Here is a 57671-nt window from a genome sequence, read left to right on the forward strand (position 1 = left end):
TCAACCAGAGCAAGCGCCATGAAATCATAACCGAAATGTTCGCGTATTCGCTCAAGCTCCCTTTGATAATCCATCCTATTATTCATCGCTCTCTCCTAATAGAATTAGGAAAGAAGGCAGAGCCCGCTTTCCTAATTCGATTTATGTCTTCTGTAAAGGATATAACTTCTGCGCACATAATTCAACGGAACACTCCACACATGTACAAGCCGGGTAAACGGCCAGAATGCAAAAATCGCAAAGGCCATAAGGATATGAAGCTTGAAGGACATCGGTACGTCTCTCATCAGTGTCGGGTCGACACGGAATATGAATAAACCGCGGAACCAGATTGAGATCGTCTCTCGATAATCGAATTCTGGCTGTACCGCATTCGTTACGAGAGTCGCAAACATCCCCATGCATACAATGGCCAAAAGCAATACGTTTACGATCAAATCAGACGCTGTACTTAAACGGCGCACATTGCGTATTGTAAAACGGCGAGAGGTGAGAATCAACATACCGAGGAACGTCATGGCTCCGAATATACCACCAATATAAACTGCCCCAATATGATACAGATGATCATTTACACCCAGTGCATGCATCCAGGTTTTCGGTATGCCCAGACCGGACACATGCCCCATAATAACCGGGATGATACCCAGGTGGAACAAGAGGCTTCCGATCATCAATTGTTTTTTTTCAATAAACTCACTTGATTTCGCTGTCCAATTGAACTGGTCGTTTCTGTAGCGGAAAATATGGCCTACAATAAAGACGACCACGCACATATAAGGGAAAATGACCCATAAAAACTGCTCTAGCATCATCATTGCGCGGCCGCCTCCTGTTCTACGCAAGCTTTAAGCGTTTCGCGCAGTCCCTTCACCAGATGAAAATACGGGCTTTCCATTTTTTCCAGTGCTTTAAGCAAATGATATGTGCCGTCTTCCAGGATCGCGATTGGCATGCGGAAGTTTTCTGTCGTCTTCGGATCTTGCGCCCATTCGGCGGCATACAGAAATTCACACATGAGCGGAAGGTAATCTGGCAGCTCTCCATCTGGCATTTCAAGACCGTACATCTCATATAGCACCTTTAACTTGACCAACATTTGTCCCCGTTCTTTTGCATCTTCGAATTTAAAGTAAGTCATATATAGTGCACAATTCTTTTGAAAATCAAAGGTTTCCGTATACATTTCCTGAATCTCTTCCATACTGAACTCTTGCATAAGGGACCAGTAGGTGTTCGCATACGTATATGCCGGATGGTTCGGATCAAACGATGCTTCCAGAAAAGCTGGATGAAAATCCAGCTTTTCCGGGTACATGAGTTGCTGAGCGAAAAACCCGAATGATGGCTTGCATTCATACAACTTCGCTACATTAATCACGCCAAATACCCCCGTAGAAGTTTTCTTCATACATTTCTTTGCCCGTTTTCAAAGGCTCTTCCATCCCCATCGAACTTGCCATACTACAGCCGTCACATCCAGAGCCAGAACCCATGTTTCCCATGGTATCGCCGTAACCAGCAGATCCTTGAGCCCGGTACGGATTCGAATATCCTTCTTTATGTGATGTCGGAATGACGAAACGATCCTCATACTTGGCAATCGCCAGAAGTCGATACATCTGCTCAGTCTGCCGCGGTGTCATGCCGATGCGCTCAAGACGGCTTTCATCGAAAGGTTGTCCTGTGGATTGGGCACGCATATAGGAGCGCATCATAGCCATTCGCTGCAAGGATTCCTTCACAGTTTGCGTGTCGCCCGCTGTCAGCATATTGGCAAGGTACTGAATAGGGGTGCGCATCTCTTCGATAGCCGGAAAGATCATATCGGGATTCTCAATTGAGTCTTTCCCTTCAAAGTAATTCATGATCGGACTGAGTGGTGGCACATACCAGACCATAGGTAATGTGCGGTATTCCGGATGAAGCGGGAATGCCAGCTTGTGCTCAATAGCAAGCTTGTAGACCGGCGAGTTCTGCGCTGCTTCAATCCAGTCCTCCGAGATACCGTCTTTTCTCGCTTGAGCAATCACTGCCGGATCACTTGGATCCATGAACAGGTCGCATTGCGCTTTATAAAGCTCTTTCTCATCCTGCGTAGAAGCGGCCTCAAGCACTCGATCCGCGTCATACAGCATAACGCCGAGGTAGCGAATTCGTCCTGTACATGTCTCGGAGCAGACTGTCGGCAGACCAGCTTCCACACGTGGGAAACAGAAGGTACATTTTTCCGCTTTGTTCGTCTGCCAGTTAAAGTACACTTTTTTGTATGGGCAGCCCGTCATGCAATACCGCCAGCCACGGCAGGCTTCCTGATCCACGAGCACGATTCCGTCCTCGTCCCGTTTGTACATGGCACCCGAAGGACATGACGCGACACAGCTCGGATTTAAACAATGTTCGCAAAGCCGTGGGAGATAAACCATGAACGACTTCTCAAAGTTAAATTTAATTTCTTCTTCAATTTTTTGAATATTTGGATCAAGCGGACCCGTTACATGCGCACCCGCCAGATCATCTTCCCAGTTTGGACCCCACTCCAAATCCATTTTCTCACCGGTTACCGCAGAATGTGCACGTGCCACAGGTGAATGCTTCTGTTCGCCAGCGTTGGTCAGTTGCTCGTAATTATAAGTCCAGGGCTCATAATAATCTTTCATTTCCGGCATGTCTGGATTGTAAAAAATCTTACCCAGTGCTATCTTGGACAGCTTGTTGCCTGACTTCAGTTCTAGTTTCCCTTTGCGGAGCTGCCAGCCCCCTTTATATAATTCCTGATCTTCCCAGCGCTTCGGATAACCGATACCCGGTTTGGTTTCCACATTGTTAAACCACATATATTCCGCACCTTTGCGGTTCGTCCAGGTTGTTTTACATGTCACGCTGCACGTATGACAGCCAATACACTTATCCAGGTTCATGACCATGGCAATTTGAGCTTTAATCTTCAAGCCAGTTAACCTCCTTCATTTTACGTACCGCAACGTACACATCGCGCTGGTTGCCGATCGGACCATAATAGTTGAATCCATAACTAAGCTGAGCATATCCACCGACCATCTGAGTTGGTTTGAGATGAATTCTTGTAGGTGCGTTATGACTACCGCCGCGTGTATCCGTGATTTCGGAGCCTGGCACTTGAATGTGCTTATCCTGAGCATGGTACATGAACATCGTTCCTCTTGGCATCCGATGGCTGACAACGGTCCGGGCGGTTACGACGCCGTTACGGTTGTATACCTCTACCCAGTCATTGTCGGCAAGATCGTGTGCCTCTGCGTCTTCGTTGTTGATCCACACCGTAGGACCTCCGCGAAACAGTGTAAGCATGTGCTGGTTATCCTGGTAGGTGGAGTGAATATTCCATTTACCGTGCGGTGTCAGATAACGGAGCACGAGTGAATCTTGCCCGCCTTTTATTTCCCGATCGCGAGGGCCGAACACCATTGGCGGTAGCGTCGGTTTGTAGATCGGCAATGATTCCCCAAATTGTTGGAAAATCTCATGATCAATATAGAAATGCTGTCTTCCCGTCAAAGTACGAAACGGAACGAGACGTTCAATATTCGTTGTAAATGGTGAATAGCGGCGTCCCTTCTTGTTCGATCCAGTGAATACTGGTGTCGGTATAACTTCCCGTGGCTGCGCCGTTATACTTTGGAAAGTGATCCTTTCCGCTGCCCGATCGGCCGAGATATCTTTGAGTTCCACACCGTGAAGCTCTTCTGCCTGCTCATAAGCCTTTTGCGACACCCGTCCATTAGTCGCGGATGAAAGGTGCAGAATTGCATTGGCTACTTGGCGAGCTGTCTGGATTTTGGGCAGCCCGTCTTTAATGGATTCATCGTAGTAAACTCCGTTCAACTTTTTCATTTCCTCATATTCGTCCGCTACGGAGAAGCTGACGCCATGCGCACCTGCTTTCCCACTAGTCAAATTCGGACCGAGTGAGATAAATTTATCGTGAATTTTAGTATAATCGCGTTCGATGATGCTGAAATTCGGCATGGTTTTACCCGGAGTCGCTTCAATCTCGCCCTTCGTCCAATCCTTTACAAGACCCATCGGCTGTGAAATTTCGCCTATACTATCGTGTGCGAGCGGCGCAGTCACAAGGTCTTTATATATGCCTGGCAGGTACTCTTTTGCCATATCGGAAAAGACTTCGGAAAGCTGGCGGTAAATATCCCAGTCCGCGCGGGATTCCCACAGAGGGTTTACAGCCGGATTAAACGGATGCACGAAAGGATGCATGTCTGTTGACGACAAGTCTGTTTTTTCGTACCAGGTTGCCGCCGGAAGCACGATGTCCGCGTACAATGGAGTTGTTGTCATCCGGAAATCAAGTGCTACCATCAAATCAAGCTTTCCTTCTACATCTTCTCTCCAGACAATTTCCTCAGGTTTCTGTTCTTCGTTCGGCCGGGCAAGCAGGGCATCAGATGCTCCGAGTAAATGTTTCATGAAATACTCTTGTCCCTTCGCCGAACTGGAAATCAGATTTGACCGCCAAACAAAGAGTGAACGCGGGAAGTTCTCGGCTGCCCCAGGATCTTCTACAGCGAAGCGTGTCTTACGTGATTTAATCTCTTCCACAGAATGATTGATGATGTCCTCGTTCGACTTCTTGCCTAATTGTGCAGCCTCTTCGGCGAACAACAGACTGTTTTTATTAAACTGTGGATAAGAAGGCAGCCAACCCAGACGTGCTGCGAGCACGTTGTAGTCTGCTGGATGTCTGTAACTGACATCCCCGCCAATCGGTGACTTCAAGGTGTCTGTTCCACTTTCTTCGTAACGCCACTGCTCTGTTGCAAAGTAGAAAAACGATGTAGCATTTTGCTGCCGAGCCGCCCCTTGCCAGTCTTTTGCAAAAGCAATCGTTGACCAGCCTTCGATTGGGCGGAGCTTTTCTTGACCCACATAATGCGCCCAGCCTCCACCGTTTACACCTTGGGAAGCAGTCAACACGACAAGATTCAAGATGGATCGATAGATCGTGTCACTATTGAACCAGTGGTTGATACCCGCACCCATAATAATCATGGAGCGACCTTTAGTATCGATAGCATTTTGGGCAAATTCCCGAGCAATCTGTACCACAACAGACGCCTTCACACCTGTGATCTTCTCCTGCCAGGCAGGGGTATAATGCGAAGCTTCGTCGTAATAATTTTTGGCGTTATGAGAGCTGTCATTGCGTGCGACACCGTACTGGCTCATCATCAAATCGTACACAGTTGCTACGTAACGTTCCGAGCCATCTGCCATGCGTACTTTTTTGGCCGGAATTACACGTTTGAACGTTCCATTACCGGCGTTATCAAAGTAAGGGAATACGATTTCTTCCCATTGCTCGCCATGACCTTCCACAGTGAGCGCGGGCTCAACCTTTGTTCCATCTTCCCGTTCCAGAATCAGGTTCCATTTCTTATCCTGCTCCCAGCGCTGTCCCATCGTACCGTTCGGGACCAGCATTTCCCCCGCCGCTTCGTCATATATGACCGGCTTCCAGTCCGCATGCGGCGAAGCATCCCCCAGGTCACTCGCCCGTAGAAAACGTCCACCTTTCCAGGCTCCCTCGTGTGGATCAAGCAGAATCATAAACGGCATATCCGTATATTGTTTGGCATAGTTAATGAACATCGGTTCTTGGCGATCTTTGTAAAACTCATCCAAAATAACATGCGTCATAGCCTGGGCTACGGCAGCATCTGTACCCGGATTTGGGGCAAGCCAGTTGTCAGCGAACTTCACATTCTCCGCCAAGTCGGGAGCCACTGATACGACTTTTGTTCCCTTATATCGTACTTCCGTCATAAAATGAGCATCTGGCGTCCGGGTAAGCGGTACGTTCGATCCCCACATAATCAGGTAACCCGCATTGTACCAATCAGAAGATTCCGGTACATCCGTCTGCTCACCCCAAATTTGAGGAGATGAAGGAGGAAGATCGGCATACCAGTCATAAAAACTCAACATCTGCCCACCCAGTAGCGAAATGAATCGGGCTCCTGAAGCGTAGCTTATCATTGACATCGCCGGGATTGGCGTAAAGCCCGCAATCCGGTCAGGACCGTATTTACGAATGGTATAGATGAGTTGTGCCGAGATCAGACGCAGGACATCGTCCCAAGTGACACGGACATGACCGCCTTTTCCGCGAGCTGATTTGTAGAGCTTGGCTTTCTCTGGATCTTCCACAATGCTTGCCCATGCTTCCACCGGATTGGTATGCTCCTGGATGGCCGCCTGCCAAAGCCGCAACAGCTTACCGCGCATATAGGGATATTTAACGCGTAATGGACTGTATTCATACCAGGAAAATGTAGCCCCACGCGGGCATCCCCGCGGTTCAAATTCTGGCATATCTACACCGCAGGAAGGATAATCGATCTGTTGATTTTCCCAGGTAATGATGCCGTTTTTGACAAAAACCTTCCAACTACAGGAACCGGTGCAGTTCACTCCGTGAGTCGTCCGAACCACTTTGTCGTGAGACCAACGCTGACGATACACGTTTTCCCATTCTCTATTTTTTTCCTCAAGGATTGACCAATTTCCCGAATAGCTTTCGATCGGTTTAAAAAAGTTGAGGTTGTATTTCTTTTTCATCGATGACCAACACTCCTTTTTAGAAAGAATCATCCCCACGCAAGTTCCAAGGGAAGACTCATTCGCTTACTCTCATTATGTAATTCATTCATCTCTGTTCCCATTAGGGAATGTCCTATAGCGCTACAGGAAATCCCTCGTTCTATGGAAAGATACAAAAAAGCCTCCCCCTGCTACAGGGAAGCTTGTATGAAGTAATTAATTGTTCTTTTGACCCGTTAACAGGAGCATGATAAAAGAAATGAGTATGATAGAGCATGTCCACGCCCACGCCATAGGAAGATGACCAGCATCCACTGCAATATAAATGGCCGTCGGAATCGTTTGAGTTTTACCCGGAATATTTCCGGCAATCATCAGCGTAGCACCAAATTCGCCCAGGCCACGGGCAAAACCGAGTATGAAGGCAGCTTTAAAAGAAGGGAAAATTAAAGGGAAGGTGATGTATCGAAAAACCTGCCATTCACTTGCACCCATCGAACGTCCCGCGTTTTCCAAGTCCCGGTCAACAGAAGACAATCCCATTCTCAGCGTCCGATAGACTAGAGGAAAAGCTACTACCACCGCTGCTATAACCCCTGCCCACCACGAGAATATAATAGGCTCGCCAAACCATTGCTCCACAAACCGTCCGAACCCGCTTTTTCGTCCAAGTAATATGAGCAGTAAAAAACCAACAACCGTCGGTGGGAGTACCAAAGGCAGCATAAGCACGGTTTCAACAACCGTTTTCCCTTTAAATAATCCCAACCGCGACATTGACCATGCCACAAGCAAGCCTAATATGATTACGAGAACGCTAGATAACAGTGCAACCTGCAACGATAATCGGATAGGAGGCCAATATTCATTCCAATCTATATCTTGCATGCTCACTTCGGTATGTTAAATCCATACTTATCCATAATATTCAGAGATTCTTGCGATTGTAAGTATGCATAAAAGTCTTCGGCTTCTTGAATGTGCTTTGTAGCTTTGACAATCCCGATTGGATACTCAACAGGTGAATAGGTTTTGGGATTCACCTCAAAGGCGATTTTTGCCTTTTGTGAAGTCAATGCATCTGTTTTATATACAAATCCGACATCTGCATTCCCAGTTTCCACATATTGCAGCACTTGTCTAACGTCTTTCGCTTGAACCAGCTTGCTCTGTAACGTGTCCCAAAGCTTCGCTTTCGTCAGCGCTTCCTGTGCGTAGTTACCCGCTGGAACACTTTCAGGAATTCCGATTGCAACTTTCTTCACTTCTTTTTTTGTTAAATCGGTTACACTCGCGATGTTCATCGTCCCATCTTCAGGGCTAACCGCGACCAATTCGTTCGTCAGCCACGTTTTTTGTTTTTTCGTATCTATTAACTGCTGATCAACAAGGGGCTTCATGTTTTTGGTCGAAGCGGACAGAAACAAATCCGACGGCGCTCCTTGCTCAATTTGTTTTTCCAACGCACCAGAGCCGCCGAAGTTAAAATTCAATTTAATGCCTGTATGGGTTGATTCGTATGAATGCTGAATTTCTTTGAGCGCATCCGTTAAACTTGCTGCTGCGGATATGGTAAGCTCAATAGTTTCAGCCGTTTTCGAAGATGTCTGGCTGGAAGATCCGTTCTGATCCGAACTGCTAACATTTGAATCTAGTTGTTGTTTCGTACCGCATCCTGATAATAATAAAATGATGGACATAACCAAAACGAAAACAGTGCTACTTTTAATTAATTTATGCATTTGGTTCGGCTCCTCATGTTAGTTCATCATCAATTAATCGGTTTCGCTATTAGCTGTGCCTGTCTCGTACGTTCGATCAGTGTACAATTTTCAAGAAGAATATGATTAAAAATATCTGCTTCCAGGTCTTCTAACCGCTTCAATACGAGTCGGTGCGTACCACAAGCTTCCTGCATCGGCTCAAAGCCGTTTGTGATCAAGCGCATTTCCTTCAGGAACTCCACCACCGTTTGATGCTCGTCTTGCAACTTGGACAAAATTAGATTCAACTCATCTGCTCGTTCCACTGTTGATTCTTGTAAAAATGCTTCAATCATCGGAAACACAAGGTCCTCCTCATTTTGAATATGTTCCGATAATTCCTGTTTAAGCAAGGTGAACAATTCATTAACTCGCTTGAGATGCGAATAACGTTCACCGTGAACCCGCGTTAGTTTGGTTACATACGGCGTTAAGGCCGATAGTTCTTCCCGAAGCTTCGTATGATACTCATTTTGAATATAGGCGATTAGTTCTTTTGGTTCGAGTGAAGGAGGTTGCATTTGCTTATGCTGTGCCTGCTTTTCTTCCACTTCATGTATCTGCGTCAGCAGTTCACCAGCGTGGAGGCCTCGATTGGCTGCTGCTTCACGGAGCGATATTTTCCCTCCACAGCAGAAATCAATTCTCAGTTTGCGGAACAGATCTCCCGTTTTGGGTACTGCTTTCACGATGTCCGCCACCCATGTTTCTTCCGTTAACTGGCTCATCTTCCATTCCTCCATTTTACTTCGATTTTATACTCAACTTTCATTCTACGTCTCCCTTAAAGCTGAACCAATCAGGGGGTTCCCTCTTTCACTAGTGGAAAGAGCCTGATTATAACAAATCAGAAAGCAACTGTTCAGCCGCTTCTTTCCCTTGAGCGATACAATCTGGAATTCCAACGCCCCCATAGCCGGCACCGCATAGAAAAACACCCGGTAAATACTGTGCGAAGTCCTGTCTCATCTTCGCCATATGCTCTTTGTGTCCAATCGGATATTGCGGCATCGATCGATCACACCTACTGACTTCAACGAATTCCGGTTCCGCTTCCAGGCCCATTAAATCTTTCAAATCTTTGCGCGCGGCATCCACAAGTTGATCGTCTGTCATCTGAATCCAATCCTGTGCGCCTGCATGTCCGATGTAGGTCCGTAAAAGCGTATATCCTTCAGGAGCAGTATGGCTCCACTTCGTCGAAGACCAAGTACATGCTGTAATCTTTTTGCCTTCTTTGCGAGGGACTAGAAATCCCGTTCCCTCAAAAGCAAAATTAAGATCTGTGTTTTTATAAGCAAGAGCAATATTGGCTACGGAAACATAGTGAATCTTGTGTAACCAGCTAGCGCTTGCAACGCCGGAAAATAATGTAGCCGCTTCAAAAGCTGGAACAGCGCAGATCACCGCATCCGCATCTATTTTTTGTCCGTGTTCTAAAATGACCTGATAACCGCTTTCCTTCCTTACTTCAACTACACCTTGCCCCATAACAAAACGTACGGTATCCAGCCTTTCCTTTAGCCGCTCCACGATCGTAGATAATCCTAGCCGATAAGAAAGAAACATACTTTTCTTAGCGATATCCGGCAGTTTGTCTTGTACTGCTGGCTTTCTTCCCGCCCCTTTAGACATACCCTTAATCAAACTTCCATGCTTTTGTTCCATTAGTTTAAATTGAGGGAAAGTTGACATAAGGCTCAGAGAATGAGTATCCCCAGCGTAAATTCCAGACAGCAGAGGTTCTGTAATCTGGTCCAGAACTTCTTTGCCAAGACGCCGTTTGATAAAATCACCTAGAGATTCGTCCGCATCACCTTTCTTCGCCGGAATGATTAAATCCAGGGCTGCCCGTGCTTTTCCCAGTGGAGAAATAAGTCCTGTCCGAATGAAAGGAGTCAGCTTTGTTGGGATGCCCAGAATGAAGCCCATCGGCATCGTATGAAGTTTGCCCTTATGCAAAATGCAAGCAGATTTGGCTTTCGGGTTTGTCGATACCAGCTCTGCTTCCAGCCCCAACTCCATGGTCAGATCCAATATTGCCGTCTTTCTGGCCAAGAAAGCATCCGGTCCTTTTTCGATCATAAAATCGTTTTGGCGAACGGTTTGCAGCTTTCCTCCCAGACGTTCACTTTTCTCCACCAGTGTAATCTCCACTTCAAGCTGCCGATCCTCAGCCAGCTTTTTCACATAAAAGGCAGCACTTAAACCACTTATTCCTCCACCGAGAATAACGACTTTTTTAGAACTTTTTTTCATGAAAACACTTTTCCTCTCCAACCCCGGGTATATAAGCGCAATAAGGGTCACTCTCCAAATAGTCTCCTGTTATTGCAAAAGCCCTTGCTCTGGAGCCCCCACAGATGGCCTTGAATTCACAGACTCCACATTTACCTTTAAGTAGGGACTTATCTCTAAGATTCATCATGATCGGAGAGTTGCGATAAATATCTGCCAGGCTATCGTTTCGTACATTCCCGCACATAAGAGGCAGAAAACCGCTCGGGTATACTTCTCCGATATGACTAATAAAAACAAATCCATCTCCATCATTTACGCCTTTAGGAGCACGTCCTAAAACATCTGCCCTCTTTTGTTCGTCTGCTACACTGCTCTCACCTGCATTGTGCTTTTGCTGCAGTACGACCCTCCGGTAGTGGGGAGCTTCTGTAGCCTTCACACCGTACGGCATCTGTTGCTGTATTTGATACAACCATTTCATTACGGCTTCATGCTCATCAGGAGTAATCATATCTTTCTCCATGCCACGTCCGGTTGGAACAAGGAAAAATAAACTCCATAACACGGCCTGCATTTCCTTTACCCTTTCTGCAATTCGCTCCAGATCATGGAGGTTGTACCGGGACACCGTAGTGTTCACTTGAATAGGGATATTCAGCTCCTTTAAATAACCAATTCCTCGCATGGTTGTATCGTAGGAACCCACCGTACCCCGAAAATGATCGTGAATGTCTGCACATGAACCGTCCAGACTAAACGCCCACCGCGATAACCCAACTTGCTTTGCTTTTTCTACCGCTGCTCGTGTCACTTTAGGTGTGGCACTGGGGGTCATCGAAACCGACAGATTTTTCTCTTCAATTGCATATCGAGCCAGTTCAAACAGATCAGGACGCATCAAAGGATCTCCGCCTGTGAACACAACCAACGGATGATTCATTTCAGCGATTTGATCTATCAGCTTCTTACCTTCTTCTAGTGTCAGCTGGCGAGGATCAGGTTTGTACTGAGCTTCCGCTCTACAGTGAAGGCACTTTAAAGCACAAGCTCGTGTAACCTCCCAGATGACTATAAACGGATCTGTATGATAATCACGCGGCGTTTTCAAAGATATCATTGATGTCTCTCCTTTTAGAAGTATAAAAACAACACAAAAACATAGAGCATCATTGAAAATCCAATTTCCGCCATGCCAACTTGTTTTGCCTTTAATCCAAGTTTAGGAAGCCATATGGCCCGTATCAAAAAAATCGAAAAAGGAACAAACAGAGCTAACTTTAACCAAGTAGCAAACAACAAAATCACCAAATGATAGATGATGGAAGCATAATGGTAACGTATATTTTTTCTTTCACGAATGATCGTTTTGACATACAAAGCAGTTCCGATAAAGTAAAGCACCAAAAGCAAGAATAACTCTGTTGCTACTCTCCAATCCTCTCCTCCCCCCATATAAATAACGGGGTATATAAAAGAACAAAAGAGTAGAATTGCAACAATGTCATTGAGTAAAGCACGTTCATTTTTCGTTTTTGCAAAATAAATATTAGCCATAAAAAAGAGCAATAGAAGAACCCCATACCAGATCAAGGCAGGCTCAAACCATATCAGTGAAATTAACAAAGGAAGTAATATCACTCCGTATACAACGGCGGGTTTGCGGTATCTTTCACTGCTGCCTGTTTTGATCCATTGGAGGACAGGAAAACTGAATAAGTAGATAAAAAACCAGCACACAAATAGGGGGATATGAATGAGTTCCCCTCGAGAAGCAGCTAAACCGAATAAAAATGGAAGAATGAGCATGGCCCAAGCTCCATGTTGATTGGGTATGTATCTGCTCATCCCCTTCAAACCCTTGATCCTTTTTTCACAATCTTTTTTATGTCTGTTATTTCGGTTAATCGATTCATCATCCATTCCCCCAAGATTGAGTTTTATCTTCTAACTTCATTCTAAGTATTATATGAAATTGAACCAATTAGGGAGTTCCCTTTTCCTTAGGGGGGAAAATCCTAACCGGAAAAATAACGCTATTTTCTTATGCTATACTGTACTAAAAAAGGGTACAAAGAAAGGATGAACTGTTATGGGAGGACCTTCTTTACGTCAACTGCATGCTCATCATGCCATTCATCAAGGCGGGCTATCTGGCGCTCTAGATAAGACGAGAGAAGTAGAGGAATTACTCGAAGCAAAAGAATTCAAGGTGGCGCGCCAGGCTGCCGACCACTTGATCGAATATTGGGAAACCCGCATTCTTAGCCATGCTGATGCAGAAGAGGAAGGATTCTATCAGGAAATGGTCGAGAAAAAACCGGAACTGCAGGAGGCTGTCGTCAAACTTACACGGGATCATGATCTGCTCCGAATCATTGTAAAAGAGCTCAAAGCCATGATCCGTGAAGAAGGGCTTACGCCTGAAGTTCTTCAGCAGTTCCACGCGCTTCTGGTTGTCAATGCCATCCATAGTCGGGAAGAAGAACGTTTGTTGTTTGAGGAACCGTCATGATCAAGATGTGGCATAACGATTCACTTTCTCTATAAAAACGTACCGAAGAAATAGTCCAACGCCTCCTGCGAGTATCCGTCATCTCCTTGCCAAGCTGCTACGGAATAAAAGTCATGATTGCCGTGCTGTCGTTTACGAGGCGTGTCCTGTGGAACCAGCAGTCCGGCATATCCCCACACCTCCATGACTACATCACGCTCGTTTTTGCTGGATGGAAACACATCCTTCCAGCGCTTTTCCAATTGACGTGCACTGCTTTGAGCATCACAGTTCTGAACAGCTTCGAGCATGTTATGAAGTATAGTCAGATCCTCATCGGAAATCTGAACAGCCTCTTCTTGACTGAACAATTCAAGGTCCATCCAGCAATACAGAAGGTGGTTCAGACGAATACCGCCCCATTTGATTCGTTCAAAATTCAGTACATTCAAATCTTCATTGACATATTCCTTATCAGACATCAATTTATTAAAATTACAATCCCCACAGCTACTGTAATTGGGCAAGACGACAGGCCGCTCCCCATAGGTGTGCAAAGGAAGCCCTGCGGTTAATGCCCAGCTCGATAAGGCGCTTCGTAAATGAACCTTTTTCGTGGAAAGACTGTGCAAAAACGCTACTGCCACTCGCTCTTTTGTAGCCTTTTGCTGGTGCAGCTCATGCAGCCTGTTTATAATCTCGTTATGTGTAATGGTGATCGGATCGAACATCAAGCCCTTACTTTTGGCATATTCAAAATCCTCACCCGAAAAAGATCCCCGCTCCTGCTTCCAGCCGCTAGAGGACCAGAATGTGTTCATCAGTATTTTTTTCGCCTTTTTATCCACAACACATCTCCCTTACTCATCCAACACCCTCACCTCCAGCACAAAGAGCAGGGTTGTCATGTATTTTATGTAAGATCACTACTCATCTTTATACTTAAAAGCAATGGCCGTATTTCCCGACCGGGGGTCAAAATAAGAAGAGATTTTCCCCCAGTTCAGTTCATATTCCATATAGGGGTAAGGCTTTGTTTGACGATAGCTTGGCTTTACGGACAAATGTTGCTGTAACAAACGATCATGCTCCCTTTGTCGCTTTCTCTCTCCTTCCTCAGACCAATTATCCCACGAAGTTGGAAATTCATCTCCCTGGAGCGAAATCTCCACGACAATTAGGTTTGTATCCTTAAAGCATACAGACACAAAAAAATGCCGACACAGCAAAGAAACCTGATCGAAATGATACCAGATGTAGTCATTCCCTAGCTTTCTTACAGAATGAAAATATTTCGAATACCAAGTGGTCTCTAACAACTGATCTTCCGTTAAAGATGAGTAGATAGCACGCTCACCATCGACCTGAATGATTCCCGATTCCCAGTCATTCATTGCTGTCACTCCTTCAGCTATTATGCCAATCTCCTACAGTTACTCTCTGTCCTCATTTGTCCACATGATTGAAAATGGCCTGCCAGCAATATGATCACAGATATGAACATAAGCATTGCATTGATTACTTTGTATTTAGCAAGCCCTCGCTGAAATACGCGAGTTCCCGCATATTGCTAAAACATTCATATCTTTTCACTCCATTTTCGATAGCTTCTAAACTACGAGTATATTGGGTTGCCATGCTCTACAAAACGATCGGTTCCAGACTGCTCTCTAAATGAGCCTATTAGTAAAAATCAAAGTACCCCCGCCAGACTCCTTCATTCTGATGCTTGGCAAAATAAAAGCTACCTCCATCCACAATATTCAATTGGGCTTTGGCATCTGAGGCAATCTGAAATACAAATTCATAGCCCTCGCCAAAGTCGATGCCTGGTTGAATAAAGCTGGGATAGCCACCGATTTTGTGAACCGCATATATTTCCTCTACGATGTCCTCAAAATAGTCGGGTTCCTCCTCGTCCATCTGGTTGAGAACATCGCCGTATTCCTCAGGGATATCTTCACCGTCCCAGACCGGATAATCATTCTCTTTAAGTTCGGGGAACAGCGGAAATGCTTTGATTTGCATAAATGCCGGATCAAAATTTTTTTCAACCAAATCCTCTACCGACGTATACTCACGAATACACATATATCCTTCCATGTCCTCATGATCCAGTACATCGGGAGACAGGAAGACCGTCAACAGCTTGACACTGTGCATAGCTTCAGGGACAAAGGGCAAGGCAGGCAAATACAATTGCATGATCGGAGCCATAACATTCCCCTGTACATCAATGGGTTGTTCCTCCGTTGGCAAAGCCACTGTAACTCTACCAATCCAGCTCTGTTCAAGGGAACCCGACGGTCTGCGACCCCCTGTATGAAAAATAGTAGCTTTACGTTTTAGAATCGTTCTTAGCTTCTCAATAGAGTTGCTGGACAATGAAATCACTCCTTTCTAATCTAGAATAGAAACGCAACAACATCCTCGCCTGCTTTAAATCCAAACTCACTTAATCGATCTTCCATCTCTTGAATCTGATGTAGATAATCTTCCGGCATAGCTGGCAGACCCTGTTCATTCACTAATGTCCCGCCGAGTCTGGCGCGCGCATATTCGGCACTTTTCCACATTGCCTCAAACACAGTTTGCGGCTGCACGGTCCGTACCCCATCCATACTGAAAATCAAATCTGCAAAGCGATCCTCCGCGAGTGTACTCAACCCAAAAAAGCCAGGCTCGGTTCCCGTATGTACGCTAAATAGTTCATCATAGCCTCCCGGCCCGTGATGGTGTGCATGGAAAATATCCATATCTCCCCACTCCATTCCGAGGCTCAGCATGACATCCCAGATATCCGCTCCACGGTAAGATTGGCCTTGATCCGCCACCAGCCTAAGCATCACAGCGTGTTCCCTTTCACCTTCCTGATCTGTAAATGCTTTAAGTTTTTCCGCTTTTGTACGTACATGGGCAGCATCCTCCCGAGGAAGCACATGAACGGTGCCCTTCTCCTGAAAACGCGCTGGCAGTGTGTTCATAAAGTCTGCTGAATTCCACATCAATCAGCCAATAAATATTAGCATCAGGCTCCACTTGATGGATTCCTTTTATGGTCTTCACAGGCTCATATTCCAACTCCACGGCAAGGATGCTAGATACATCCTCACTCCCATGTTCAGGTAAATTCATGAATCTCTCTCCTAACTAGCTGTTTTCACTTTACAGTTTCCTATAATTCTCAATCTATATTAAACTATAAATCACCAAGCACAAAATAGTATAAAAACGGTGCTGGGTTGTTGAACATAACTTTTTAGAATTTCAAAGCTTCGAAAGGGGAGAAATCATGATGCAAAAACTTTGGCAAAAAGGGAAAGCTCTGTCTCTGCCTATTATGGTGTCCGCATCGCTGATATCTGGAGCGCTGTCTGTAAGTACACCTGCGGCGAATGCGGCTGCAACCAAGGAATTGCTTCAGCTATCTGGTCAGACGACTTACTATGGAGAGGTTGAGAATGGGCAGCCCAACGGACGTGGTACGATCAAATGGAGCGAATATAAGCAATATTCGGGTGATTTTGTGAATGGCAAGCGTTCAGGTACTGGAAAATATATAAATCAATACACGGATGCAGATGGACAAAATCATAAAATCGTATACAACGGCACATGGAACAATGACACGATGAGCGGCAAGGGTACGCAGACTGAAAAAGTGACACAAATGGACGGAACCGTACGTTCGAACGAGATTCAAGTAGGTACTTTTCAGAACAATGGATTACAGAACGGCTACCAAGTGATCCACGCTGTGGCCGATCCAGACTACAGCTTCACTTATAAAAATGGAAAAGAAGTGTTAAATATCTTGCACAGTAATCAAGATCTGGTCCAAAGGTGGCAAAAAGGAGAGCTCTTCTCCGTAAATTATAAAAATGGCTCTGTCCAAAAGGAATACTCCATGTTCCCTGAAGAGACTGCTACCAAAGAACGTCAAAGACAAGCGTCCATCAAGTATTTCAAAGGAATTACCGCCAAGGTCACTCCTCACTTGCAGCAGTTTGAAAAGCTGTCCAAGCAGATTCCGCTAAAATAATTAATACGACGCGAAACATGCATTAGCCTCTACGCAAGAAGGCCTCTCTTTCTAATGGAAAGCTCCATTTGAAAAGAGGGGCTTTTTTCGTTTCGTTATGAATGACATATAAGAACTTCGGATCATAACACCTCCTACTATTCTCCCTTATGCACCCTCATGAACTCATACAAATGACTTATTTTTCACTTAAATCCCCTCCTTTTTTTGCTAACCCACACTAGATTCACTAAAATATAAGTAATTATTTTAATCATCCGAGGTGGACATCATGGCTAAAATTATGGTTCCTCCTGAGAAACTAGAGGCGGTTTCCAGGCAGTTCGCACAGGCACGTGAGCTGGGGGCACAAATTTGCGGACAACTGTCACAGCATATTCAGATGTTGGAAAATAGCTGGGCAGGAACAACACAGCAGCGCTTTTATCAGGATTTTCATAAAGCTCGTGGACAAATGGATGCTTTCACTCAAACTGTCGGTTCTGTCAGCACAGAGCTGCGTTCCATTGCAGTAAAATTCAAGGAAACAGATACCCAAGCAGACACGGGTATTAATAAAGGAGATCACAGCGGACAGATCGGCAGCAGTGAAGGGACAACTTCCGGGAAAAAAGGACCCGATCCAGCAGATATAGCCATTAACAGCATTTCAGAAGCCAATAAATGGCGCGGGCAACTGGGATTTGCCGGAACAGCTATCTATAGCGGTCTGGCTTCCACACTTGTGCTCACCAAAACAGTAGAATTCAAGAAAAGTCTGAAGAATCCCACTCGAGCGGTTATACATAATGCGGCATGGGTGAAAGGCAAGGGCAACAATGCTTTTATGCGTAATTTAGGCAAAAGCCTAAACCGCCAATTCGCCAAACCCGGTATTGTGATGAAGGGGTTAAAGGGCTTTGATCGATTAGCTGGAAAGCTTCAAATGGGTAAGCTCGGCCTCGGATTCAATAAAGCCAACAGCTTTCCTCAGTGGACGCGGAACGTCATCGCCGGGGTGGAAAAAGGCCGATATGGCATAGCCACCCGCCAAATTCCTGGCATGATTGCCAAAAAGCTGTACCCTATTAATGCCACCATGAATATTGTGGGCGAGGGTATCAGTCTGGCTGGAAAATGGAAAAGCGGGAAGCTTACCGGAACGGATGTGGCTGTATCCGCTTCTAACGTAGCGATTAAAACCGCCGCAACTTATGGCGGTGCTGTCGCTTTGGGAGCCGTAGGCGGCGCTATCGGTGGTCCGGTCGGTGCAGCCGTCGGTGCTTATGTCGGGGGTACGGTGGGAAGCTGGGCAGGTGGAAAAGTCGCCAAATTCGCCGAAAAAGGGATACGTTGGGCCAGCAAACTATTTAAATGACATACACCTAACAGATGGAGAAGGAGCCTGACTATGGATAAACAAACGGTAATTTTAACGCTTGAGGAACTAGGCTTTGCCTTGACCGCACTGGGCGCAGAAGATATGGCTTCTGGTCTGCTCCAATCTTATTACGGGGAACTAACCGAAGATCGCTGGGAACTGCTTTTTCATGCTGCAACGCATAGCCTGATATCCAAGGGTCTGATGGAACAACGGGATGACGAGCAACAACAGCTCGAATTTGATGAGTTCATTGTTGAAATGCTAGCTCATCTGGTACAAAGTCGTCAGATGCTACGTGGCTACAAGGAGCAACAGGATAAGCAAAATACATTAACGATACACCATGGAAATGAACGTTTTCTGTATCATTTCTCCAGTCACAATGAACTCCATTTCTTTCGCTGGTCTTCCCCAGAAGACTGGCATCATGACATTGATCAATTGTTCGGCCTGCTTGCTTCGAACTTCAATGCGTACAGCCGATACGTCGATCTGACCGAAGAACAGTGGAATGAGTTAACCTCATCCAACTTCAGCATGCAGCAAATGACAACGTGGAAGCTTCATGAGTCGGCCCAACAAATAATACAAGACTGGCGAGAGGATTTTGATCGTAATCAGTGTAGCCTTAATAATTTGAGCCAAATGGTATACACGGATACGGATGAAGATGGTCCTTCTGTTACGAATCTGCTATTTGTTCTTAAAGGAACGAATGATGTGTGGATCGTAAGAAATACAGAACTGGATATGCAGGCCACCCCATGTCTGCGTATTGAAAGTGTAACCGAAGCTGACTGGAGAGAACGGATAACATATTTCATTCAGGAGTTTGTTCGCGACGAGGCGGTATTCCGTGGATAGAATTGTATATCGCAGATCTTTGGCATTTTGGAAGGCCATGGGCAGCTTGATGTTTGTGCTGATTTGTCTGTTTTTGCTGCTGCTCATTTTTATCGACAAAGATATCTCAGCTCTACAAATCTTCTTCTTTATTACGTCTGCCATTGTCGGACTTCCTTTTTTTGGTAGCTATCTCGTGGTTTGTTTGAGCAGAACGCTTCGTAAGGATACCTACCTGTTCATCTTTGACGAACACAGCATTTCCGATGGTATTCGAACTGTCCCGTGGGCTGCAATCACTAAAGTTGAATTCGAAGGGGCCTCCATCCGCAAATGGCTGCGCCCTCGCTTTCCCGCCTTTATTTTTCATCTGAATGACCGCAGCACCTGGGAAGTCAGCACCGATTATGTGTTGAACGATATGGAGCTGAACCAAGCAGGGAAACAACTTCGAACTCTCATTAACCAGCATGGCAAGCCAAAGAAAAAACGTTCCTGAATAGTGCCATTGAATATATCAAAGCTTGTCTCTATCATATGCAGCTACAAGAGCCACAACCACTGCTGCCGAGTTGGCCGCAGCCAAATCAAGATTGGAGTCAAAAGAATCCGCCGCTTCTACACCGGCAAGATCAGACAAAGAACGGACAGCCAAAAATGGAACACCAAACTGGTACGCAGTCTGAACGACCGCGGCCCCTTCCATATCCGTCACTTTCGCTTCAGGAAACTGGCTACGGATAAAATGGGCGCGCTCAGCCTGGGAGATAAAAGAGTCTGCCGTCGTAATCAAACCGTTGACGATCTGCCCCTCAATCCTGGTCTCCGCCAGCGCTTCTGTCGCAAAAGCAAGCAGCGCTGGATCGACAGGATAACTTGCCGGCATCTGTGGCACCTGTCCGTAGGTATAGCCGAACGCCGTTCCGTCCACATCGCTGTAAGTCAGCTCGGTCGCCACTACGACATCGCCAACATGCAGCGCTGGATCAAGCCCACCCGCAGATCCGGTATTAATGACAAGCTCCGGGCTAAATCGCTCAATCAACAGCGCCGTAGTCGAGGCTGCGTTCGCTTTGCCAATTCCTGATTGCAGCAGAATAACTTCCTTGCCCTCAAGCTGGCCCGTATAAAAAATCCCGTTCGCAATCTGGGTCCTCTTTATCCCTTCGATCTGCGCTTTCAAATCTGCTATTTCTTCCTCCATAGCTCCGATAATCGCTATACTCAAAGTTCTTTTCCCGCTCCCTCCATGAATTCCTTGTATTCCAGCTTATACTTGAAAAACGCCCGTTGCTGCGATGCGATGCACCGCCTCCAGCAGCCTTTCCTCACTGTTTACCAGACTGACCCGCACATGAGAAGCTCCTGCACGACCAAAGCCTTCTCCAGGAGCGACCGCAACATGCGCCTCGTCCAATAAAAAGTCTGCAAAGGAAGCAGATGTATACCCCTCTGGCACCTTGAACCAGGCAAAAAAAGACCCTTGGGGAGCAGCTACATCCCAGCCAATACCCCGTAACGCTGCAATGAGAACATCACGGCGCCGCTCATATAACGCCGCGAGCCCCCGTACCGGTTCCTGCGTGCCCAGCAATGCCACAGCTCCCGCATCCTGTACCGCTCCAAAAACAGTGCTGTAGGCATGCGTATGATAATGCTTGAGCGCACCAATGATGGACGAATTTCCCACTGCAAATCCGAAGCGCCATCCAGCCATGTTATACGTTTTGGAAGCCGTATACGTCTCGACGCCATACTCCTTGCCGCCGGGGATTTGCAATAAACTAATCGGCTTATATCCGTCAAATCCAAGAGCACCGTAAGCAAAATCATTCATAACCGGAAACTGGTACCGAGCGGCATAATTCAGCGTCTTTGTCAGGAAATCTGCTGTAGCTACTGCTCCAGTCGGATTGTTCGGATAATTAATCATGAGCAATTTGACCTGCTCTGCAATTTCTTCCGGCACGGTTGTATAATCAGGCAAGAAACCATGCTTCTCATCAAGCGGAATCGTATGAATTTTGGCTCTTGCCAGCGCAGCAGCGGAATAATATTGGGGATATGCCGGATCGGTCGTCAATAACCAATCACCTGGATTCAATAGCGCCTGTGGAATCCCCATTACGCCTATGGCTGAGCCGTTGAATATGGCAATCTCTCGGTCAGGATCCAGTTCCACGTGATACTCCCGTTTATAGAACGCGGCGACAGCCTCCAGCGTGCTTTTTTTTCCATGAAAAGGCGGATAACCCTGATTGATCGGTTGATCGACCGCTTCCTTCAAAGCGCTGATGATATGCGCCGGTGTCGGCTGATCCGGGTTGCCGGCTGCCAAATTGATTACATCTATTCCCTTACTTTTATGCAGATTCACCTTGTCATCCATTGCGCTAAAATAGTTGTCAGGCAGAGCCTTGACGAGATCAGAGGATGAAAAAATCACGTTCATCTCCACCTTCTATCCATAAGATACAGGCTGACAACGTCAGCCCGCAGAAGATAATACCCCATATTATTTGAAATAGCTTGGCAGCTTGTAGCCTTCATAATCAGGATTCGATTGGATGTACTTTTGGAATTCATCTGAATGATATCCTTCAATAATGTCTTTGACGAAGGGCTTATCCTTGTTCTTGCTGTCCACAGCGACCACGTTCGTGAACGGATCTGTCATATTTTCAAGCTTTAATGCCGAGGTCAGCTTTATTCCATTCGATACAGCAAAGTTCCCTTGTATAGCCGCAAAATCAACATCCTCCAGTGCACGTGGCCCCTGTGCCGGGTCGGTAGCAACAAATTGCAGATGATGCGGATTAGAGGTGATATCGTTCACCGAGGTTTGCAATGGATCGATATTGTCCTTTAACGTAATCCAGCCTACTTCCTTCAAAATATTCAGCGCACGCAGCATATTGACTGGCTCGTTGGGCAGGTTGATTTGGGCTCCCTCACTGATTTCGTCAAGGCTGGTATGCTTGCTGGAGTACAATCCCATTGGAGGAGTCGGGACCTGCACAGCACCAATCAGATCAATATTCTCCCGCTTATTCATAGAATCCAGGTAGAGCGAATGCTGGAACACATTGGCATCAATATCCCCCTTAGCCACGGCTACATTGGGCTGAACACCGTCTGTAAACTCTTTATATGTAATCGTATATCCTTTCTTCTCCAAATATGGAGCCACACCATTCTTAAACTGATCGCTATATGGACCGGGATTAAAGCTGATATGCAGTGTTTTCTTTTCTTCACCCGCAGCGTTGCCCGACGTATTCTTGCTGCCGCAGCCTGAAATAAAAAGCACGACTGCTCCCAGCAGCAATATAAATGAAATCCATGGTTTCTTCATTTTGATGTCTCCCCCTGCTCCTTGATATCATCTACTTTTGGTGAGTTAGAATGTTTACAATCGCTCAAAATACCAAGTAACTTGATGCGTTTTATAGATATTACAATGATTTTTTATTCACTGTCAACAACATTTAATTACGCATCTTCTGCATAGCAAAAAAGAGGGCATAACAGGAGATCCCCTTGAAAGCAAAACACTTCACACGTTTGTCATATACTTCCGTTTTAAATATACCCCTTAGGGGTATATTTAAAATAAGTAATTAAAACCCTAAAGGAGCTGTAAATATGAGAATGCAATGGGCTTTGCTCGCTGGTACAATTATGATTATTTTGAGTGGGTGCGGAAACAGTAACACGCCGAACCAGGAGCACACAACAAACAGCAGTCAACAGCACGACACATCGGATATGAACCATTCCACTTCCAGTGAGCTTCCTACCGGACTAAAAGAAGCGGAAAATCCAGCCTTCAAAGTTGGTAGCCAAGCGACTATTCGAGCTGACCATATGGCAGGCATGAATGGGGCTACTGCCACGATTGTTGGTGCTTATACGACTACTGCTTATACGGTCTCATATACTCCAACCACTGGAGAAAAAAAAGTGAATAATCATAAGTGGGTTATTCATGAAGAGATTAAAGATGCAGGCAGCGAGCCTTATGCACCGGGAACGGAGGTTATCCTTACAGCAGATCATATGAAAGGGATGGATGGGGCTAAGGCTACCATTGACTCCGTAGAGCCAACGACCGTATATATGGTAGATTATACGCCGACTACAGGAGGAGAGCCTGTCAAAAATCATAAATGGGTGACGGAGAGTGAGCTTTCAGCCCATTAGAACTCTTACAACACAGGCGCTTATGATAGCAAAAGGGAGCCTTACATCGGCTCCCTTTATACGGCTTTATTTGAGTTTGGACAAACCTACTTCGCTAAATTCAGCTTGGCATCCTTGATATTATACAAAGCCCCATTGTTGGTATCTACAAGCTTTTTCATTTGTTTGTTGGCTGGTCCATTTGCAGGCACGATTGCATTAAAAATAACACCATTTTTCTGTAATTGCTCGTTGATTTCATCTACTGAAAAACGTGCTTTACCCAGATCTGTATTCTTATCATGAACTGGTGCATCTGTAATGAATATGATCGTTTTGGAATTAGAATTTTTGGGGAATTTACTTATAGCTAACTGAATAGCCTCTAATCCCGATTCCTTCAAATCCCCACCAGCGGAAGGGCGCAGCATATTCAAATTACCTTTTAACTTGTTTTTATCGGTCGTAAACTCCAAAAATTCTAAATCTTTATCTGCCTTCAGATTGATATCCCGAAATGCAACGACAGCAAATTGGGAACCTGCTGGAACGGAATCAACAAAGCCTTTCACCTTCTGTCTCACATAATCCAGCGTCCCTGTCATACTACTTGTAACATCTATGACGAACACAATATCCGTAGATTTGGAGAAGGTGGTGGATATCTTTTTCAGAATCGTTGTATTGGATTGTGATTCGGAAGCATCTTCATTATCCTCCATTAATTGTTCACTTTCGCTGGTTGTCAAAACCTGCGGTGGAGCAAGAAAAATCACAACGCTCTGAGCTGCAATATTCCACTTTACCTTCGCACCTAGCGCCTCACTTACAAAGCGAATAGGAACCATTACTTTGCCGTTAATGAGCCTCGGCGCCGCATTGAGACGCACTAATTTACCGTTGATATAGGCATCTCTGGAGCCTACAGTTAACTTGATCGTTGTATTTCCTTTGGTTGCAGTAACGGTCTTGGTAGCTCCATCCCATTTCACTTTCGCCCCAAGCGCCTCAAAAACGGCACGAAATGGCACCAGCATACTTCCGCTAATAGAGGTCGCAGGCTGCTCATATTGTTGCAGTTTCCCGTCTATAAACACCTCAACCTGCTGAGCCTTGTTATTATTTATGGGAACAAATTGGGGTACAGACGCTGCCGAATTTCCCGACTGGTCGATCATTTTGATATAAAAGTAGTATCCACCCGTAGATAAATTCAGGTTACTCAAAGGGTAGGTAAACGTTGTTTCCGGATCGAACTGAATCCGTTTAATTAATTGAGCATCTGCATTTTTGACCAAAACGTATGAAGTATACGTGGGTTGAATATTTTTTATTTTCAAACGAACCGAAAATGACGTACCTGAAGAGTTGATTGTAAATGTACCCGGAAAATTTTCTCCAGACGGGATAGTCAAAGGGATTTCCGGTGACTCATCAACCGCTTGGTCCACTTTAGGCTCCACGACAGGCTGGGTTACTTGAGGTTCAATTACTTTCGGTTCGTCCAACTGTTGAGCAACCTCGGGTTTACTGGGAGTGGAAATCTCTTTTATATTGGTCTCTACCTCAGGCTGCGTTACTTTCGGCTCCTCCTCAAGTGGAGTTACTGTAGATTCATCGACTGACTGCACAGACCCTTTCATAGTTATAGGAAGTTCTATATGATTTTCTGATCCTGGATAAGGTGCTGGTCGTGAATCCGCAATCGTAATTGTAGAGTTGGCATAATCAATCGTAAAGTCACCAGAAGGAATTTCAGTATAGTTGCTATACAGACGAATTGGCGTATCAGGCTTAATCGTAAACGGGAGATCGAATTTAAACACTCTGTTTACTCCATTACCATCATCAAGGGTAAGCTTAAGCTTATCTCCATCTCTGAATACTGTCGAATTGGCAGCATGAACACTTTCTGTACACAAAGTGAACAACCCTACGAGTATCGTTAAAAACGAAAGTAGGAACATCATTCTTTTGAGCTTCATTCTTATTTCCCCTTTTGCATCTATTCTTGTCGGTAAATCATAGCATAGGGTTAGATGAAGTTCATGCCATCTGATTACAGTTATGGATATGCGAACTCACTTTTTCCATCATTCGCGCTCTGTTCATCTGTTCAATGTTCATATGTATCTCCTTGGCCCGCTTCTTCAACGTGGCATACGTAATATGGCCGCCTTCAGTGCTTTAGTGCCTTCTTCGCTTTTCAAATAATCCGACGGTGTTTCGTTGCCGAGTGCGGGGACTTTTCGATCCATCCAAGTCAGCAAATACTCCCCCATATCGGGCAGCAGCACAATCTGAATCTCCTTTGGAATTTTACTTTCGGCCACTTTTACTCTTATAGCCGGATCTACCTGATCATACCGCTCCTGATAGAGCTGAACCATGTTGGCCCAGCTCTCCAGCTTAAACTCTTTCAAATATATGTCTCTCATCTACGAGCCCTCCTTAGGGCCTCAGACAACGCTTCTCATGCTGGAGCAACCATTCTTTTCTCCATAGCCCTCCTGCATAGCCCGTTAGTTTCTGATTGGAACCGATAATTCGGTGACATGGAATCACAATGCTTAGCTTATTTTTTCCATTAGCATTGCCTACGGCTCGGATCGCTTTTTCATTCCCAATAGCAAGAGCAATATCTTTATAAGCTGTCGTTTTACCGTACCCCACGGACACCAGAGCATTCCATACTTTTTTTTGAAAATCCGTACCTTCAAAGGCATAAGGAAACGTAAACTCAAAGCGCTCACCTTTAAAATACTCGTCAAGCTGGGTAGCGCATTCCGCTAATACTTGGATTGGAACCTCTTCTATAGCCCTCGTTAAGAGCTCATTCCGATTAGAGAACATAATAGAATAGACAGCCTCATTTGTGCCCTGTATCTCTATCTCTCCAATCGGCGATACATACTTCAATACGTATAGTTCGCTCATAAAAGGATACGACCTCCTTCCTTTTCTAATCCTTACTCAACTTTCTATACTCACTAGGAGAACAATGGTTCAAGCTGCGAAACGCCTTATAGAAATGGGAGGGACTTTGGAAGCCCGTCTCATAGCAAATCTCAAGATTCGTAAGGTTTGTACTTTTAAGAAGATAGGCTGCCTTATCTACTCTTATTTTTTCCAAATACGTACGCGGGGTTTCGGCGGTTTCCTGTTTAAAGATCCGATCCAAGTAAAAGGAGCTTATTCCGATATGATCCGCAATATCCTGCAATACAATTTTCTCCTTGTAATGATTGACCAAGAAGGTTACCACATTCTGCACAAGTCTGATATACGGCGAATGGTCTGTATGGGGCTGGCATCTTTTGCAAGCACGAAAACCCGCCTTTTCCACTTTGTCCAAATCAAAGTAAAACTCCACATTTATTTTTTTCGGCTTTTTGGATCGACAGGAAGGTCGGCAGTATATGCGGGTTGTTTTCACAGCGGTAAAAAACAACCCGTCATACTTACGATCACACGCTATAATTTTCTCCCACATTTCTTCAAAAGAAAGATTGATGTTAGCCATGATCGAATGCTCTGTCCTTTCTATAGTTCATATTCATCTAGTTCAGGATTTTGCAAAATCCTCATATAAATGTGATGTATCTTGAAGCTCTATCAACTGTTCGGCATTCTTTTGCAAAGCAACTATTATCTTATCAGAAAATGCATTTCCAAAGCTAAACCGTTTAACACCTAACTGCTGAAGCTGGTGGACATTCGTCAGACCCGGCAGGGATAAAACATTAAGCGGAGCATGTATATGAAACACAACTTCCCTGATCTCTTCATCACTCTTTAATCCTGGAACAAAAATTCCGCTCGCACCACTATCCACATACGCTTTGGCCCGCTCTATGGTCTCTGAAAGTGGGGCATCCATCTGCAAATATGTATCCGTTCTTGCGTTTATAAAAAACTTTTGAAACCCACGCACATCCAATGCTGTTCTTATTTTGGACAACAGGTTACTGTGCAGGCCCACTTCTCGAAGTCCCTTTTGCGTTTTCAAAGAATCCTCAATATTAATCCCTACAACTCCCACATCGGCTACCCTTAAAACATGCTCAACAATCGTTGCCGTATCCTCCCCATATCCTGCTTCAATATCTGCCGACACTGGAATTTGAACATGCTCAGCAATCGTCCGAATAACGCTTACATGCTGGTCAAAATCAATAAGCTCTCCATCTGAGAATCCAAGCGTATTGGCAATTCCCCAGCTCGTCGTACCTATCGCCTTAAAGCCTGCCTTCTCCAGAGCCACCGCAGATAGCATATCCCAGGCGTTCCCTAAAAATAAAAGTTCCTCTGATGTGTGAAGTGCATGAAACTGATGAATTTTGTTCATAAATATAGCCTCCTGATATGTGATGTATCTCATTTTATCAAGAGACTATCTTTGTTTCGTCCTCATTCTTGCACTTATGGTCTGTAGGAATCTAGGAACAACTAGGTCCATTTATTCACATATAAATCATAATTTTTGAAAAAAACGGTTATTTAAGCTCTATTCAATCCTATGCTTCTTATCTATACTCTTGCTAAATCAATTCGAGTTAGATGCAAATCTACGCTTTTAGTCTTTCACAATTACATTATTATAGGAGGAGTTATATGTATAAAACAAAATTCCTTATGATCTTGCTAAGCTTTACTGTAATCGCTTCTTTCTCTAGCTTGTCCGGCCCTTCACCTAGCAAGGCTTTTGCTGAAGAGAATGGAACTCCGGTGCAGAAAACGATCGATTTAAATGAGGGCTTCGACCATTCAAATGAAGCTAGTATAGAGCCATTATCCCTTACCAGTGAAGAAGCTACTTTCCAAGCAACGGTTACAGCTGTTGATCATGATGCTAATTTCTCACCTTCAACACTTCAGTTTCTGAAGGCTAATACAGGACTCGACGGTGAGCAATGGGATAATATTATGAAGCTAGTGAACAAACCAGAGCAAGATTCTTTGAAATGGACTGAATTCTATGGCTATGCTGAAGATATAGGCGATAATCGCGGATACACAATCGGTATCTTTGGAGCAACAACAGGCGGTTCAAATGATACAGGACCCGATGGTCCGGACTTATTCAAAGCTTTTGATGCTGCTAGTGGAGCTAGCAACCCTTCCATTGCAGGTGGATTAACACGTGCTGGTCTGAAGGGGAAAATGAGTGGTTCGATTCTAAAACTCAGCGATAGCGATAGTGTAATCAAGAAGAAGATCAACGCTCTCCAAAACAATGAAGCTTGGAGAGAAGCCATGTGGCGTACGTTCTATGACACCTATATCGAATATAGTGTACAGCAAGCACAGAAACGCGGATTTAATACTGCTCTGACGATTGGATCATTTGTCGACACAGCACTCAATCAAGGCGCTACTGGTGATTCAGGTAGTCTTGAAGGAATCCTCTCACGCTCAGGCAGTAGTACGAATGAGAAGAAGTTCATGACTAGCTTCTATGCTAAGCGTACATTGGTTGTCGATACCAATGATTATAACCAACCTCCCAATGGTAAGAATCGTGTGAAACAATGGAGCTCTCTCTTAGCTTCTGGCGAAACAGATCTTAAGAACGCAGATGCAGCTGTGATCAAAGCAACTAATTGGGAACTGAAGTAAATATAATATACGTCATTAGGAGGGCATATCGTATGTCCTCCTTTATCTATTTTTCATGAACATTGAGTTGGCGATGACTGCTAACAACATCCCATTCTCCCATACAGTTCCTCTCATCATTCGAGTATGTAGGTCGCGTGTACAAATAGAGAGACTGTCCCAGAAGCCCGAAAGTTGCAAGCTCCTGAAACAGTCTTGTAAAATGGTTTATGAAGTCGAAATAAGGCCGTTAGATGATTCGATAGCCAGATGGCAGTCTACCGCTACTGCGGATATTACGGATTTGCTGCAACGTCAAACGTTGATTGGTAGAGATAATAGATTCCACATCATTCCCGCGAATCAGATCATCCAGGTCGGCGATGTTGCGATTGCCTCTGAACACACGGAAGTTACCTCTAAACCGCGTGCCAGTAAAGAGTACAAGCGTAGCATTGCTGCTGGTAGAAAAGAAACGCAGACTTTCGATGCCGTCGAGAATGTTATCGGTATTACGAATGCCTAGGTTTCCTCTGAATACTCTCCTGGAACCCCGAAAATTTTCTTCGTTGTAGACTGTAAGACGTGGATACGTTTGGGATACATATGCTTTGTTGTCCATGTTGTAATTCCTCCTTTCAACTTTATCTTATGCTTCACCATCCGATTGGCGCGGGCCTCGCAGCATCCATCTAAAAATGGTTATATGATTGAATAGAGCAGACGCAGACTTGAAAAAGGAACATATGTTCTGTATAATCCAGCTTAGCAATTTGGAAAATCCTGAACTAACGGAGATGCGGACATGGACGATAAATTTATTGAGGAACTACGTGAAATTAGCAGAAACGACAAGCGAAGATCCGAATTTCTTATTAAGGGTATGAAGGAAACACTTCAGGAAAGAAAAGAAAAAAACTTTATCGAAAGATGGATTTGGCGACAAAAAAATAAGAAGCTTATAGCGCGGAAGTTTAAATCCTAGTAGATATAACAACTGAATCTTCATAGCATTTCTACTTTTTGTTTAGGTCATAGCTCATTTCTGTCCTAAATATAAAAAGCCCTCGGGCGTTGAGGGAATGATCCGACAATCCATCACAGAGGATGTACAATTAGTTGCCCAGTTTCTAGCTGGTTTTTCAGAAGAGGCTTTAGGTAGTTCTATTCAGGACAGGAAATTTGTACCTTTGGATAGTAAATAACATGCCCGTATCCATGGCTTATTGCTCATTCAAATCAAACAAGGCCCGCAATGTTATCCATCGCTGGGCCTCCTCTTCACTTATCTATGCACTTTACTCCGTAACACCCAATCCCGTGTGAACTGAGGATCTTCGTGAAAGTAAATATACAGCTACAATGGCGATGACGACACCGGCTGCTCCAAACCAAGTGATGGAAGCCAGCGAAACCTGACCAACAACTACACCGCCGATTCCGGCTCCGGCTGCCATAGCAAGCTGCATCGTAGACTGATTGAGACTCAGCATCACACCGGAAGATTCAGGCACAAGTGTGACCAGATTATATTGTTGAGTAGGTCCAGTTGTCCAGGCTGCAAACGACCAAAGGATCAATAAAGCAAATACTGCGATCAGGGAATGAGCGGCAAAAGGAAGTAAGAGTAAGGAAATACCGTGCAACACCATGCCCCCTAATAATGTAAAGGGTATACCCTTTTTATCCGCACTGTACCCACCAATTTTTGATCCGATTAGACTGGCAATTCCGAAGGCGAGCAATACTGAGCTTAGCATATCCTCTCCTACACCTGATACATTCAGCAAATACGGTGAGATGTAAGTATACGCGAGTGAATAACCTCCTAGCCAAAAGAAGGTAATACCTAATCCCAAAGCAACTTCAGGCTTTTTCAGAAGAGCAAACTGTTGTAGTAAGGGGACTGGTCGATCTCCTTTTAAGCGGGGAATTGTCATAGATATAACAATTAGGGCAATAATCCCTGTCAACGCGATGCCGAGAAATACGGTTTTCCAGCCATATGCAGAAGATATCATTCTCCCAAGCGGCACCCCAATAATCAGCGAAGCTGTAAAACCCATAGTGACTGTAGCAATAGAACTGGCCTGCTTGCCGGCTGGGGCAATTTTTGCTGCAATGCTCAGTGCTGTAACCACGACCATCCCCGCCCCGAGGGCCATAAGAATACGCGCGGCGATAAACATTCCAAAACCCGGCAGAATAAAGGAGAGGACATTAGCTACTGCAAATAATCCGAGCGAACTCAAGAGCAGCTTGCGTCTGTCCCATTTAGCGGTTACTGCCATCAGAATCGGCGTGCCAATCGCGTAAGCAAGAGAAAAGACTGTAATCAGCTGGCCCGCTGCGGACACCGTAATCCCCATAGTTGTCGCAATTTGATCCAAAATGCCTGAGATAATGTACTCGGATGTGCCTACCAAAAAACTAACAATTGCCAAAATATACACTTTCCATGTGCTCTGCATTTTTAAATAACGCCTCTTTTCTTTTGATATTTTTATATTTTTACAAATATCGAAATTAAGACTAAAAAAATTTATGTTATTAGGAACGGGGCATATTTCTGCGCTGCTTCCACATCCAAGCTGTAATAAATAAACGTCCCCTCTTTACGGTATGTGAGCAGCCCCGACTCTGCCATTTGCTTCAGATGGTGCGATAGTGTTGAAATAGCTACACTGTTCAGCTTCTCGCCCAGCACAGAGCAGCATTGGTCACTTTCCTCTTTTAGCAGAAGTGCTATTTTGAGACGAGTGGGTTCTCCAAGTGCTTTATATATTTTTACAGCTTGCTGCATCTCTGTTGTATCTTTCACCCTGTTCGGCTCCCTTCTGTTCCAGTCTTAATTTCGATGTTTGTCGAAATAAAGTTATCACAAACATTTGTAAAAGTAAACCTGTTTATTATAAAGGTACAGCTTTTTTACACTCTGAGATGGGAATGATGGTCTTTCTCATCCGATAAATAACCCCCCATCCATAAAGGATGGAGGGAAAAATGACTGAGTAGAGAGGGGGAATCTTGGACGCCATGGCGTTAATTCGGGCTTGCCGTGGGTCTGACAATAATTTCATTAACATCTACATCCGCTGGCTGCTCCATAGCATACAGGATGGAACGGGCTATGGCATCAGGCGAAATCGAAATACGACGGTACTCTTTCATTCCTTGCCGGGCCTCTTCATCTGAAATACTGTCAGCAAGCTCAGATTCGGTTACTCCTGGCGATACCAGCGTCACACGAATATCTCCCCCCACCTCCATACGCAACCCTTCAGAAATTGCCCGAACCGCATACTTCGTTGCGCAATACACCGCTGCAGTTGGGGTTACACTATACGCGCCAATAGAGGCGATATTAATAAACTGACCAAATCCTTGCTTTTTCATAATCGGAAGCCCTGCCGCAATCCCATGCAGAACGCCCCGTATATTTACATCAATCATGCGATCCCATTCCTCTACCTTCAGGGCTTCTAATTTTGAAAGAGGCATCACTCCCGCATTGTTCAAAATTACATCCACACGCCCAAATGTTTTTTCCGCGTACTTAATGAACGCTTCCATCTGGTCCCTCTTAGTCACATCCAGTTGCTGATAATCAGCCGATCCACCTTTCAAACGAATCTCGGATGTCAGAGCCTCTAGTCGCTCTGTGCGTCTGGCCCCTAATATTACATGAGCCCCATGGTGAGCAAGTAAACGGGCAGTAGCCTCACCGATCCCACTACTTGCCCCCGTAATAGCTACGACTTTCCCTTTAATATCCAACATGCTTATTCCTCCTTTAGTTTAAAAACGGACTGAAACAGTTTACTTTTTTACTTCCCTGTAAAAAACCATCCCTGCATGATACAAAACACCATTTTTGAATACACCATCTGCCGTAAATCCGGTGTCGTCCACATATTCGATATAGTCATCTTCTATGATATAGCTGCCTGTATAGGCACTTTGTCTCTGACCCCGTGCTTCATCATAACGGCCATTAGGCAAGAGTTCTTGACGGATATCTCCGTCTTCAGTTACCCACATCCCTATATAGGGATGCTGCGAAGCGTGTACACTTTTTTCCGCTTTGTTACTCTCCATGACTCCCACTCCTTTGCCCTTCTATTTTTTTCTCAATTGCTCATTAGGTGTTGTATCTGCATCTTATTATGAGAGGAATGTCCATCAGCCCGGTAGAAGAATCAGAGCAAATTATTGCCTAATCCTCCAAAGACCCTTAATATGTAATAAACTACTGAAAATGAAAACGGGCTATTTTGCAAAGAAGGGATGTGTCATGATGGAGGCAACCAAAATAGAGGGTTCTACCATGGAAAAACAAGCCGAGTTGGCAAGGCTCATAGAACGATTTTCACATCAGGACGGAGTTCTCACTACAGCCATATCTTCGCTTCACTTCGTCCGAAGTTCAAATACAACCGTTCCGATACATCAAGTTCATGAACCTGCCTTATGTATTGTGGCACAAGGCAGAAAAGTCGTGATGCTCGCAGAGGAAAGTTACCATTACGGCACATCCGACTACCTTGTTGTGTCGGTGGATTTGCCGATCTCGGGGCAGGTTATCCAAGCGTCAGCAGAAGCTCCTTATTTGTGCCTCCGGCTCAATTTTGATCCGTATCAGGTTTTGGATCTGATCAAGGAATCTGCTCTTCCCACAAGCCCAATGCCTGATTCCAGACGAGGCTTGTATGTAAGCCAAACCAACTCTCTACTGCTGGATGCCGTGATAAGGCTAGTGCATCTTTTGGAAAACCCGCAGGATGTTCCGGTGCTGGCTCCATTAGTCATTCGTGAGATACTGTATAGGATTTTACAGGGTAATCAGGGGGAATCTTTAAAACAACTGGTCATGACCGGCAGCCATTCCAACCGGATTGCAGAAGTCATAAAGCGGATTAAGCAGGATTATGATAAGCCGTTGCGTATTGAGGAATTGTCCAAATTAGCGAATATGAGTCCTTCGTCACTACATCGACATTTTAAAGAGGTTACGGCTATGAGCCCAATGCAATATCAAAAACAATTACGTTTACAAGAGTCCCGCCGCCTGTTGTTATCCGAATCAGCGGATGCGGCAGATGTCGGTTTTCAGGTAGGTTACGAGAGCCCCTCCCAATTCAGCCGTGAATACGCCCGCTTGTTCGGCCTGCCTCCAATTAGTGATATCAAACGCTTGCGCTCGGATCAGGATCACCCGACCATTTGAACCGTTGTTAGATGAACATCTAAAACTACTGGTCCTACTAACGCTTATCCCAAACATACATGGCAGAATGTAAAAAAACAGCACAAAACAGCCGCTCCTCCGGTAGAGACGCGGCTGTTCAATATATTCCTCTATGCATGTGGTCATCACTATTTGAGCATCAATACGGATTATCCAGCTTGACGAACAAGGCTCGAATGACATCTTTCTCTGCCGAAGTTAGCTTTTGTCCTGCCTGCCATTGTTGAATCTCTTTCTTGACTTCCTTGGGTTCTCTATAGCTGAGAGCATACCCGATGCTTCCTATACCTTGTGTGCGGTTGGTTTTGTCCATATTTGCCAATGCTCGGGTCATCGCAGTTCTGTCTCTTGTAAACAAATCTCCCATAAGACCAGCATAGCTTTCGCTTAAAGCTCCATCCAATCCGTCAGAAGCCTGGATCACATTTGCAAAGCTTTCCGATGGAATAAAAGCACGCTGCCTATACAGATATTCGATAATTTCCAGGCTTTGATGTTCATTGATTTTGTTCATCTTTCCCCATTGAATTCCTGCTAAATGGTCCGTCATATGACGGACTTTTGCTTCATCACTGAGGGATGAATCCTTATAAAAGGACAGCACTAGCTCCTCTTTACTTTGCTGGGTATGCTGCGTATTGACTGCAATTTGCTTGGACTCTCCATTGTTTGCCCCGGACGGCGCCGCAGTTTCAGCATCCTGTCCCACTGGCTGGGGAGTGCACCCTATGGTTACAGCCAGCAATAGTGCAGCACAAGCTACAGATACAAACCCATTACCTTTTAACATGAATCCACTCTCCTGTCTGAACAAACAATGGTCGTTATAATTGCCCAAAATCCACTCATACCCTACTACTCGTCACGTCCCACCGTGGGCTTACGGATCACAGAGACGCTTGATTCCCTCACGATCAGACGAGGCTCGAATTGCACACGCTCATAATCCCCAGGTGTCTGTTCCTGAATCCGCTTGAGCAGCAGCTCCGCAGCCAACCGTGCCACCTCTTCCCCCATGATGGAAACTGAGCTGATCTGAGGGGTCGTTACCATAGCCCACAAATTGTTATCAATACCGACTACAGCAACCTCATCTGGCACCTTTACACCCAAATCCTTAAATCGATTGACGATCCCTATCGCCACCATATCATTAACCGCATAAATAGCATCCGGCATATGTTTCAGGCTGTAAAAATAATCGGCTGCACGCAGCCCTGTCTCAAAGGAGAAATCATCGCCAAAATAAACGAGTGAAGGGTCCACATGCTGGAGAGACTGCTCATAAGCGAAGTATCTCTCCTCGATTTTGTCCTTCGCAGCGCCTGCATAGGCGATTCTTGTTCTGCCGATTTTAAGTAAATGCTCCATCACGAGTCTTCCCTCTTGTCGGGCCAGACTGACAATATCCGCTTTGACATCTTCGCCCAGCTTCTTGCCATAGTTAATAATGGACACGGGAACGCTGGCTTTGTTAATCAGATCTACCAACATTTTGGGATACGCCAGCGGCATAATGATGAGCCCGTCGACATGCAGCTTCTTGACCTCACGAACTGTTTCAAGCTCCATTCTGGCATTCCCGGCGGTATTGATTTGCACGACCCGGTAACCATGCTGCTTGGCGGCCTGCTCTACGGACCAAGCGATCTCTGGAATAATCGCGTTACGAATGTCTGGCACGGCCAGTGCGATTTGTCGTGTCTGACGAACTTTCAAACTCTGAGCCGAGGTGTTGGGCGTAAACCCCATCTCTTCAATCACTTGCAAAATCAAGGCTTTCGTTCTCGGGCTGATGCCCTCACTATCATTAATAGCTCTGGAGACAGTCGCAATACCGACTCCTGCCCGCTTGGCTACATCCTCTATGGTTACTTTCTTTTGATCTGTCACGCCTAAAATCCTTTCAAGAAACGGAATCGTTTTCTGACCTTCTAAAATAAAGTCTTAATGTTGATATTATACCACAGAATGGGTGTCTAAAAATTGAAGTCGTTTTCTTCTTGTCTTTGCCTCACCTAAAAAATTAGCAAAATCTCTTTGTATGAAAGTAAGGAGCCAAATATAGCACTGTAGTCACAAGTGATTATATTCACAAAAAAGTCAAGTGCTTTTTGCATTAAATTGGTTTGACAATGTGTAAAAATTGTGACATATTATTTTTCGGAAACGTTTCCTAATTCATTCACTTTTATAGAGGCAATGATCATATATTCTTCAAGGAGATGACAAACATGCAAGCATTGAGATGGCATGGAGTAAAAGACTTACGTTTGGAAAACATTGAGCAGCCCGCTGCTCTGGCAGGAAAAGTAAAAATCAAGGTAGAATGGTGCGGCATTTGCGGAAGTGATCTTCACGAATATGTAGCAGGACCGATCTTCATTCCCCAAGATGCTCAGCATCCATTGACTGGCGAAAAAGCGCCGATCGTAATGGGACATGAATTCTCTGGACAAGTTGTCGAAATCGGCGAAGGTGTAACCAAGATTCAAGTTGGCGACCGTGTAGTTGTAGAACCGGTGTTTGCATGTGGAGAATGTGATGCATGTAAACAAGGCAAATATAATCTTTGCGATAAAATGGGCTTCCTCGGTCTGGCAGGCGGCGGTGGTGGATTTTCTGAATATGTCGCAGCTGACGAGCACATGGTTCACAAAATTCCAGAAAGCGTATCTTTCGAGCAAGGCGCATTGGTAGAGCCTTCGGCCGTTGCTTTGTATGCTGTTCGTCAAAGCCAACTGAAAGTCGGCGACAAAGCTGTAGTATTTGGCGCTGGCCCTATCGGATTGCTGGTTATTGAAGCGTTGAAAGCTTCGGGCGCATCTGAGATTTATGCAGTAGAGCTTTCCGAGGAGCGTAAAGCTAAAGCTGAAGAGCTGGGTGCTATCGTGATTGATCCTAAGACTTATGATGTGGTGGAAGAACTGCACAAACGGACCAACGGCGGTGTAGATGTAGCCTATGAAGTCACTGGAGTACCTCCTGTGCTGACTCAAGCTATTGAATCTACTAAAATTAGCGGACAAATCATGATCGTCAGCATTTTTGAAAAAGAAGCTCCGATCAAGCCTAACAATATCGTTATGAAGGAACGCAATCTGACTGGTATTATCGGCTACCGTGATGTATTCCCAGCTGTTATCAGCCTGATGGAAAAAGGTTATTTCCCTGCCGACAAGCTGGTTACCAAACGTATTAAACTCGAAGAAGTGATTGAGCAAGGTTTTGAAGGTCTCCTGAAAGAGAAAAATCAGGTTAAAATCCTGGTATCTCCGCAAGCCTAATATCGAAAACAAACCAGATGTCTGCTCTATGCAGACATCTTTTTATAAAAAAACGCTCTCCTTCCTGCGACATACTGTCGTCAAGATGAGTAGCGTTTTTTTGATTACCATGTGGATTACTGAGTTACATTTTTCAGAACATCGTCAATCATTTGACTGTTTGCAATTGTACCTGTATACAACCAGCTGGAATCCTTACCAAAATCGTATACATGGCCTTCTTTAACAGCTGGAATTCCCGCCCATACAGGATCTTTTACAATATCTTCTTTACTTACGTTTTTGCTGTTCACGATAAAGATATAATCCGCATCCAGCTCGGCCAGCTTCTCCAGCGATAAATTACTCCAGTTCGCCTTAGCCGTTTTGGAAATCTCCTGTACGACTTGTGGAATCTTGAATCCCAAATCCTTATACAATACATCACCGCTGGATAGATTCTGGTTTACGACATACACATTTTTATCCGTTACCCACAATGCCGCCGCAGTTTTTTGTCCTACCGTCTGACTCAGCTTGGCTTTAGCCTCTGCTGCTTTTTTGTCGTAGTTGCTCAATGCTTGCTTCGCTTCACTGCTCTTATTCAGCACCTCACCCACGGTCAGCAGCTCTTGACGCCAATCATTGTTCATATTAGTGCCTACCACGTAGGTTGGAGCAATTTTAGAGTATTGATTATATTTGTCGCCTTCCACCATGCTCGCACTGTCCATAATGATTAAATCAGGTTTGAAGTTCAGAACCGCCTCAAACGGAAGATCTGAAGCAATGGTAGGAACGTCCTTCAGTTCTTTTTGCAGGTAACCTTGAACTGAATTTTTCCCTACCGACCATTGGGCTACAGGTTTAACCCCCAGCGCAACCAGATGATCCTCCAGATAAGAAGCGATCACACGCTGAGGCTGAGCCGGAATTTTTACCTCATGCCCAAGTGCATCCTTCAGCACCCTTTCCTGTGATGTTGGTTCCGCTGATGTATTATTGGTCCCTTGGGAAGCGCCATCGGTTGCCGTAGGACTTGATGTGCCTGAGCACGCGCTGAGCAGCAGGGTAAAACTAAGCAATAAAATAAATGCCATGGAATGCTTTGCGTTTCTATTCATTCGTAAAATCCCTTCATCATGATTTTGATAATGATTATTATCCTCAATAATAGTATGCAGGGCGCCACTTATCGAATCAATGGAACATCCGGACATGCTTAATGGATTATCCAGACTGGTATCTCTCACAAAAGCAGATGAATATAGGCTGTCCCGGTAATGAACCGGGGATACACCCGTATATTTTTTGAATGCCCGGCTAAAGAAATAGACATCCGGGTACCCCACACTGACAGCGATATCCTGCAAAGTCGCATCCGTCTTCCGCAAAAGCTCCTTCGCCTTGTCCATTCGCAGTTGAATCAAGTACATAATCGGGCTACAATCCGTTTGTTTTTTAAATAACCGGGTCAAATGTCTCGGACTGCATTCCAACAATCCGGCCAAACGTTCCAGCGTTACGGACTCCGCATAATGGATCTGCATAAATCGAATGGCCTGTGTCACAATATCCCGCGCAGAAGTTCGAGCCTTCGGTTCCTGCAATTGCCGCATACATTCATATGCAAAATCATAGAACCGACCCTGAGCCTGAATCTTGGATAGCGTCTCTTGATCCTGCCATGCTTCATCCAGTAGTTGCAGCTTTTGATACAGTATAACCGGATAAGGCGGTGCAAAACCATGAACTATCGAAGGATGATTATACACCGTATGTCCAGATAGAGAAGTCGCTTTATATAGTACAAGGATATATTCAATCCCGCAGTGCGAGGGTTTCATATTCAGTTCAAAGCCTTTGCTGCCATGCAGTACGTACCCTGAATGTGGCGTATCCTTCCAATCACCATCCAAACGCACGCTACCCTGCAATACAAATACAAAAGCCTGCGCTGGAAGACGATACGGTTGAAGCAACTCTTCCGGCTCCAGTCGAATATGCCGGACATCCATGACACGGATCGACGAATGGAGCCATAGGGACAGCAGTTTGTTTAACTCATCAGCTTCATGTCCCTTGCTCATCCCGATATAGGAACCTGCCTGCTTTTGCCGATCCTGCTTCACGTATCAAAGCCTCCGCTTCATAAATATCATACTTTTTTTCCAAACCAACCTTATTATATATCATCTTTTACTGCGTCTACCATGAGACAAATATTCCTGCACGAAACAAGGTGAATATACCATTTCCATGGTACAATTTGTATAAATACAAGATTTAAAATACATAGGGGGTTTGACAGCATGAGCGGTTCCAACATTGCATTGAGTACAGGAGCTAATGCACCATTCGGTAAGGAAGATACAGTGCGGGTCACCATTACATGGAAGTATGCACCTGCCGAACTGGATGTTAGCTGTTTTATGGTAGGAGCAGACGGAAAGGTTTCCTCAGATGACTATTTCGTTTTTTACAATCAACCCGCTGACCCGCACGGCCATGTACGATTACAGCGTCCAAATGACAGAACCACTGAGTTTACTATAGCGCTCCAGGAACTGGAACGAACCGGGGTGGAAAAATGTGTGTTTGCGGCCACAGTGGACGGCCCAGGTACTTTTGCCGATGTGGTCGGCTGCTCAGTTACTGCTCAAGGCAAGCAATCCCATATCACCTACAGCATCACCGAAGCCACCAGTGAGACATCGCTTGTGCTGGCAGAAGTGTATCGTCATACGTCTGGCTTTAAGCTTCGCGCAGTTGGACGTGGTTTCAACGGAGGACTAAAGCCGCTTGCCGAGGCTCACGGTGTCACCGTAGAGGAAACGGAATCGCCAGCAGCACCGTCAGCGGATAAAGCTGACATGAAAGAAACTTCTCCTGTGAGTGGAAGAATCAATCTGCACAAGCAGAATGTACAATATTCACTAAAAAAGAAACACATAGACTGTGAAAAGGCACGGGTAGCGGTTGTATTCGATGCTTCTGTTTCTATGTTCAAATTGTACACGGGTGGGACGGTGCAAAAAGCCTGCGAACGTGTGTTGGCTGTAGCCGCCTGTATGGATGACAATGGTGAAATGGATGTATGGTTTTTTGCAGACAAAGCCAAGCGTGCTCCAAGCGTCACAGAGAAGAATTTCGAGAATTACATTCATATGAATTATGCTGAGCCTAGTGAAGATAGTGAGCTAGGGTGGGGAAATAACGAACCAGAAGTCATGAAGGATATCATACTAAAATATACAAAAGAAGATCCCAACGATATAATCCCGACCTACATTATCTTTTTCAGTGATGGAGGTATTTATGAACAGAAAAAAATAGAACAGCTGCTGATTAAAAGCTCAAGCACTCCGATTTTCTGGCAATTTGTAGGTCTTGGTAAAGCCGATTACGGAATCCTTCGAAAGTTGGATAAGATGCGCGGCCGCGTAGTGGATAATGCTGATTTCTTTGCCTTGGATGACATTGACTCCGTGACAGACGCAGAATTGTACGACCGTCTGCTGAATGAGTTTCCTGGTTGGCTCAAGCAAGTGCGGGCTAAAGGAATATTGCGGAGCTAATCCTTCACCGCAATGCGATACTCCTACATGATCACTTAAATATCCGCCGAGCAGAGCAATAAAGGCAGAATGACCGCAGATAGAGCAATCATCAGCGCCAGCATTCTGCCTCTGTTTTCTTCAGTTTGTCCTCTATCGATTTCAACCTCCCTACCAGATCCTATTTCTTTCATTTCCTAATTGGATATTTTCATGTAGTATAAGTCTAATTGAAGTAACCCTGTTTGGGCTATGCTGAAGCTATACACTATATGAAGGAGGATTTCATATTGAAATCAAATGAAGCAACTTTGCACAAAAAGCTGCTCCCACGGCATATTACCTTTATGGCTATGGGTGGAGTTATCGGAACGGGAATTTTTAAAGGCAGTACCGAAACGATTAGCTTGGCGGGACCTGGAGTTATTTTATCCTATGTCTTCGCAGGACTCCTGCTCTTGGTCGTTATGGGCGCAATTGCCGAGATGGCTACCGTCTACCCCAACATGAATATGAAAGATTTTATTCGCAAAGCTTTTGGAGAACGACTGTCCTTTATTATCGGCTGGTTGTATTGCTTCATGTGGCTGGCCGTCTGTATCATTGAGGTCATTGCTGCGGGAAGCTTCCTGCAATATTGGTTGCCAGATGTTCCTCTATGGGTACTCAGTTTAGCGAGTGCGGCTTTCATTATTGTCGTCAACATGCTGAGTGTCGGCGGTTTTGGGGAGCTAGAATTTTGGCTTGCGGGTATTAAGATTGCCATGATTATTATCTTCATCGCCTTGGGTGGCTGTATACTGTTCGGGATTATTCCCACTGAAACTCCACCTTATCTAAGCAACTACGCGCAGCACGGCGGATTTCTACCCAATGGCTGGTTGGCTATCTTTTCAGCGCTGCTGGTCGTTACCTTTTCATACGGAGGATCCGAGCTGATTGGACTGACGTTGACGGAGACAGAAAATCCGGAAAAGGTACTACCTAGAGTGGTTAAAAGCTTTATTCTTCGCGTTATTTTGTTCTATACGTTGCCAATTCTCATCATTTGTGGCTTGATTCCCTGGAACCAACTGGATGCGAATACCAGCCCGTTTGTACAGGTATTGTCTTCTGTAGGGCTTCAAGGCTCGGCTCATGTCATGAACTTTATTCTGATCACTGCTGTACTGTCTGCCGCCAATTCGGGGATTTACGGGGCTACACGTATGTTACATTCGCTGGCTATCAATGGAGAAGGTCCCAAATCACTCGCCCGCTTATCTTCAAACGGGGTTCCGGTAAATAGTCTCAAATTGTGCGCTGTAGTTCTGATTGTCGGTTCCATGGTTGCTTATCTCGCTCAGGACGGACTGTTCCGTATTTTGATGGCTGTACCTGGCTTTGTCGTGCTGCTCGTCTGGAGTTGCATTTGTCTGTCCCAATTGAAATTGCGCAAATCTTATCCCGTGGAGCCTACTTTCAAGATATGGGGATTCCCTTATGTAACGGCGCTTACAGTAGGATGCCTATGGGTAATTGCGTTCCTATTCTTGCTTGACCCGCAAAATCGCATTAGCATTAGCGTGTGCCTGGCTTTCATGGCATTTCTGATCATCTGGTCTTTGGTGAAGTTCCGGAGAAAGCAGGCGTAAGCAGCACATGATTCAATCGTATCTATTTCCTGTTTCGTATGCCTTTCTTGCGTTTCCTTTTGCTGCGTTGTTGTTTACACTGCCTTTTCTAATCGTGCAATATCGCAGGCATGGCTATATTCACAAGGCTAGAGCATGGCTGCTTTACTTGATGCTTTTATACTTGATGAACGTCTTCTTTCTGGTCATACTCCCACTTCCGGCATCGCGTCATAATGCTGCACTAGCTGGGGGGGCGTTACAATTGATACCCTTGCAGTTCGTTCATGACATTATAAGAGAAACATCCGTCTCACCCGCCCATCCCTCCAGCTATGTTCATTTGCTGAAGGAGCGCGCTTTTCTGCAAGTCGTTTTTAACGTTGTGATGACCGTGCCTTTCGGTATGTTCTTACGTTATTATTTCCGTGCACGATGGGGATGGTGCCTGATTCTGTCCTTTATCCTCTCCCTCTTCTTTGAGGTGACGCAGCTGACAGGACTGTATGGATTTTTTGACCATGCGTATCGCGTGTTCGATGTGGACGATCTATTGGCTAATACCTTGGGCGGCATGCTAGGCTTTCTATTAGGCGAATGGTTTTCACGCTTCCTGCCCCGCTTGGAACATCTGGACAAGCATGTGGACATGGCAACGAAGCGAGTGTCCTATACCCGACGGGGTGTAGCCTTTTTCGTGGATTCTATCATATGGATCGGGCTACTCGGCATCATGGAGTCTCTGCATGTGCCTGCTGCCTTCTGGGTTTCCAGTGGAGTCTACTTTATGGGGGTCCCTTACCTGACGAATGGACGAACTCCTGGGAAATGGCTGGTGCGTATTCATCTTACAGGGACGGGACAACGGATTTCCCTGTGGGGGCTCATCAAGCGTTACAGTCTCTTGTATTGGTTGTATTTTGGACTTAATTACGTACTGGGTGGACCCGTGCTGTGGTCTCAAGTCTCTCCATGGGTAAGTGTTCTGATCAGCCTTTTGTTGTTGGTGATGAATGGATGGTTCTTTTTCCATCTGGTCATACGTCTATTCAAGAAAGCCCCGTTATTTTATGAGGAGCTTAGCCATACTTCGCACCAAATTATATGGCCCAAGCATTATCATCACCTTCAGAATGACACCGCTGATTCGGCAGAGACGCCGGGAGAAAATACCGTGACATGATAACCGAAAGACTGACAACGTGATAAGCACCCGCGATCTACGTTGCATCCAAGCAAATAAAAAACAGGCGAAGCAAAGGAATTTCCTTTGTCCGCCTGTTTTTTTATGTTGTGTATCAATGTTAGTTCGTTTTCCTTATTTCCACTGTGCAATTTGATCAATAGGCAATCGTGTGGACGGATGACCATCGTTGATACCTTTACCCATGGAAATGAGCATAACAGGGACATAACGATCTTTTTCCAGACCAAAGGCTTCAGCAATTTGATCCTTTTCAAAACCGCCAATAGCGTTGGTGTCGTAGCCATGAGCGCGTGCTACCAGCATAAGCTGCATGGATACCAAGCCACCATCGATCAGGACCGTTTCTTTGTTCACAACTGGATCAAGCGCTGCAAAATGGGCTGCTACTTTTTCCTGTTGCATTTCTTTGACGTCTTTTGGCATATAGCCCAGTTCTACAGCTTCTCCGAAAATTTGTTCGAAATTATCAAAGTTGTTCAAATCTCCAAACACAGCGATCACTGCCGAAGATGTTTCTACTTGACGTTGGTTGAAACGGGCCAATGGTGCCAGTGTAGCTTTACCTTCAGGGCTGTCAATGACAAGGAAACGCCAAGGTTGCAGGTTAATGGAAGATGGTGCGCGTGTAGCTTCCGTCAAAATCTCGGTCATTTCCTCGCGGCTGATCTTCACGGACGGATCGTATACTTTTACAGAACGACGTCCCAGGGCGATTTCTTTAAAATCATTCGTTTTTACAGTACTGGATGTATTCGTATTATTCATTCCAATCTCTCCTTGTCCCTCTGTGGGTATAGTAATGTTAAAAAAATGTTGTCAGTCCATATCAGATATGTGACTATTCATCACTTGCAGCATATCAGCTAGTTGGTGCCGTTGGGTCTCGTCGAAGCTCTGTAGTAGCTGAGCTACAAACTGCGAGCGCTCCTGCTTAAAGATGACAATGCGTGCACGCCCATAATCGGTCAGGCTTACCAAGGTAACCCTGTTGTCCTCTGGCTTCGTGCGTCGTGTGACCATAGCTGTCGCTTCCAGTTGTTTCAAATGGCGCGTTACGGCTGCAGCGTCAATGCCAACCTCTTTTTGCAGCAGAGTTTGACTAATCTCCTCCACTTGATACAACTTGCACAATAGCTGCAATCTGGATGCGCTGACTCCTGCACAACGCTCAAACTTGGAGCTAATCTGCTTGTTCAGCAACAACAGCATGTCAAAAATATACTCAGGCTCGGATGGTGTCTGGGTGATATCAATCTCTCCTCCCTTAAGCATATCGCTGGGCTTGATGATCCGACCTTTGATCCATCAATTATTGATCTATCAAGTAATATACATCCTCTTTAAAAATAAATCAAGTCCCTGAGAAAAATAAAGTGCTCTTTGCAAATAAAAGCTGAGCGACTCACACAGAGCCACTCAGCTTTTGTTTCATTAGCTTACTTATTCAATCATCATGTAATAGCAGATAAGGGTTGGTATACCGTTGTGCTAAACAATCCCGTGGGACAGCATTGCGTCGGCCACGCGCACAAATCCTGCGATATTGGCCCCGACAACCAGATTGCCCGGTACGCCGTATTCCTCAGCCGCCTTCACGCTGTTAGCATAGATATTTTTCATAATATCATGCAGCTTGGCATCCACTTCCTCAAAGGTCCATGACAGACGCATGCTGTTCTGCGACATTTCAAGCGCCGAGACCGCTACTCCGCCTGCATTGGCTGCCTTGGCTGGCCCGAACAGAACTCCATTGCCCAAAAACACTTCAATGGCCTGTAGCGAGGATGGCATATTGGCACCTTCGCCTACAGCTTTTACACCATTGCTTACCAGCAACTGGGCTGCTTGCTCGTCAATTTCATTCTGTGTGGCGCATGGCAGTGCGATGTCGCATGGGATCGACCAGATCCCCGAACAGCCTTCTGTATAGATTGCGCCTGGACGCTCTTGAGTATACTCGCTAATCCGCAGACGGTTCACTTCTTTCAACTGCTTTACCAGCTTCAGATCGATACCGTCTGGATCATAGATGTAGCCATTCGAGTCACTACATGCCACGACTGTAGCACCGAGCTGCTGTGCTTTTTCAATCGCATAAATAGATACGTTCCCCGAGCCGGACACGACGACGCGTTTTCCTTCAAAGGACGATCCCTGAGCCTGCAACATCTCGTTTACAAAATATACACAACCGTAGCCAGTCGCTTCTGTACGTGTGAGACTGCCTCCGTAATGAATCCCTTTACCCGTCAGGACGCCACCTTCATGTCCTCCGCGAATCCGCTTGTACTGCCCGAACATGTATCCGATCTCACGTCCGCCTACACCAATATCCCCTGCCGGAACGTCGGCATCTGGACCAATATATTTATTCAACTCCGTCATGAAGCTTTGTGTAAAACGCATGACTTCGTTATCTGATTTCCCTTTGGGATCAAAATCCGAGCCGCCTTTACCTCCACCGATGGGAAGACCCGTCAATGCATTTTTGAAAACTTGCTCAAAACCCAAAAATTTGACGATTCCCAGATATACAGACGGATGGAAGCGAAGTCCACCTTTATAAGGCCCTATCGCACTGTTAAACTGTACGCGGAAGCCGCGGTTGACCTGTACAACCCCTGCATCATCCACCCAAGGTACACGGAAGGTAATGACTCGCTCCGGCTCCACTAGCCGTTCCAGAAGCCCCTGCTGCATATACTTAGGATGCTTAGCCAATACCGGAATTAGCGAATCCAATATTTCCTTGACGGCCTGATGGAATTCATTCTCATGAGGATTGCGCGCGATAACCTTCTCAAAAACGGACTGTACATATTCGGCTGCTGCTTGTTGACTCTGCTCTGGACGGATCATGGTCATTATTTAATACACCCCTTTTATAATTAGCCCCTCTGTTAAATGACGGAACGACGTTATTCTGCACCTTCGAGAGTGGAACTTTATGTATTCATAAAATTTAGTTAACTATACATGATTTTTTATAATAATACATCTAATTCGCCTATAAAAAATTTTTGTATCCTTCATCAAATAACTCTATGAACCTCTCATTGCCTGTTAGTTTATTAAAGCTAAATCCCTTGATTCACGGGCTTTTTTCACGATTTCTAAGGCCCTAACACCTTACTCCACATGGCATTATAATGTGAACAAATTGAAACTAAAACATACAGCACATCTGGAAAATATGGAAATAAAAAAGAGGCTGCGCGCAGGGCGTAGCCTCCTTTCCCATTCTTTTACACATAAAAAGCTTCAAGCTGACGCACAATTTCTGCCTCGTCATGCTCTACCACCTGCTGATGCTGCGATTTCGAGAATAATTGCTCAATTTGCGTCGGGAACTCCTGCTTGATGTCCACCAGACGAATAGCTTCATCAAATTTGGCCGGATGTGCTGTCGCAAAGGTCACACATACTTCGTCCGCGCCATTATACGCTTCATACGCGGCAATACCGCAAGCCGTATGCGGGTCGAGCAAATAATCGTACTCGGCTTTGTATTTTTTGATCAGCTCCAGACACTGCTCATTCGAAGCACCGAGCGCTTCAAAATCCTGCTGTACCCGTTTCAAATCCTCTGCACTGATCACAATCCGTCCCTCGGTCTTGAGGTTATTCATGTATTCAGATACCTTGGCTGTATCTTCTCCAAGGAAGTAATACAGGTATCTTTCGAAATTGCTCGCCACCTGAATGTCCATCGAAGGACTGTATGTGCTTTTAAAGTCGCCTGGCTTGTATTCGCCTGTCTTCACAAAGCGCTCCAAAATATTATTTTCATTGGTGGCAATAATCAGCTTATGGATCGGCAAGCCCATTTTTTTCGCAAGAAAGCCAGAAAAGATATTGCCAAAGTTGCCGGATGGCACGCTGATATTGATTTTTTTCGTACCCGCAGACTCCTGCGCCCGGAAATAAGCATAGAAGTAATATACGGTTTGCGCCAAAATACGCACAAAGTTAATCGAGTTAATTGCCCGCAAATGATGTTTAGCTTTGAAATCCAGATCGGCAAACAGGTCCTTAATGACCTTCTGACAATCGTCAAAGTTCCCTTTGACGGACAGATTCAATACATTTTCATCGTCAACTGTCGTCATTTGCAGCTCTTGTACCTTGCTCACCTTTTGGTGTGGATGCAAAATACAGATTTTAATGCCTTCCTTGCCACGCACACCCTGAATCGCTGCCGCCCCGGTATCGCCCGAGGTTGCACCCAAAATGTGAATGATCTCATTCTGCTTTTTGGACACGTAGGAATAAAACTCACCCATAAATTGCAGCGCCACATCCTTGAACGCAAACGTAGGCCCGTGGAATAGCTCCAAAATAGACAGGGAATCGTTGATCTTCTTCACTGGCGTAACTTCCGGGTGACGGAAGCTCGCATAACTGCGCTCCACCAGCTGCTCCAAATCTTCACGAGGAATCTCATCATTGATATACAGCGCAAAAACTTCCAGCAGCAGCTCTCTGTAGCTCAATGTAGCCCATTGCTCTAACGTAGCTCCCGACACGGTCGGAATCTGCTCCGGTACCATCAGACCTCCATCGTCAGCTAATCCCATGAGCACGGTATCAATAAATCCCTTGGCTTCTACTCGACCTCTAGTGCTAATATATCTCATATACATCCCCCAATAAAAATTCAATTCGAACCTTTTTTCGAATATATTATTGTCTATAATACCCTGTCGCGGTGCTGTAACCAAGCCTTTTTTTCATATTTCAAAGACTTTCTCCTACTTTACCATACCCTGATGCATCAGGCATCTGTCATCGCTAAGCAATTAAAACGTCAGGAACAGCCCGTGAGTCTGAAAAAAGAAGGCCGCTCCAGTCATTAGGAACCTGAAATCGAGAGTGCAGCCAGCTTGAGCGAAGGCGATGTGCAGCTTCCCGTAAAACGTAAATCGTTGCCAACTTCCTCTACCTGCTGCAGCACATCAAAGAAGTTGCCCGATACGGTGATCTGATTGACCGCTCTGATCACTTGCCCCTGCTCAATCCAGTATCCCAGACAAGCCAGCGAAAAATTACCGGACGCCGTATTCGTACCCGCATGCAGCCCTTGCAGCTCTACGATCATCAACCCGCGATCCGTCTTGCGAATCATGTCCTCCAACGTAGACGTGCCTGGTTCCACATACAGATTATGATACGACACACCAATTCTACCGTTATAGCTGCCCTTGGAAGCATTAGAGGTACTTTTCACCCCAGCCTTGCGGGCTGTCTTGCGGTTATGGAAATACGTCCGTAGTTCTCCGTCCTTGATGATCTCATTACGATGGGTTGCGCTGCCTTCGGCATCAAACGTACTGCCTGCGGGAACGTTCTCCATCAGCGGATCATCAATTAGCGTAATACGCTCGCTTGCCACCCTTTGCCCCAATTTCCCAGCTAATCGCGAAAAGCCTTTATCCACCGATTCCGCTGAAAATACCGATGTGTACGCAGCCAGCAATTGCGCTGCTGCATCATGACGGAAAATGACTGGATAGTTATCCGATTGGATCGTGTGCGCACCCAGCTTGGAAACAGCCTCTTTTACGGCTTTATGCGCCACATCCGCAATATCGATTTCTTCCACACTTCGCAGGGAATAATCATGCCAGCCTCCGGTAACGGTCTCGTCATGATCTGCTGCAATCACATACACATAAGCGCTCGCTAGACTTTTGCGACGATGGCAGTGTAGTCCTTTTGTATTCACTATCAGAACCTCATTTTCACGAATGCTGACCGAGCAATGCCGAGCCATCACAATCCGTGGATCTGCGGCAAGCGCTGTGCGCTCCATTTCCAGCGCTGCTTCGATCAGAATCTCAGGAGCCGTGTCAGCCAACGCTGAGGCATAGGTAGGCTGCTCAGGGTAGCTCTCAGAGCCTGCGAACAGCTCATCCTGTTCCTCGCTCTCCAATATGTCCGCATTGCTGCGTGCTTCTTCCAATAAAAAGTCGATCACGTCCGGTTCCAGCTTCTCTGTAGAGGCATAGCCCATTTTCCCGTTAATGACACCCCGAAAGGAAAGCCCACCGTTTTCGACGATGGTATATTGGTCAATTTCTCCCTTTAGCACCTTCACCGAGGTAGAACGTCCATTTACATAGTAGATTTCCATATCCGCGTAGCCGATTTCCCGACCTTTCGTGAACAACGCTTCCTGAAATTGCTGAATATTCATCGCCTATTCCCCCTTCCGTCCGCCGACGGTCATCTCGGACACTCGAATTGTCGGCTGTCCGCAATTGACCGGAAGACTTCCGCTGACCGAGCCGCACATCCCCTGACCATGATCCAGATTGTTGCCGACCATATCAATATTTTGCAGGGTTTCAATCCCTTTGCCGATTAGCGTTGCCCCTTTAACCGGCTCCGCAATTTTGCCGTTGCGAATCATGTATGCCTCTTCAACCGCAAAATTGAACTCGCTCGTCGAGGTATTCACCGAACCGCCGCCCAGCGATTTGGCATAGATCCCGTACTCCGTATTCGCAATGATCTCTTCACGGGTCGAATCCCCATTCGCAATAAACGTATTGTTCATACGGGACGCAGGCGCGAATTTATAGGACTGTCTTCGTCCTGACCCTGTCGCAGGTACACCCATCTGGCGCGAGCCCATGCGGTCGATCAGATATCCTTTTAAAATGCCGTTCTCAATCAGTACGTTGCGCTGTGTCGGCGCTCCTTCATCATCGATATTGAGCGAGCCCCACGCGTTCTGAATCGTTCCATCATCTATAGCCGTGACAAGCGGTGAAGCCACCTGCTGCCCGATCTTATTCGCAAACACGGAGGTTCCATGGGCCACCGCCGTAGATTCCAGCCCGTGTCCACATGCCTCGTGAAAAAGAACGCCGCCGAAGCCGTTCTCAATCACGACCGGCAGTCTGCCGCTAGGCGCATATCCCGCTTTGACCATTGTGGTCGCAATACGAGCGGCGTGTCTCGCATTTTCTTCGATATTCAGATTCTCCAGGAATTCAGTCCCTGCATACGCTCCCGGCCCACGGAACCCGGATTGTCTATGCTCCCCATCAGTCGCAATCGCGCTTATTCTCATGCGTGTATACGTACGGGTATCCTCCACCAGTAGCCCGTTGCTATTGGCGATCAAGACGTTTTGGATCGAGTTACTGATCCCTATGGAGGTTTGCGTGATGGAAGGATCGTATTGGCTTGCTGCCTCATGCGCCCGTCTCATCATGTCAATCTTGGCGCGTTTCTGTGAACCGTCAGGAATGATCGCAATTGGATGGTGATTAGGTATAGCATGAGGATGGAGTGTAATGGTGTGTGTACCTGGCGCTCCACCTCCGCGAATGGCCTTGGCAGCCGATTTGGCCAGTCGAATCAGGCTCTGTTCGCTCAAATCACTGGTGTAGGCATACACCGAAAAATGCTCCTTCATGATCCGAATACCAATTCCAAAATCCCGGCCTGACAGCGCCGTATCCACGACGCCTCCGGTCATGCCCAGTTGTCCATTGGTGCGGTCCTCGACGAACACCTCTGCAAAATCTCCGCCCGTCTCCAGCGCGGCTTGCAGCATATCCTGAATCTGTGTTGGATGTATCATCACGTTCCTCCTCGTTTTTGCCATGTTTCTTATTGTACGGTTAAGCGTTCAAGATAATATGCGGGTTCATATTTATTTCCCATAACTTTACTATACATGATGTTGGGAGTGGGTGTAACTATCTGGGTGGCAAGTGGTTTGGAGGAGGTGAAGATTTATGCGCGGGGATGAAGGGATTGAAATGAGAAAACCTGATCAGACCTCGAAAGGTCATGTCAGGTTAGCTTGAGTTGCTTGATTACTGGTTGGATTGAGCAAGTACGTGCATGTAAGGACGCTACATAGACGGATCATTCTTCCGATCGCTGTTGTCCCCAGATTTTTTTAATTATATTTTAACGGTAAAAATCCGGGTTCAAAGGCGAACGCTCCGCTTCTTCAGAACGATTCCGTCCCCTTCGCTGTTATGCTCGGGTTTGCTTCATTTTGTTCGCCAAAATACTTTTTTTCAAACGAACTTTAAACAATTCCCTGCGAAGGTCCAGTTCCATGATATGAAGATGGTCGGCCGCTTTTTTGACGGTTTCCAGGTGAAGTACGCTTGCCTTTTGAGAAATAATAGCTAGAGCATCCCAAATGAGCTTTGTGCATGTTTTAAGTCTCTCTATGTGTTCGTCTTCTTGCTGCACCAAGTTCTCGTATTCTTCAGCAGTATTTTCAGATGAGTTTGTATGTTCCATGCTCTTTAGTATCTTAGGTTGGGTATCCAAGTTATCATCTCCTTTTTATTCAGAGTGTAGCAAAGAATGATAACGGATGTGGTACGTGGATACGTAGCAATGAGAGAATAATAGATAAGATTATTAGAACAATTTAGTATGCAAGATAAAATAAGACTCTTTGACATTCCAAGATAAGGATTATTTCAAACTTAGAAGCTATAAAAGTACAACTAAATGAATAAATATTATTTCAATACCTTAAACCTCGCACTGTTCTTCAGTCTGTCGCTACATTATATTTTCAATTACATAAGTATCATTTCTATTCAAAATCATTAGTCCCGTAAAATAAATTACCTGATCTTTCTCGCCAAATGGCTGTACCTTAAAAGAAATACCTTCTTCACAAAATAAGCTTCAATTATAATAATTGAAAAAAGAGCTGTCGAAACAGCTCATGATACTTCATAATTACACGCTTTATGTTACTTTTTTTGAGATGGGGATCCATATTTCACTTTTGAAAGTCGGTGAGGTTATATCTTTACTCTCATTCCATAGGATTTCCGGGCCTTCTATTTGTTCATAGTTTGAGGATGGGAACCATTCGGAATAAATACGTCCCCACACATCTTGTAGCGCATCAGGAAATGATCCGATTGCTTCGAAGACTGCCCACGTTGAGGCAGCAACTTTAAGTTGTGTTAGGTTATCCGGACACTCCTTTGTTGTTGCAACGCCAATATAGTGATCAAGCTCCCCTTTTTCCTCCATTCTACCTTCAGAAAAGTTCGTGGACGCACTAAGCAACCCCATAGGCTCGACATTAGAAATTCTTTTAAGATTATTGATCGTTTCACCATCTAAACTTTCCCACATCGCAGCAATCTCTGGATTGACTCCGTTGAAAATAATGGGAACTCTTTTTTGGATACCAACGATGCAAAATGCCCCTTTTTCTTCAATTCGATAGTTCATTTCACTTCCCCCTTTAATGGATAACTGGAAGGTCATTCGTGGATATGCTTTAAGTGAACGGCCATTAATTCTGGCTTCAGACGGCGTTAATCCATGTAAATTTTGAAAAGCTCTTGTAAAAGAATCTGGTGAATTGTACCCGTATTTAATCGCGATATCAATAACCTTTACATTGCTATCTTTAAGCTCAAATGCTGCAAGAGTGAGGCGTCTGCGGCGGATGTATTCTGATAACGTAACACCTGCAAGAAAAGAAAACATCTTTTTAAAATGAAATTCAGAGCAGTAAGCCAACCTTGCTACCTCTTTAAAGTCAATATCATTAGTCAGGTTTTCTTCAATATACCTTATTGCTTCATTCATGCTCTTAAGCAAATCCACTATATGACCTCCTTCATCAATAGAATAACAGTAGTTGAATGTATCCATCCGACAATTCCTGCACAATATTGTAGGGTCTATTCTTATTCATAAGTTTAGTACACAAACTTATATAACATAACTAATTAAGTGAGAATATCTTTAATAATCAATGCCCTTTCAATAAAAGATCACCCCACCGGGTTTATTATAAATAATATATGTTCCATCAATAAAGATTTTCATTATTCGGTATAACCAATGGGTCATTCTGTAAACTAAATCTCTCTTTTAACCGATAAATACATATGCTGGGTTTTTATTAAATATCACCTCTCGTCCCTTTATAGCGTACAAACCTTGTAATACATATCTATCTTGACTCACTGTTATACTCATCTGCGGCTTCTGTATTCAGAAGCGAATTCAAGATGACGTACTTTACTTGGAAATACCCATCACATATAGAAAGGAGTTATGAACTCACTTGAGCGTATTATCAGATGGGATTGGATATGAAAGCCTACGCTTTTATGGTCCCTTTCAGCCACTACACATCGAACAACTTCAAATAACACGCGCCATTAACGATCATGCCTATTTACATATCAGTGGCATGCTCTCCGAAGAACAGGGAGCAGCTTGTATCGGTCAAAATATGGAGCAAGAGCCGATTGTGATCCGTCAGTTGAATGATCAGGGACAATCGTTGAGAAGACTGTTTCATGGGATTGTTGCACGTATGTCCGTACACTGTGTGCGAGGCGTGTATACATTTGAACTGGAAGCCGCTTCCCATTCGTACCAGATGGATATTAAGCGTAAAAGGCGCTCCTATCAAGATATTCACCGCACCTATGATGATCTGGTCACTGCGCTGGTTCGAAAATATCAATACGGAGATGCCATTGATACGGTAAGCAACTATGCCAAACTAGAGACATTTGTTTTACAATATGATGAGACCGATTGGGCGTTTTTAAAACGTCTCGCTTCTCGCTTTGGTTCCGTACTTGTGCCAGAGGTAACCGCAGCCTCGCCCAAGGTTTTCTTCGGGATGCCAGAAGGGAAGCAGCATAAGGTGGAACGAGATGTATTTTATCGTGTTCGAAAAACGTTTCATGAGCTGGATGCGGAAAAGCCCGGAGAACGTGCTGGCTCGTATGTCACCTATATGATCGAAAGCCTGCAATTTTATGCACTAGGCGACCTCATCACGTTACCTATTGGACAAGACAAAGAGCTGGTCGTGGTTCGAGCAGTGACAACCTTAGCAGATGGCTTACTGCGTACCCGTTACGATCTTCAAGCCGAACAAGATATCCGCTATGCGCGGTATGAAAACGATCAGGCTACTGGAATTTCGCTGACAGGAACGGTGCTCAAGGTACAACAGGATTTTGTACAGCTTCAACTGGACATTGACCCGAAGCAAGATCCTGCCAAAGCGTGCTGGTTTCCGGTGTCCACCCGTTATGTCGCCGAAGAACATAGTGGCTGGTACGATATGCCTGAGATCGGGGAACAAGTGGAATTGTATCTGCCTACCCACCGCGAACAGGATGCCTATGTCACGGACTCGCTCCGACAACAACGCCACGCAAATGTAAGGCCGAATGTTAAGGTATGGCAACATGTGCAAGGTAGCGGCGTAGAAATGTCTGAGCATGAACTGACCCTATCCACCTCCGGTGAATTTTCCATTACACTACATGAAGGTAACGGCATTACGATCGACAGTCCGGGGAATGTGCATATTCAGGGTGGTCACGTGAAGCTCGATGCTGGCGAGGAACTTTTACTCGAAGCTGGAACGGCGCTGTATCTAAAAGGCGGGTCCAGCAGCATGGTACTGGATGGTGAGACGGATACCAAAGCTCCGGTGATATATCAGGAAGGTACGGTGAAAGCTCCTGTTTTCGTAGCCGACCTCCCCCCTGTGCCTGAGCCACCATTGATGAGCATCAAAGCATACGAGGCGGCGCAAGCTCCATCGACAGCTAAGACATCATCAAGCAGCACTCCCACCGCCAAAGTAACAAGTCCGGCTGCACTTCAACAGGCCAACTCTTTGTTGGGTACGGTGTCCAAGCTATTAGGCTCCATTCCAGTGATGGGAAAAGTGGCTGGCGTTGTTGCGGGAGCTTTAGGTGGGCCTGCGACGGGTCTCATTCTGAAAGCAACCGCAATGATCTCCGTTCGGAGCAAAGGAACTCCTACGATTGGAGGCGGTAAGGGGAACGGTATTCATCCGTTGAAACACTTGGCTGGTCTAGCACTCCAAGGATTGATTAATCAATACGAGCATGATCAAGCGAGACAAGCCTACTATAGCAAGTGAATTTTAGGGAAAGTATTTACGAGTGCACGTCATATAGCGCATTCTGGTGGCCCATTAGAACTGGTTCAAAACCTGCTGAAAGAGTCAAATGCCATAGCTCAAGCGTATCAGCAAGTTCCTAAAAACATTCAGAAGAAATGGCTCTGAGATTATGAGGAAAAACAACGCCTTCAAGCAGCACAAACGCAGAAACATGAGAATCCAAAACTGGCATTATGGAGAGAAAGAAAAACTAGTGAATATACTTCATATTGGAATCAAACTGATTATTTTACAGCCAACTGGTGGCAGGATGAAAATAAGCTAAAACAAGCAGAGCAAGCACTGCGCACTGAAATTACAATGAAGCGCAAACTATCACTGTATGATATTAAAGATCCTAATAAATTGGCCGCCATCCAGCGTATCTTCAATGCAAAACGCACACACGTATGGGATGAAGGAACTCTCAATGCCATTGAAGATGGTTTAGTAGCGATGGGTGTGGACTCTACAAATGCTATTGAGTTGGACAAAGAGAAAATGGATGCACTCATTACTCGATACAATCAAGGCTTTATTGGACAAAAATCTGGAGATTACATGGAAAGGACAGGCTTAAGCGATTTAGTCGAAGAAACGACTTATGGGATTGTAGCAGCCCGGATCGGTATGGGGAGTGCAGGAAGTTCTCCTGCTAGGTCTAGCCAGCCACCTATTGCAGAAAATCCGCCTGCAAAACCCAATTCAAAGGGTGGTCCAGGTGTAAACAGACCCATTGATGAGTTCAATGATTCGGCGATTTATAATGGGGCAAATTCAAGTAGACCTAAGGAGTCACCTAAACTACCGAATTTGAGCAAGCCTCCTGAAGATACTCTAAAAGCTTCTAATGTTGGCAGTGTAGTCAAGAGTGGAAATAAAACGAAATATACAAATTCGGCTGGTAATGAGTTAATTTGGGATGATCAACATCCGAAAAATATTAATCGCGATATTGATAATCTTTTAAACAGTAAAGACCCGGGAAAAGCTACTGAGGCAAAAGTAGCTTCCGCTGTTAGAGAAAATAAGGAAGTAACAGCATTTGGCCAAAAAATTCAAAGGTCAGATGGTAACCCGGCGGGCGATTTTGACGTAGTAACTAAGGATGAAATTATTGAAGTTAAGAAATCATTAAAAGCTGTTACAAATGTTGAACAGTTTGATAAATACGTTAATGTAAATCATGACGGTTATTTTAATCATAACCAGAAGAAAGTCATTTTATATATTGACAAGCCATTGACTAATTTACATCAGAACGATCTGAAAAAATTGGAAGTTATTAAATCTAAAGGTGTTACTATTGTAAACTCTATAGATGAACTCAAGGAGGTATTAAAGTAAAGATGGGGACTCCGGCAGTTATTTTAACGAATAAAGAGAGATATTCTCCTGAGAAGCTGTTAGCAGATACTATAGTTGCAGCCTTTCATTCGGATGCATCTCTCTATTTCTACAACAATAAAAATTACTCAGATGAAGGGAAGTTTTCATATACAACGCTGAATATTAATAATAGATCATTTGCGGGGAACAACGAATCTTCATTAATCTTTTATATTCATAGTATTAATAGTTCAAGTATTGATTTTTACTATCACGAAGATTTAGGTTTAGATACAAATTTATTGCTATGCCAAGTCGGGCATATTGAGGATATCTATGGTAATCAAGAGTTGATATTCAATTTTATTTACGAAT

The 57671-nt window shown here is 45.1% G+C and carries 53 protein-coding genes and 1 pseudogene (2 of these 54 cut by a window edge); 15 read left to right on the top strand and 39 right to left on the bottom strand.

Annotated features, from left to right (window positions below; all coding sequences use genetic code 11):
• The 11 genes from AOU00_RS05215 to AOU00_RS05265 form a co-directional block, all read right to left on the bottom strand.
• On the bottom strand, positions 1-86 hold the start of the coding sequence (locus AOU00_RS05215; RefSeq protein ID WP_029515512.1) for a GAF domain-containing protein. 367 nt of this gene lie to the left of the window's left edge; only the first 86 of its 453 coding nucleotides appear in the window; its start codon is at positions 84-86; the stop codon falls past the left edge of the window.
• Between the two features lie 45 nt (positions 87-131).
• Positions 132-815 carry a respiratory nitrate reductase subunit gamma gene (gene narI, locus AOU00_RS05220; RefSeq protein WP_081330765.1) on the bottom strand — a complete coding sequence of 228 codons (684 nt, stop codon included), beginning with the start codon at positions 813-815 and terminating at the stop codon, positions 132-134.
• Entirely contained in the window at positions 815-1381 is a 567-nt protein-coding gene (gene narJ, locus AOU00_RS05225) for a nitrate reductase molybdenum cofactor assembly chaperone (RefSeq protein WP_039274409.1), read from the bottom strand. Before narJ ends, narI begins: the two co-directional genes overlap by 1 nt.
• On the bottom strand, positions 1374-2951 hold the full coding sequence (gene narH / locus AOU00_RS05230; protein ID WP_069290098.1) for a nitrate reductase subunit beta: 1578 nt from the start codon (positions 2949-2951) through the stop codon (positions 1374-1376). Before narH ends, narJ begins: the two co-directional genes overlap by 8 nt.
• Positions 2941-6615 carry a nitrate reductase subunit alpha gene (locus AOU00_RS05235; protein ID WP_069290099.1) on the bottom strand — a complete coding sequence of 1225 codons (3675 nt, stop codon included), beginning with the start codon at positions 6613-6615 and terminating at the stop codon, positions 2941-2943. Before AOU00_RS05235 ends, narH begins: the two co-directional genes overlap by 11 nt.
• 198 nt (positions 6616-6813) lie before the next feature.
• Entirely contained in the window at positions 6814-7491 is a 678-nt protein-coding gene (gene modB, locus AOU00_RS05240; protein WP_028542273.1) for a molybdate ABC transporter permease subunit, read from the bottom strand.
• Positions 7488-8339 (bottom strand): molybdate ABC transporter substrate-binding protein, encoded by an 852-nt coding sequence (modA, locus tag AOU00_RS05245; protein WP_069290100.1) that lies wholly within the window; start codon positions 8337-8339, stop codon positions 7488-7490. The genes modB and modA overlap by 4 nt, the downstream gene beginning before the upstream one ends.
• Positions 8340-8368: 29 nt before the next feature.
• Positions 8369-9088, bottom strand: coding sequence for an iron-sulfur cluster repair di-iron protein (gene ric, locus AOU00_RS05250; protein WP_069290101.1), 720 nt, complete (start codon positions 9086-9088; stop codon positions 8369-8371).
• 109 nt (positions 9089-9197) lie between these two features.
• Positions 9198-10619 (bottom strand): protoporphyrinogen oxidase, encoded by a 1422-nt coding sequence (hemG, locus tag AOU00_RS05255; RefSeq protein ID WP_069290102.1) that lies wholly within the window; start codon positions 10617-10619, stop codon positions 9198-9200.
• Positions 10603-11718, bottom strand: a complete 1116-nt coding sequence (locus AOU00_RS05260) for a TIGR04053 family radical SAM/SPASM domain-containing protein (RefSeq protein WP_069290103.1) — start codon at positions 11716-11718, stop codon at positions 10603-10605. Before AOU00_RS05260 ends, hemG begins: the two co-directional genes overlap by 17 nt.
• A 14-nt stretch (positions 11719-11732) precedes the next feature.
• A complete protein-coding gene (locus AOU00_RS05265) occupies positions 11733-12521 on the bottom strand; it encodes a YwiC-like family protein (protein ID WP_069290104.1) in 789 nt (262 codons plus the stop codon).
• A 169-nt stretch (positions 12522-12690) separates the two neighbouring features.
• On the opposite strand from AOU00_RS05265, the gene AOU00_RS05270 reads away from it, so the two are divergent.
• Positions 12691-13113, top strand: a complete 423-nt coding sequence (locus AOU00_RS05270) for a hemerythrin domain-containing protein (RefSeq protein WP_025718091.1) — start codon at positions 12691-12693, stop codon at positions 13111-13113.
• Positions 13114-13142: 29 nt separating this feature from the next.
• On the opposite strand, the gene AOU00_RS05275 is transcribed toward AOU00_RS05270, so the two are convergent.
• From AOU00_RS05275 to AOU00_RS05290, 4 genes are all read right to left on the bottom strand, one after another.
• Positions 13143-13940, bottom strand: coding sequence for a hypothetical protein (locus tag AOU00_RS05275; protein WP_061829634.1), 798 nt, complete (start codon positions 13938-13940; stop codon positions 13143-13145).
• Between the two features lie 78 nt (positions 13941-14018).
• Complete coding sequence (locus AOU00_RS05280) at positions 14019-14486, bottom strand: hypothetical protein (RefSeq protein WP_039274394.1); 468 nt, start codon at positions 14484-14486, stop codon at positions 14019-14021.
• 289 nt (positions 14487-14775) lie between these two features.
• Positions 14776-15477, bottom strand: a complete 702-nt coding sequence (locus AOU00_RS05285; RefSeq protein ID WP_069290105.1) for a DUF1963 domain-containing protein — start codon at positions 15475-15477, stop codon at positions 14776-14778.
• Positions 15478-15497: 20 nt separating this feature from the next.
• On the bottom strand, positions 15498-16097 hold the full coding sequence (locus AOU00_RS05290) for a cell division protein ZipA C-terminal FtsZ-binding domain-containing protein (RefSeq protein ID WP_237166379.1): 600 nt from the start codon (positions 16095-16097) through the stop codon (positions 15498-15500).
• 290 nt (positions 16098-16387) lie between these two features.
• Here AOU00_RS05290 and AOU00_RS05295 point away from each other — a divergent pair, with 290 nt between their 5' ends.
• From AOU00_RS05295 to AOU00_RS05310, 4 genes are all read left to right on the top strand, one after another.
• Entirely contained in the window at positions 16388-17134 is a 747-nt protein-coding gene (locus tag AOU00_RS05295; protein ID WP_061829632.1) for an MORN repeat-containing protein, read from the top strand.
• Positions 17135-17405: 271 nt separating this feature from the next.
• Complete coding sequence (locus AOU00_RS05300; RefSeq protein WP_069290106.1) at positions 17406-18491, top strand: WXG100 family type VII secretion target; 1086 nt, start codon at positions 17406-17408, stop codon at positions 18489-18491.
• Positions 18492-18524: 33 nt separating this feature from the next.
• Complete coding sequence (locus AOU00_RS05305) at positions 18525-19361, top strand: hypothetical protein (RefSeq protein ID WP_069290107.1); 837 nt, start codon at positions 18525-18527, stop codon at positions 19359-19361.
• Positions 19354-19839, top strand: a complete 486-nt coding sequence (locus AOU00_RS05310; protein WP_069290108.1) for a DUF5381 family protein — start codon at positions 19354-19356, stop codon at positions 19837-19839. The genes AOU00_RS05305 and AOU00_RS05310 overlap by 8 nt, the downstream gene beginning before the upstream one ends.
• Positions 19840-19857: 18 nt before the next feature.
• Here AOU00_RS05310 and AOU00_RS05315 read toward each other — a convergent pair whose 3' ends face one another.
• From AOU00_RS05315 to AOU00_RS05325, 3 genes are all read right to left on the bottom strand, one after another.
• Positions 19858-20568 (bottom strand): 5'-methylthioadenosine/adenosylhomocysteine nucleosidase, encoded by a 711-nt coding sequence (locus tag AOU00_RS05315; RefSeq protein ID WP_081330679.1) that lies wholly within the window; start codon positions 20566-20568, stop codon positions 19858-19860.
• 42 nt (positions 20569-20610) lie between these two features.
• On the bottom strand, positions 20611-21786 hold the full coding sequence (locus tag AOU00_RS05320) for an aminotransferase class I/II-fold pyridoxal phosphate-dependent enzyme (protein WP_081330766.1): 1176 nt from the start codon (positions 21784-21786) through the stop codon (positions 20611-20613).
• Between the two features lie 69 nt (positions 21787-21855).
• Positions 21856-22695 (bottom strand): MetQ/NlpA family ABC transporter substrate-binding protein, encoded by an 840-nt coding sequence (locus AOU00_RS05325; RefSeq protein ID WP_053325891.1) that lies wholly within the window; start codon positions 22693-22695, stop codon positions 21856-21858.
• Positions 22696-22985: 290 nt separating this feature from the next.
• Here AOU00_RS05325 and AOU00_RS05330 point away from each other — a divergent pair, with 290 nt between their 5' ends.
• Complete coding sequence (locus AOU00_RS05330; protein WP_061828789.1) at positions 22986-23543, top strand: YdhK family protein; 558 nt, start codon at positions 22986-22988, stop codon at positions 23541-23543.
• Positions 23544-23629: 86 nt separating this feature from the next.
• On the opposite strand, the gene AOU00_RS05335 is transcribed toward AOU00_RS05330, so the two are convergent.
• From AOU00_RS05335 to AOU00_RS05355, 5 genes are all read right to left on the bottom strand, one after another.
• Entirely contained in the window at positions 23630-25507 is a 1878-nt protein-coding gene (locus AOU00_RS05335) for a stalk domain-containing protein (RefSeq protein WP_069290110.1), read from the bottom strand.
• 165 nt (positions 25508-25672) lie between these two features.
• The gene (locus tag AOU00_RS05340) at positions 25673-25960 is read right to left on the bottom strand and encodes an antitoxin Xre/MbcA/ParS toxin-binding domain-containing protein (protein ID WP_069290111.1); all 288 of its coding nucleotides are present in this window, start codon (positions 25958-25960) and stop codon (positions 25673-25675) included.
• A 13-nt stretch (positions 25961-25973) separates the two neighbouring features.
• Positions 25974-26459, bottom strand: coding sequence for a methylated-DNA--[protein]-cysteine S-methyltransferase (locus tag AOU00_RS05345; RefSeq protein ID WP_069290112.1), 486 nt, complete (start codon positions 26457-26459; stop codon positions 25974-25976).
• Positions 26460-26484: 25 nt separating this feature from the next.
• Positions 26485-27045 carry a bifunctional transcriptional activator/DNA repair enzyme AdaA gene (locus tag AOU00_RS05350; protein WP_069290113.1) on the bottom strand — a complete coding sequence of 187 codons (561 nt, stop codon included), beginning with the start codon at positions 27043-27045 and terminating at the stop codon, positions 26485-26487.
• A 42-nt stretch (positions 27046-27087) separates the two neighbouring features.
• The gene (locus tag AOU00_RS05355) at positions 27088-27870 is read right to left on the bottom strand and encodes an isocitrate lyase/PEP mutase family protein (RefSeq protein WP_069290114.1); all 783 of its coding nucleotides are present in this window, start codon (positions 27868-27870) and stop codon (positions 27088-27090) included.
• A 266-nt stretch (positions 27871-28136) separates the two neighbouring features.
• Here AOU00_RS05355 and AOU00_RS05360 point away from each other — a divergent pair, with 266 nt between their 5' ends.
• On the top strand, positions 28137-29141 hold the full coding sequence (locus AOU00_RS05360; RefSeq protein WP_069290115.1) for a chitosanase: 1005 nt from the start codon (positions 28137-28139) through the stop codon (positions 29139-29141).
• Between the two features lie 229 nt (positions 29142-29370).
• Here AOU00_RS05360 and AOU00_RS05365 read toward each other — a convergent pair whose 3' ends face one another.
• From AOU00_RS05365 to AOU00_RS05390, 5 genes are all read right to left on the bottom strand, one after another.
• Positions 29371-29742, bottom strand: a complete 372-nt coding sequence (locus AOU00_RS05365) for a hypothetical protein (RefSeq protein WP_061828782.1) — start codon at positions 29740-29742, stop codon at positions 29371-29373.
• A 676-nt stretch (positions 29743-30418) separates the two neighbouring features.
• Positions 30419-31591 (bottom strand): MFS transporter, encoded by a 1173-nt coding sequence (locus AOU00_RS05375; protein ID WP_069290116.1) that lies wholly within the window; start codon positions 31589-31591, stop codon positions 30419-30421.
• Positions 31592-31662: 71 nt separating this feature from the next.
• Entirely contained in the window at positions 31663-31941 is a 279-nt protein-coding gene (locus AOU00_RS05380; RefSeq protein ID WP_013311367.1) for an ArsR/SmtB family transcription factor, read from the bottom strand.
• A gap of 221 nt (positions 31942-32162) precedes the next feature.
• Positions 32163-32900 (bottom strand): SDR family oxidoreductase, encoded by a 738-nt coding sequence (locus tag AOU00_RS05385; protein ID WP_069290117.1) that lies wholly within the window; start codon positions 32898-32900, stop codon positions 32163-32165.
• A 39-nt stretch (positions 32901-32939) separates the two neighbouring features.
• Positions 32940-33218, bottom strand: a complete 279-nt coding sequence (locus tag AOU00_RS05390; protein WP_069290118.1) for an Atu4866 domain-containing protein — start codon at positions 33216-33218, stop codon at positions 32940-32942.
• 199 nt (positions 33219-33417) lie between these two features.
• Here AOU00_RS05390 and AOU00_RS05395 point away from each other — a divergent pair, with 199 nt between their 5' ends.
• Positions 33418-34347, top strand: a complete 930-nt coding sequence (locus tag AOU00_RS05395) for an AraC family transcriptional regulator (RefSeq protein WP_069292008.1) — start codon at positions 33418-33420, stop codon at positions 34345-34347.
• 160 nt (positions 34348-34507) lie between these two features.
• Here AOU00_RS05395 and AOU00_RS05400 read toward each other — a convergent pair whose 3' ends face one another.
• Together AOU00_RS05400 and AOU00_RS05405 are read right to left on the bottom strand one after the other, a co-directional pair.
• Complete coding sequence (locus AOU00_RS05400) at positions 34508-35158, bottom strand: hypothetical protein (RefSeq protein WP_069290119.1); 651 nt, start codon at positions 35156-35158, stop codon at positions 34508-34510.
• Between the two features lie 65 nt (positions 35159-35223).
• Positions 35224-36261 (bottom strand): LacI family DNA-binding transcriptional regulator, encoded by a 1038-nt coding sequence (locus tag AOU00_RS05405; protein ID WP_023989739.1) that lies wholly within the window; start codon positions 36259-36261, stop codon positions 35224-35226.
• A 341-nt stretch (positions 36262-36602) separates the two neighbouring features.
• Between AOU00_RS05405 and AOU00_RS05410 the strand changes: the two genes are divergently transcribed.
• Positions 36603-37655: a 2,3-butanediol dehydrogenase gene (locus tag AOU00_RS05410; protein ID WP_028542246.1), complete on the top strand. Its 1053-nt coding sequence runs from the start codon at positions 36603-36605 to the stop codon at positions 37653-37655.
• Positions 37656-37771: 116 nt separating this feature from the next.
• Here the strand turns inward: AOU00_RS05410 and AOU00_RS25655 are convergent, their stop codons facing one another.
• Positions 37772-39766 carry an AraC family transcriptional regulator gene (locus tag AOU00_RS25655; RefSeq protein WP_081330680.1) on the bottom strand — a complete coding sequence of 665 codons (1995 nt, stop codon included), beginning with the start codon at positions 39764-39766 and terminating at the stop codon, positions 37772-37774.
• A 180-nt stretch (positions 39767-39946) separates the two neighbouring features.
• Between AOU00_RS25655 and AOU00_RS05420 the strand changes: the two genes are divergently transcribed.
• The 3 genes from AOU00_RS05420 to AOU00_RS05430 all read left to right on the top strand — a co-directional run bounded on the left by AOU00_RS05420 (position 39947) and on the right by AOU00_RS05430 (position 43987).
• Positions 39947-41212: a VWA domain-containing protein gene (locus AOU00_RS05420; protein ID WP_069290120.1), complete on the top strand. Its 1266-nt coding sequence runs from the start codon at positions 39947-39949 to the stop codon at positions 41210-41212.
• 269 nt (positions 41213-41481) lie between these two features.
• Positions 41482-42825 (top strand): amino acid permease, encoded by a 1344-nt coding sequence (locus AOU00_RS05425; protein WP_061828774.1) that lies wholly within the window; start codon positions 41482-41484, stop codon positions 42823-42825.
• A 7-nt stretch (positions 42826-42832) separates the two neighbouring features.
• The gene (locus AOU00_RS05430) at positions 42833-43987 is read left to right on the top strand and encodes a VanZ family protein (RefSeq protein ID WP_061828773.1); all 1155 of its coding nucleotides are present in this window, start codon (positions 42833-42835) and stop codon (positions 43985-43987) included.
• A gap of 135 nt (positions 43988-44122) precedes the next feature.
• On the opposite strand, the gene AOU00_RS05435 is transcribed toward AOU00_RS05430, so the two are convergent.
• The 8 genes from AOU00_RS05435 to AOU00_RS05470 all read right to left on the bottom strand — a co-directional run bounded on the left by AOU00_RS05435 (position 44123) and on the right by AOU00_RS05470 (position 53626).
• The gene (locus AOU00_RS05435; RefSeq protein WP_061828772.1) at positions 44123-44776 is read right to left on the bottom strand and encodes a nitroreductase family protein; all 654 of its coding nucleotides are present in this window, start codon (positions 44774-44776) and stop codon (positions 44123-44125) included.
• 51 nt (positions 44777-44827) lie between these two features.
• Positions 44828-45220, bottom strand: coding sequence for a MarR family winged helix-turn-helix transcriptional regulator (locus AOU00_RS05440; protein ID WP_025718154.1), 393 nt, complete (start codon positions 45218-45220; stop codon positions 44828-44830).
• Between the two features lie 279 nt (positions 45221-45499).
• Positions 45500-46876 carry an NADP-specific glutamate dehydrogenase gene (gdhA, locus tag AOU00_RS05445; RefSeq protein WP_069290121.1) on the bottom strand — a complete coding sequence of 459 codons (1377 nt, stop codon included), beginning with the start codon at positions 46874-46876 and terminating at the stop codon, positions 45500-45502.
• Positions 46877-47256: 380 nt separating this feature from the next.
• Positions 47257-48648, bottom strand: coding sequence for a threonine synthase (thrC, locus tag AOU00_RS05450; protein WP_069290122.1), 1392 nt, complete (start codon positions 48646-48648; stop codon positions 47257-47259).
• Positions 48649-48863: 215 nt separating this feature from the next.
• On the bottom strand, positions 48864-50207 hold the full coding sequence (locus AOU00_RS05455; protein WP_069290123.1) for a TldD/PmbA family protein: 1344 nt from the start codon (positions 50205-50207) through the stop codon (positions 48864-48866).
• A gap of 3 nt (positions 50208-50210) precedes the next feature.
• Positions 50211-51605, bottom strand: coding sequence for a TldD/PmbA family protein (locus tag AOU00_RS05460; protein ID WP_061828768.1), 1395 nt, complete (start codon positions 51603-51605; stop codon positions 50211-50213).
• Positions 51606-52009: 404 nt separating this feature from the next.
• Entirely contained in the window at positions 52010-52315 is a 306-nt protein-coding gene (locus AOU00_RS05465) for a hypothetical protein (protein ID WP_081112412.1), read from the bottom strand.
• A 432-nt stretch (positions 52316-52747) separates the two neighbouring features.
• Positions 52748-53626 (bottom strand): AraC family transcriptional regulator, encoded by an 879-nt coding sequence (locus tag AOU00_RS05470; protein WP_061828767.1) that lies wholly within the window; start codon positions 53624-53626, stop codon positions 52748-52750.
• Positions 53627-54092: 466 nt separating this feature from the next.
• On the opposite strand from AOU00_RS05470, the pseudogene AOU00_RS26955 reads away from it, so the two are divergent.
• From AOU00_RS26955 to AOU00_RS05485, 3 genes and pseudogenes are all read left to right on the top strand, one after another.
• Positions 54093-56087: pseudogene (locus AOU00_RS26955) on the top strand (contractile injection system protein, VgrG/Pvc8 family); the annotation flags it as partial.
• 201 nt (positions 56088-56288) lie between these two features.
• Entirely contained in the window at positions 56289-57314 is a 1026-nt protein-coding gene (locus AOU00_RS26960) for a hypothetical protein (RefSeq protein ID WP_231109386.1), read from the top strand.
• 2 nt (positions 57315-57316) lie between these two features.
• Positions 57317-57671 carry the 5' portion of a hypothetical protein gene (locus tag AOU00_RS05485; protein WP_061828766.1) on the top strand. The gene runs 131 nt beyond the window's last position, so 355 of the gene's 486 nt are visible here — the first part of the coding sequence; the start codon lies at positions 57317-57319; its stop codon lies beyond the right edge, outside the window.

Origin of the sequence: Paenibacillus polymyxa (assembly GCF_001719045.1) — a bacterium.
GTDB classification, from domain to species: Bacteria; Bacillota; Bacilli; order Paenibacillales; family Paenibacillaceae; genus Paenibacillus; species Paenibacillus polymyxa_B.

What these genes read in the sequence shown, in the direction of transcription:
- narI (WP_081330765.1), bottom strand. Translation starts at nt 815, where the DNA reads ATGATGCTAGAGCAGTTTTTATGGGTCATTTTCCCTTATATGTGCGTG.
- AOU00_RS05235 (WP_069290099.1), bottom strand. Translation starts at nt 6,615, where the DNA reads ATGAAAAAGAAATACAACCTCAACTTTTTTAAACCGATCGAAAGCTAT.
- modA (WP_069290100.1), bottom strand. Translation starts at nt 8,339, where the DNA reads ATGCATAAATTAATTAAAAGTAGCACTGTTTTCGTTTTGGTTATGTCC.
- ric (WP_069290101.1), bottom strand. Translation starts at nt 9,088, where the DNA reads ATGAGCCAGTTAACGGAAGAAACATGGGTGGCGGACATCGTGAAAGCA.
- hemG (WP_069290102.1), bottom strand. Translation starts at nt 10,619, where the DNA reads ATGAAAAAAAGTTCTAAAAAAGTCGTTATTCTCGGTGGAGGAATAAGT.
- AOU00_RS05260 (WP_069290103.1), bottom strand. Translation starts at nt 11,718, where the DNA reads ATGATATCTTTGAAAACGCCGCGTGATTATCATACAGATCCGTTTATA.
- AOU00_RS05265 (WP_069290104.1), bottom strand. Translation starts at nt 12,521, where the DNA reads ATGGATGATGAATCGATTAACCGAAATAACAGACATAAAAAAGATTGT.
- AOU00_RS05270 (WP_025718091.1), top strand. Translation starts at nt 12,691, where the DNA reads ATGGGAGGACCTTCTTTACGTCAACTGCATGCTCATCATGCCATTCAT.
- AOU00_RS05280 (WP_039274394.1), bottom strand. Translation starts at nt 14,486, where the DNA reads ATGAATGACTGGGAATCGGGAATCATTCAGGTCGATGGTGAGCGTGCT.
- AOU00_RS05290 (WP_237166379.1), bottom strand. Translation starts at nt 16,097, where the DNA reads ATGTGGAATTCAGCAGACTTTATGAACACACTGCCAGCGCGTTTTCAG.
- AOU00_RS05295 (WP_061829632.1), top strand. Translation starts at nt 16,388, where the DNA reads ATGCAAAAACTTTGGCAAAAAGGGAAAGCTCTGTCTCTGCCTATTATG.
- AOU00_RS05300 (WP_069290106.1), top strand. Translation starts at nt 17,406, where the DNA reads ATGGCTAAAATTATGGTTCCTCCTGAGAAACTAGAGGCGGTTTCCAGG.
- AOU00_RS05305 (WP_069290107.1), top strand. Translation starts at nt 18,525, where the DNA reads ATGGATAAACAAACGGTAATTTTAACGCTTGAGGAACTAGGCTTTGCC.
- AOU00_RS05325 (WP_053325891.1), bottom strand. Translation starts at nt 22,695, where the DNA reads ATGAAGAAACCATGGATTTCATTTATATTGCTGCTGGGAGCAGTCGTG.
- AOU00_RS05330 (WP_061828789.1), top strand. Translation starts at nt 22,986, where the DNA reads ATGAGAATGCAATGGGCTTTGCTCGCTGGTACAATTATGATTATTTTG.
- AOU00_RS05335 (WP_069290110.1), bottom strand. Translation starts at nt 25,507, where the DNA reads ATGAAGCTCAAAAGAATGATGTTCCTACTTTCGTTTTTAACGATACTC.
- AOU00_RS05340 (WP_069290111.1), bottom strand. Translation starts at nt 25,960, where the DNA reads ATGAGAGACATATATTTGAAAGAGTTTAAGCTGGAGAGCTGGGCCAAC.
- AOU00_RS05345 (WP_069290112.1), bottom strand. Translation starts at nt 26,459, where the DNA reads ATGAGCGAACTATACGTATTGAAGTATGTATCGCCGATTGGAGAGATA.
- AOU00_RS05350 (WP_069290113.1), bottom strand. Translation starts at nt 27,045, where the DNA reads ATGGCTAACATCAATCTTTCTTTTGAAGAAATGTGGGAGAAAATTATA.
- AOU00_RS05355 (WP_069290114.1), bottom strand. Translation starts at nt 27,870, where the DNA reads ATGAACAAAATTCATCAGTTTCATGCACTTCACACATCAGAGGAACTT.
- AOU00_RS05360 (WP_069290115.1), top strand. Translation starts at nt 28,137, where the DNA reads ATGTATAAAACAAAATTCCTTATGATCTTGCTAAGCTTTACTGTAATC.
- AOU00_RS05365 (WP_061828782.1), bottom strand. Translation starts at nt 29,742, where the DNA reads ATGGACAACAAAGCATATGTATCCCAAACGTATCCACGTCTTACAGTC.
- AOU00_RS05375 (WP_069290116.1), bottom strand. Translation starts at nt 31,591, where the DNA reads ATGCAGAGCACATGGAAAGTGTATATTTTGGCAATTGTTAGTTTTTTG.
- AOU00_RS05385 (WP_069290117.1), bottom strand. Translation starts at nt 32,900, where the DNA reads ATGTTGGATATTAAAGGGAAAGTCGTAGCTATTACGGGGGCAAGTAGT.
- AOU00_RS05390 (WP_069290118.1), bottom strand. Translation starts at nt 33,218, where the DNA reads ATGGAGAGTAACAAAGCGGAAAAAAGTGTACACGCTTCGCAGCATCCC.
- AOU00_RS05395 (WP_069292008.1), top strand. Translation starts at nt 33,418, where the DNA reads ATGGAGGCAACCAAAATAGAGGGTTCTACCATGGAAAAACAAGCCGAG.
- AOU00_RS05400 (WP_069290119.1), bottom strand. Translation starts at nt 35,158, where the DNA reads ATGTTAAAAGGTAATGGGTTTGTATCTGTAGCTTGTGCTGCACTATTG.
- AOU00_RS05410 (WP_028542246.1), top strand. Translation starts at nt 36,603, where the DNA reads ATGCAAGCATTGAGATGGCATGGAGTAAAAGACTTACGTTTGGAAAAC.
- AOU00_RS05420 (WP_069290120.1), top strand. Translation starts at nt 39,947, where the DNA reads ATGAGCGGTTCCAACATTGCATTGAGTACAGGAGCTAATGCACCATTC.
- AOU00_RS05430 (WP_061828773.1), top strand. Translation starts at nt 42,833, where the DNA reads ATGATTCAATCGTATCTATTTCCTGTTTCGTATGCCTTTCTTGCGTTT.
- AOU00_RS05435 (WP_061828772.1), bottom strand. Translation starts at nt 44,776, where the DNA reads ATGAATAATACGAATACATCCAGTACTGTAAAAACGAATGATTTTAAA.
- AOU00_RS05440 (WP_025718154.1), bottom strand. Translation starts at nt 45,220, where the DNA reads ATGCTGTTGTTGCTGAACAAGCAGATTAGCTCCAAGTTTGAGCGTTGT.
- gdhA (WP_069290121.1), bottom strand. Translation starts at nt 46,876, where the DNA reads ATGACCATGATCCGTCCAGAGCAGAGTCAACAAGCAGCAGCCGAATAT.
- thrC (WP_069290122.1), bottom strand. Translation starts at nt 48,648, where the DNA reads ATGAGATATATTAGCACTAGAGGTCGAGTAGAAGCCAAGGGATTTATT.
- AOU00_RS05455 (WP_069290123.1), bottom strand. Translation starts at nt 50,207, where the DNA reads ATGAATATTCAGCAATTTCAGGAAGCGTTGTTCACGAAAGGTCGGGAA.
- AOU00_RS05460 (WP_061828768.1), bottom strand. Translation starts at nt 51,605, where the DNA reads ATGATACATCCAACACAGATTCAGGATATGCTGCAAGCCGCGCTGGAG.
- AOU00_RS26960 (WP_231109386.1), top strand. Translation starts at nt 56,289, where the DNA reads ATGAAGCGCAAACTATCACTGTATGATATTAAAGATCCTAATAAATTG.